This window comes from Ramlibacter cellulosilyticus, from assembly GCF_014297465.1.
GTDB classification, from domain to species: Bacteria; Pseudomonadota; Gammaproteobacteria; order Burkholderiales; family Burkholderiaceae_C; genus Ramlibacter; species Ramlibacter cellulosilyticus.
Genome location: NZ_JACORT010000015.1, coordinates 1 through 54,707 on the forward strand (window position 1 = coordinate 1; position 54,707 = coordinate 54,707).

Sequence of the window (54,707 nt, forward strand, 5' to 3'; positions counted from 1 at the left end):
CGACGAAATCGCAAGGAAGCTAAATACCCGTCCCAGAGAGACTTTGGGATTTGAGAAGCCAGTCGAAAGACTGGCTGCCAGCGTTGCATTGATCCCTTGAGACCGCCCCCCGCCTCCGCGGGGGTGACGAATGAGCCGTCGGCGCGTGACGGGTGCACCAGCCCTAGTGCTTCGCGTCCGATGCCCCACTGGTCGGCGCGATGGCTTCGGTGCCGTGCTTTTCGCCGCTCATGTCGACCTTGTCGCCGGCCTGGAAGATGACGAAGAGGGCGATGGCGGCGAAGACGGCGAAGCCGACGGCGATTTTCCACATGGGGTGTCTCCTTGGGTCTTGTGGCGCGAGTGTCGACGCGTCCTCTGACCCGCGTCTGACACCCGGCCAACGCAGGCTTACGGCCGGCGCACCTGGCCGGCCGGCAAGGCCGCGGCCTGCTCCCAGGCGCCGGAGGCGAACCAGTCGCCCCCCTGCAGGTACTCGCGCAGCATGGGCAGGCCGTCGAAGCCCCAGAACAGGCGGCCGTCCACCTCGCAGGTGGGCACGCCGAACAGGCCGCGCGCGATGGCCGATTCCGTGTTCGCCCGCAGCTCCGATTTCACGGCCTCGCCGGCAGCATCGCGCTGCGGCTGCAACTGCGCGCGCAAGGCGTCGAGCCGCTGCGGATCCGCCGCATCCGCGCCGCCCCGCCACACGTGCCGGAACACCGTCTCCGCCACGAAGCGGTTCACCAGCCCATCGCTGCCGCACGCGAGCGCGAGCCGCAGCAGCGCGAGCGGGTTGAAGGGATGCGCCGCCGGCAGCTGCAGCGGCACGCCATGCGCGTGCGCCAGCCAGAGCACCTGCCGGTAAGTCCAGTCCCGCTTGGGCGCGATCTCCGCCGGCCCGAGCTGGCCATGGTGCTTGAGGAAGCCCGCGAACAGCACCGGCCGGTAGTCCACGCGGTAGCTCAGGCCCTTCAGCACCTCGGGCAGCTTCTCGAAGGCGAGGTACGCATACGGCGACACCACGTCGAAGTGGAAGGTGACGTGCTTCATTCCGGACCCACCCTTTCCGCGAGAAGCCGCCACACGTCGCGCTTGCGCGCATCGTCCATGCCGGACCAGGCGGCGATCTCGTCCAGCGTGCGGTAGCAGCCGATGCACAGGCCGGTGCGCTGGTCCATGGTGCACACGCAGATGCACGGCGAAGGCACGGGGCCCTCTTGCGGCAATTCCGCCACGCGGTCGCGGATCAGCTTCGCCGCGCCCAGGCTCATGCCTGCGGAACCTGCACCACGTCCGCCACCGGCGCCCCGGTGAGCTTCTCGAGGTCGTGCGGCCGCAGCTTGAAGACGCCGTGCGGATGGCCCGCGGCGGCCCAGATCTCCCCGAAGCGGAACAGCTCGCGGTCGATCAGCGTGACCGGCGGCTGCGCGTGCGCCACCGGCGACACGCCCCCGATCGAGAAGCCGGTGCGCGCCTTCACGAACTCCGCATCGGCCCGCCCCGTCTTGCCGACGATCGCATCCACCTTCTTCTCGTCGACGCGCCGGTCGCCCGAGGTGATCACGAGCACGGCCGCATCGTCGGCCTTGCGCCGGAAGATGATGCTCTTGGCGATCTGGCCCACGGCGATGCCCAGCGCGTCCGCCGCCTGCTGCGCGGTGCGCGCGGCCTCGTCCAGCATCACGGGGGAATGGGGATGCCCTGCGTCCTGCAGGGCGCGCGCGACGCGCTGCACGCCTTCCGGCAGCGCGCTCAGCTCGGCACCGCACATGCTTCGTTGTTCCTCTTGTTCAGGATGGCCGTGGCCGCGCGCGAGTTCGGCTTGCGGTCCAGGAAGTCGCTGATGTACTTGCCGGCGTCGATCAGCTTGTCGAGGTCGATGCCGGTGGCGATGCCCATGCCGTGCAGCATGTAGACCACGTCCTCGGTCGCCACGTTGCCGGTCGCGCCCTTGGCGTACGGGCAGCCGCCCAGCCCCGCGACGGACGCGTCGTACTGCCAGATGCCCATCTCGAGGCAGGCCGCGGTGTTCACCAGCGCCATGCCGTAGGTGTCGTGGAAGTGGCCCGAGATGTCGTCCAGCGCGTAGTGCTTCAGCGCCGCTTCCATCGCCGCCTGCACCTTGCGCGGCGTGCCCACGCCGATGGTGTCGGCCACGCCGCAGTGCTGCACGCCGATCTCCTTCATCAGGCGCGCGACGAGCTCCACGCCCGCGGGCGACACCTCGCCCTGGTACGGGCAGCCCACCGCCACGGAGATCGCGCCGCGCACGTAGATGCCGTTCGCGCGCGCCGCCGCCACTACGGGGGCGAAGCGCTCCATGCTCTCGGCGATGGAGCAGTTGATGTTGCGCTGGCTGAAGGCCTCGCTCGCGGCGCCGAACACCACGATCTCGTCCGGTTTCGATGCCAGCGCGGCCTCGAAGCCCTTCATGTTCGGTACCAGCACCGAATAGCGCACGCCCGGCTGGCGGCGGATGCCCGCCATCACCTCCGCGTTGTCCGCCATCTGCGGCACCCACTTCGGCGACACGAAACTGGTGACCTCGATCTCCTTCAGGCCCGCATCCTGCAGGCGGTGCACGAGTTCGATCTTCACCGCCGCCGGGACCGGCTGCTTCTCGTTCTGCAAGCCGTCGCGCGGGCCGACGTCGACGAGCTTGACGCGGGTGGGGTAGGCCATGGCTCAGTATCCTCTCTGCCGGTCAACCACGCCGGCAATGGGTTCTCCGCGCTCCAGCGCGACGATCTTGCGCGCGATCTGCGCGACGCTCTCGTCGCGCAGCGTGCGCGCGGAGGTGTGCGGCGTCACCACGATCCTGGGGTGGCGCCAGAACGGGTGTTCGGGCGGCAGGGGCTCGGTGCGGAACACGTCCAGCGCCGCGCCGGCAAGATGTCCCTCATCGAGCAAGGCGACCAGGTCGTCGTCGACGAGGTGCGCGCCGCGGGCGACGTTGATCACGTAGCCGCCCGGGAGCAGGCGGCCGAGGGTGCGACGGTCCAGGAGGTTCTCGGTGTCGGGCGTGAGCGGCAGCAGGTTCACCAGCACGCGCGTGCCGGCGAGGAAGGCATCCAGCTGGTCGGCGCCCGCGAAGCACTGGACGTCGGGCAGCTCCTTGCGGCTGCGGCTCCAGCCGCGCACCGGAAACTCGAAGTTGGCGAGCGCATGCGCCACGCGCTGCCCGAGCACGCCGAGGCCCATCACGCCGACGGGGAACTCCGAGCGCTGGCGCGGCTTGCGGAAGCCCCACTTCCCTTCGGCCGCGTCGCGCTCGTACGCATCCAGCTCGCGGAAGTGGCGGATCACGGCATGGCAGACGAATTCCGTCATCTGCACCGACATGCCGGCGTCGTCGAGGCGGACGACGAGCGCATCGGGCGGCAACCTGCGCTTCAGCAGCGCGTCGACGCCGGCGCCGATGTTGAAGATGCCTTTCAGGCCGCGCTGCTCGTCGAGGAACTGCTGCGGCGGCGCCCAGACGACGGCATGGTCCGCCTGCGGCGCGCCGGGCTGCCACTCGCTGACCTCGGCCCCGGGCAGCGCGTCGCGCAGGGCCGCGATCCAGGGGGCGGTCTTGGTGTCGGTGCAGCAGACGGTGATGCGCATGGGGGTATTGTGCGGGAGCTTGCTGGGGTGCGCTGCGCGCAACCCAGCCTACAAGGTCCCGCGCGCAACCCCATCCACCCGGAACGCACGCGTTCGTAGGCTGGGTTGCGGCGCAGCCGCACCCCAGCAATCCCTCAAGCCGCGAGCCTCAGCAACTCCGCCCCTTCCGCCACCTGGTCCCCCGGCGCGTACAGCAATTCCTCCACCGTCCCGTCCGCAGGCGCGGCGATGGTGTGCTCCATCTTCATCGCCTCCATCACCGCGAGCGCCTGGCCCTTCTTCACCTTGTCGCCGGCACGCACGGAGAAGGACACCACCTTGCCCGGCATCGGCGCCGTGAGCCGCCCGCCTTCCGCCGCGGCGTCGCCCGCGTGCGCGAGCAGGTCCACGGACACGATCTGCGCCGCGCCCTGCGCGGTGAACACGTGGTCCGCCTCGCCGAGGGTGTAGACGATGGCGCGCCCCTGGTGCTCGCCGTAGCGCAGTTCGATCGCCTCGCCCCTGCGCCGGAAGGCCAGCGGAGCGGACGCGCCGTTGATCGCGAGCACCAGCGCGCCGTCGTGCAGCGTCGCCAGCTCCGCCTTCGTGTGCTGGCCGGCGAAGTCGAACTCCAGGCGCCGCGTGGCCACGCCGTGGGAGCGCCAGCCGTCGCGGCGGCTGAAGGGGTCGTCGGAAGCCAGGGCCTGTTCGTCCAGAAGCGTCTTCGCGACCGCGGCCGCGGCCGCGAGCTCCAGGCTCACCGGCTGCTGGTGGAACAGCACCGCCGCCTCGCGCTGGATCAGGGCGGTGTCGAGGTCCGCCTGCGCGAAGGACCGGCTCTTCACCACATGGCGCAGGAACTGCACGTTGGTCGCGAGCCCCACGATGTGCGTGGCGGCGAGAGCCTCGTCGAGGCGGGCCAGCGCTTCCTCGCGGGTGGCGCCGTGCACGATCAGCTTGGCGATCATCGAGTCGTAGAAAGGCGAGATGGCGTCGCCCTCGCGCACGCCATCGTCGACGCGCACCGTCGCCCGCTCGAACGCCGCATGCGCCGGCTTGCGGTAGACCTGCAGCGTGCCCGTGGCCGGCAGGAAGTTGTTGTCCGGGTTCTCCGCGCAGATGCGGGCCTCGATCGCGTGGCCATGGATGCGCAGTTCCTCCTGCTTCCGCGGCAGCGGCTCGCCGGCCGCCACGCGCAACTGCCACTCGACGAGGTCGAGCCCGGTGATCGCCTCGGTCACGGGGTGCTCCACCTGCAGGCGCGTGTTCATCTCCATGAAGAAGAAGTTCATTTCGCCGTGGCGCTGCTCCACGATGAACTCCACCGTCCCGGCGCCCACGTACTTCACCGCACGCGCCGCGGCCACCGCCGCCTCGCCCATGCGGCGGCGCAGGGCCTCCGTCATGCCGGGCGCAGGCGCCTCTTCCAGCACCTTCTGGTGGCGGCGCTGCACGGAGCAGTCGCGCTCGAACAGGTACACGTAGTTGCCCTGCGTGTCGCCGAAGACCTGGATCTCGATGTGGCGCGGCCGGGTGACGTACTTCTCCACCAGCACGGCTTCGTCGCCGAAGCTGTTGCGCGCCTCGCGCTGGCACGACGCGAGCGCCGCCGCGAAGTCGCCGGCCTTCTCCACGGCGCGCATGCCCTTGCCACCGCCGCCGGCGCTCGCCTTGATCAGCACCGGGTAGCCGATGCGGTCCGCTTCGCGCTGCAGCAGGCCCGGATCCTGGTCGGACCCGTGGTAGCCGGGCACCAGGGGCACGCCGGCCTTCTCGATCAGCTGCTTGGATTCGGCCTTCAGGCCCATCGCCTGGATCGCGGATGCCGGCGGGCCGATGAACACGATGCCCGCCTCCGCGCACGCGGCCGCGAAGCCCTCGTTCTCGCTGAGGAAGCCGTAGCCCGGGTGGATCGCCTCGGCGCCGGTCGCCTTCGCCGCCTCGATGATGCGTTCCCAGCGCAGGTAGCTGTCCTTGGGCGCGCTGCCGCCGATGGCCACCGCCTCGTCGCACGCGTGCACGTGCTTCGCGTCGGCGTCGGCTTCCGAATACACGGCGACCGTGCGGATGGCCATGCGCTTCGCCGTGGCCGCAACGCGGCAGGCGATCTCGCCGCGGTTCGCAATCAGGATCTTCTTGAACATCACCCCAGTTCCCGCGGCAAGGGCCGCCCCTTGAAGAATTCACGGAGTCCTCGCACGACGGTGCGCAGGAACCCGACCAGCACCACCAGCAGGATCACCGCCAGCACGATGCTCACGATCAGCACGATGGCGAAGATCGCCGGATGCGCGGCCGACAGCCAGAGCATGAAGACGACGAGGCCGTCTTCCGCCAGCGAGACCGCCATGTTGGAGAAAGGCTCGGGCGAGGTGTTCACCGCCGCCCGCGTCGTCATCTTCGTGGCGTGGCTGGTCGCGGCGAGGGAGCCGCCCAGCAGCGCCGCGATCCACGTCATGGCTTGCCCGTCCGCACCGAGCGCGCCCGCCGCGAGCGCCGCACCGGCCGGGATCCGGATCACCGTGTGCACGGCGTCCCAGACCGAATCCACGAAGGGGATCTTGTCGGCGAAGAACTCGACGAACAGCATGAAGCCGCTCGCCGCCAGCACGGCGGGATGCTGCAGGATGTGCAGGCCCGGCGGCAACTCGATCCAGTTCATCCAGCCGGCGAGGCCGGCGATGAACACCGCGGCATAGAGCCGGAAGCCGCTCGCCCAGCCCAGCGCCGCCGCGAGCGCGAGCAGCTGCGGCGTGTCGACGAGGCCGGCGAGCGCGTCCATCTCAGGGCAGAAGCCAGGTCGGTTTGCGTTTGCCGAGGAAGGACTGGACGCCTTCGCGGCCTTCGTCGCTCGCGCGGATGTCGGCGATGCCTTCGACCGTCCGGCGCACCAGTCCGGCCGTGATCTCGTGGCCCGCCACGTCGTGCAACAGCTTCTTGCAGGCCTTGACCGCCTCCGGGCCGGCACTCACGAGCGATTGCGCGAGGCGGGCGACGGCGGCGTCGAGCTCCTCCGCCTTCACGACCTGGTGCACGAAGCCCATGCGCAGCGCCTCGTCGGCACCGAAGCGCTCGGCGGTCAGGAAGTAGCGGTGCGCCGCGCGCGCACCCATCGCCCGGATCACGTAAGGGCTGATGGTCGCGGGGATCAGCCCCAGCTTCACCTCGCTCAGGCAGAACTGCGCCGTGTCCACGCTCACGGCCATGTCGCAGGCGGCGACCAGCCCCATGCCGCCGGCATAGGTGTCTCCCTGCACGCGCGCGATCGTGGGCTTGGGGCAGTGGTACAGCACCTCCAGCATGCGCGCGAGGCCGGCCGCGTCCTCGAGGTTCTCCTCGCGGCTGTAGCCGGCCATGCGCTTCATCCAGTTCAGGTCGGCGCCCGCGCAGAACGCGGGGCCGTTGCCGGCCAGCACGACGCAACGCACTTCGTTGCGTTTCGCGAGCTCCGCGAAGACGGCCGTCAGTTCCGCGATCACTTCGTCGTTGAAGGCATTGCGGACTTCGGGCCGGTTCAGCGTGACGGTCTCCACGCCGCGGTCGAACTGGAGGGTGAGGTGCTTCATGTTCAGGTTTTCCTGGGCGGCAGCGGCGGCAGCGTCGCCTGCGTCACGCGTTTCTCGAAGAAGGGTTGCAACACGGGCGGGAGCTGCCGCGCCCACGCGATCACGTCCTCGTCGCCGGCGAAGGCGGAAACGGGGACGTACACGCGGATGGATCCGAAATCGTTGGTCGCCATGCGCGCGTAGTACACCTCGTAGAAGGGTCCGCGGGTGTCCACCTTGCGCTCCTTCGCCCACTGCTTCGCCTGGGCGTAGAAGGGATCGGCGTCGCTGGTGAGGTGCGTGCGCATCTTGCGCACCGAGAGGCATTGCGGCCGCTTGAGGTCGTTGCCGAAGTCGTCGCGCAGCAGCGGCTCCGTGATCTTGCAGACGTCGTCGTTCCACCAGGAGACCGGCGTGCTGTCCACGGGCAGGCGCAGCACGACCCCGGAGCGGATGCGGCCCTGCGCCGTGTCCATCGCGTAGACCGTGTAGTGCGCGGAACGCGTCTCGCTGCCGCTGCCCCCGCGCGAGTGGATGGCGCCCTGCCCGCGCGCGATCGCCGTCCAGTCGCCCGGGGGCAGCACCAGCGTGCGGGCGCCCCACGTCAGCTGGTGGTCGGCCACCGGCGCGGGCAGGGTCACCGTGGGGGCATCCGTCGCCGAAGCGGCGGACGCGGCCAGGAGCAGGACGGGAAGGAAGCAACGAACGGACGGGCGCATGGAGTCTCCTCGAGTTGAGCCTTTAGTATCGCTTCGCGACCTCTTCCAGCATCACTTCCGTTGCGCCGCCGCCAATGGCGAGCACCCGGGCGTCGCGCCAGAGCCGCTCCACGGCGGTTTCCCGCACGTAGCCCATGCCGCCATGGAACTGCTGGCAACCCTGGACCACCTCGTTCACCAGTTCCCCGGTCAGCGCCTTGAGCATGGAGACTTCCTGGACGATCTCGGCGCCCTGGGCCACGCGCCAGGCGCAGTGGTACAGGAACTGGCGGGCGGCGCGCGTCTTCGCATCCCACATGGCGATGCGCTGGCGGATCACCTGCTGGTCCCACAGCGGCCCGCCGAAGGCCTGCCGCTGGCGCACGTGGTCCAGCGTGAGCTGCAAGGCGCGCTGGCAGTGGCCGACGGCCATCGCGGCCAGCGCGATGCGCTCCGTCTGGAAGTTCTTCATCACCGAATAGAAGCCCTTGCCTTCCTCGCCGAGGAGGTGGGACGCCGGGATGCGGACGTCGTCGAACACCAGTTCGGCGGTATCCGAGGACAACCACCCGGTCTTGTGCAGCGCCCGCCCGACGCTGAAGCCGGGCGTGCCCTTCTCCACGATGAACATGGAGACTTCGCGCTTGCCGGGGCCCGTCTTCGCCGCGACGAAGTAGAGGTCCGCATGCACGCCGTTCGTGATGAACATCTTGGTGCCGTTCAGCACCCACTCGTCGCCTTCACGGACCGCGCGCGTGCGGATGCCGGCCACGTCCGAACCGGCGCCCGGTTCGGTGATCGCCACTGCGCAGACTTTCTCGCCGGCGGTGAGCTGGCGCAGGTACTTGTCCTTCTGCGCGACGCTGCCCGCATGGTGCAAATGCGGCCCGGCCATGTCCGTGTGCACCAGCACCGTGATGATGAAACCGCCGAACGTGGACTGCGACAGCGCCTCGGCGAACACGAGGTTGCTCAATGCGTCCGCGCCGCCGCCGCCGTACTCCGGCTCCCACATCAGTCCCAGCAGCCCCGCCGCGCCCATGCGCCGCAGCACCTCGCGCGGGACGAAGCCCTGCTCCTCCCAGGCCTCGGCGTGCGGCTCGACCTCGCGCGCGAGGAAGCGCGCGACCTGGTCGCGCAGCAGCTCGTGCTCGGGGGTGTCGTAGATGGACTGCATGTCAGTGCCGCCACGCACGAAGGCCGCGCAGTTCCTCGAACGCGTCGAAATCGCGGTCGCGGTGGAGCAGCACGTAGCCGTTCTCGATGCAGAAGGTCGCGATGAGCACGTCGACCGGGCTGCGCACCGTGACGCCCGCCGCGCGCAGGCTGCGATAGTGCTGGGCAGCCTCCAGCGCCAGGGCTGCCCCACCGGTGGATTCCACTCCCACGCTTTCCATCAGGACGCGCGCCTGCCGGAACTCACGCTCATGGCGAAAGCCCCGCAGCACTTCATAGAGGACCAGGTCGGGCACGACGAGCCGCACCTCGCCGTCCTGCAGCAGGCGGTCCAGCGCGTCCGTGCCCGCGCCGGGACGGTCGTTGAAGAAGTCGATCCACACCCCGGAGTCAACGACGACCACGCGGCGTCCTCCTCGCGGGCTCCCTGGCCTCCAGCTTCGTCGCGGCGGGCTCCTTCCAGTCCACGGCCTCGTCGCCCTCCCACTTCAGCCGGCCTCGCCACTTGAGGATTTCGCGGTAGGCAGCCTGCCGCGCGAGCAGGCGCAGCCCGGCCTCGACGGCTTCCTTCTTGGTCTGGTACGGCCCCGACTTCATGGCCTCGGCCATCAAGTCGTCGTCGATGTCGATGTTGGTGCGCATGATGTGTATTGATCAGCGATTTCATACACACTATACGCCTCACATGCGGAACACGCCGAACTTCGGCTCGCCGATGGGCGCATTCATGGCGGCCGACAGCCCCAGCGCGAGCACGCGCCGCGTGTCCGCCGGGTCGATCACGCCGTCGTCCCAGAGCCGCGCGCTGGAGTAGTAGGGATGCGACTGCCGCCCGAACTGGTCCAGGATCGGCTGCTTGAACGCGGCCTCCTCCTCGGCGCTCCACTGGCCCCCGCGCGATTCGATGCCGTCGCGCTTGACGGTCGCGAGCACGCTGGCCGCCTGCTCCGCGCCCATCACGCAGATGCGGGCACTGGGCCACATCCACAGGAAGCGCGGCGAGTACGCCCGGCCGCACATGCCGTAGTTGCCCGCGCCGTAGCTGCCGCCGATGATGATCGTGAACTTGGGGACGCTGGCGGTCGCGACCGCGGTCACCATCTTGGCGCCGTGGCGGGCGATGCCTTCGCTCTCGTACTTGCGGCCCACCATGAAGCCGGTGATGTTCTGCAGGAACACCAGCGGCACCTTGCGCTGGCAGCACAGCTCGATGAAGTGCGCGCCCTTCTGCGCCGACTCGGAGAACAGGATGCCGTTGTTGGCGATGATGCCCACCGGCATGCCTTCGACGTGCGCGAAGCCGCAGACCAGCGTGGTGCCGTAGCGCGCCTTGAACTCGTGGAACTCGGAGCCGTCCACGATGCGCGCGATGATCTCGCGCACGTCGAAGGGCTTGCGCGCATCCGTCGGGATGATGCCGTACAGCTCCTTCGCGTCGTACTTCGGCGGCTGCGGCTTGCGCAGCTGCACGGGCGGCTCCTTGGGCCGGTTGAGCGTCGCGACCGCCTGGCGCGCGAGCGCCAGCGCGTGCGCATCGTTCATGGCCAGGTGGTCGGCCACGCCGGACAGGCGCGTGTGCACGTCGCCGCCGCCCAGGTCTTCCGCGCTCACCACCTCGCCGGTGGCGGCCTTCACCAGCGGCGGGCCGCCCAGGAAGATCGTGCCCTGCTCCTTGACGATGATGGTCTCGTCGCTCATCGCGGGCACGTAGGCGCCGCCCGCCGTGCACGAGCCCATCACGACGGCGATCTGCGCGATGCCTTGCGCCGACAGGTTGGCCTGGTTGTAGAAGATGCGGCCGAAGTGCTCGCGGTCGGGGAACACGTCGTCCTGGTTGGGCAGGTTGGCACCGCCGGAATCGACGAGGTAGATGCACGGCAGCCGGTTCTGCGCCGCGATCTCCTGCGCGCGCAGGTGCTTCTTGACCGTCATCGGGTAGTAGGTGCCGCCCTTCACGGTCGCGTCGTTGCACACGACCATGCAGTCGACGCCGTTGACGCGGCCGATGCCCGCGATCATGCCGGCGCAGGGCGCGGCCATCACGCCGTCCTTCTCCAGGTACATGCCGTGCGCCGCGAGCGGGCCGATCTCCAGGAAGGGCGTGCCGGGGTCGAGCAGCATCTGCACGCGTTCGCGCGGCGGCAGCTTGCCGCGCGCCAAGTGCTTCTTGCGCGCCGCCTCGCCGCCGCCCGCCGCGTGCAGCGCGACCTGGGCATTCAGGTCCTCCACCAGCGCCTGCATGGCGGCGGCATTGGCCTGGAATTCGGCGGACCGGGGGTTGAGCTGGCTGTCCAGGATCGTCATGCGACCGAGCTTAAGCCGTCCGCACTTTTCCGGGCTTGCCCGGCAGGTTGCAAATCGTGCCAGTCGCCTACACTTGCGCCGTGCCCTCCCGCGCCCGTCCGCCCACGCCCGCCGCTGCCACCCCCATGGCCTTCGCCCGAGCCATCGCAGCGGCGTACCGGCGCCATGGCCGGCGCCCCGAGACGGCCTTGCGCCTGGCACAGATCACGCCAGCAGCCCTGCAACAGCCCGACGGTTGCATGACGGCGCGCCAGATGGAAATCCTGTCCGCCGCGGCGATGCAGGAGCTCGACGACGAAGGCCTGGGCGCCTTCGCGCGCCGCCTGCCGTGGGGCAGCTACGGCATGCTGGCGCGCGCGTCGCTGGGCGCGCCCACGCTGGAAGTCGCGCTCAAGCGCTGGTGCCGCCACCACGGCCTGCTGGCGGACGACGTCGCGCTCTCGGTCACGGTCGCCGGCAACGTCGCCGCGATCACCGTCGACGAGCGCCGCCCCCTGCCGGCCGAGGTGCGCGAGCTCAGCCTCGCCTTCCTGCTGCGCAACGTGCACGGCCTCGCCTGCTGGTACGTCGATTCGCGCATCCCGCTGCTCGGTGCGGCCTTTCCTTTCGCGGCGCCACCGCATGCGGCGGCGTACGCGCACATGTTCCCCGCCCCGCTGGCCTTCGGCGCACCGCAGGCGCAGATCCGCTTCGACGCGCAGTACCTCCAGCTGCCGCTGCGCCGCGACGAGAAGGCGCTCGCGCAGATGCTGCAGCGCGCGCTGTCCATCACCGTGCGCCAGTACCGCCGCGACCGGCTGCTGGTGCCGCAGGTGTGCCAGGCCCTCGCCGCGCACCCCGAGCGCAGCCACAGTGCCGAGGCGCTCGCGACGCTGCTGCACGTGTCGCCGCGCACGCTGCACCGCCAGCTCAAGGAGGAAGGCGCGAGCCTGCAGCAGCTGAAGGACGAGGTGCGGCTCGAGCGCGCGAAAGACCTGCTCTATCGCACCGACAAGCCCGTCAAGCAGGTGGCCGCGGCCGTCGGCTTCCGCAACGAGAAGAGCTTCTCGCGCGCATTCCGGCTCTGGACCGGGATGTCGCCTGCCGCGCTGCGCAGCGGCGATTGAGCCCCACGGCCGCGCAGGTCGTTGCTAGCATCGTCCCTCCCTCCCCGAAAGGACGCGCATGGAGACCGTCTTCGGCATCGACGCCACGCTGCTGTCGCGCATCCAGTTCGCGTTCACGATCTCCTTCCACATCATCTTCCCGGCGTTCAGCATCGGGCTGTCGGCGTTCATCGCCACGCTGGAGATCCTGTGGATGTGGACGGGCCGCCCGCACCTGCACCTGCTCGCGCGCTTCTGGACCAAGATCTTCGCGGTGTCGTTCGCGATGGGCGTGGTCTCCGGCATCGTCATGGAGTACCAGATCGGGACCAACTGGTCGCGCTTCAGCCAGGTCACCGGCAACACGCTGGGCCCGCTGTTCGCCTACGAGGTGCTGACCGCCTTCTTCCTCGAAGCCAGCTTCCTCGGGATCATGCTGTTCGGCTGGAACCGCTTCCCGCCCTGGCTGCACACGATGGCCTCGGTGCTCGTCGCGCTCGGCACGGCGCTGTCGGGCTTCTGGATCCTCGCGGCGAACAGCTGGATGCAGACGCCGGCGGGCTTCGCCATCGAGAACGGCATCACCTATCCCGTGTCGTGGTTCGAGGTGATCTTCAACCCCAGCTTCCCCTACCGCTTCACGCACATGATGATCGCCACCTACCTCACCACCTCGCTGGTGGTGGCGGCGACGGGCGCGCGCTACCTGCTGGACGGGCGCTTCCGCGAGGAGGCGATGACGATGCTGCGCATGGGGCTCGGCATGCTCGCGATCATGGGCCCGCTGCAGGCCGTCGTCGGCGACCTGCACGGGCTCAACACGCTCAAGCACCAGCCCGCGAAGATCGCCGCGATCGAGGCGCACTGGGAGGACAAGGGCCCCATGGACCTCGTCCTGTTCGCCTGGCCGGACCGCGAGCAGGAGCGCAACCATGCCGAGATCGCCATCCCGCGCCTGGGCAGCCTGATCCTCACGCACGACTGGAACGGGCGGGTGAAGGGCCTCAAGGAGTATCCGCGCGAAGACCGGCCGCCGGTCGCGCCGGTGTTCTTCAGCTTCCGGCTGATGGTCGGCCTGGGCATCCTGATGATCGCCATCGGCTGGATCGGCTGGTGGCTGCTCTGGCGCAAGCGCATCTCGGACGCGCGCTGGTTCCTGCGGCCGCTGGCGAAGGCGTGGCCCGTGGGCTTCGTCGCGCTGCTCGCCGGCTGGATGGTCACGGAGATCGGCCGCCAGCCCTGGATCGCCTACGGGGTGCTGCGCACCGCCGACGCGGTTTCGCCGGTCGCCGCGTCCCAGGTGCTGGTCTCGCTCGCGCTGTTCGTGGTCGTGTACTTCGTCGTCTTCTCGATCGGCATCTGGTACGTGCATCGCATGATCCTCAAGGGCCCCACCGGCGTGCCCGGGCCGGAGACGCTGCCGAACCGCCCGCTCGCGGGCGGCCAGCCCGATCGCAAGGAAGCGGTGCCGGCATGATCGCGGGCGTGTCCGACCTGCTGCCGGTGCTGCTCGCGCTCACGCTGGGCTTCACGGTCGTCATGTACGTGGTGCTCGATGGCTTCGACCTGGGCATCGGCATGCTCTTCCCCTTCTACCCGCAGGAAGCCGACCGCGACCTGGTGATGAACTCGGTCGCGCCCTTCTGGGACGGCAACGAGACCTGGCTGGTGCTGGGCGGCGTGACGCTATGGGCCGCGTTCCCGAAAGCGTTCGCGGTGATCCTGCCGGCGGTCTACATCCCGGTGATCGTGCTGCTGCTGGCGCTGATCTTCCGCGGCGTGGCCTTCGAGTTCCGCTGGGTGGCCAAGCCGCGCCACCGCAAGTGGGACGTCGCGTTCGCCGGCGGTTCGACGCTGGCGGCGTTCGCGCAAGGCCTCGTGCTCGGGGGCATCCTGGAGGAGATCCCGGTGCGCGACGGCCAGTTCGCCGGCACGCCCTTCTGGTGGCTGTCGCCGTTCAGCGTGATGTGCGGCATCGCCGTGACGGTGGGCTATGCCTTGCTCGGCGCCACCTGGCTGATGCTCAAGACCACAGGCCCGGTCGAGGACCGGGCGCGCCGGCTGGCGCTGCCCCTTCTTCTTGCGCTGCTCGCCTTCATCGCGATCGTGAGCATCTGGACGCCGTTGCAGTTCCCGCGCATCCGCGAACGCTGGTTCGCCTTTCCCAACACCTTCTTCCTCGCGCCGGTGCCGGTCGCGACGCTGCTCTTCGCCTGGCTGTGCTGGTGGGGCATCCGGCGCAACGCCCCGCTCCTGCCCTTCGTGAGCGCGACGGTCATCTTCCTCCTGGCCTTCGCGGGCCTCGTCGTGTCCAACGTGCCGTATCTCGTGCCGCCGGTGATGACGGTGTGGGACGCGGCGTCGCACCCGAGCTCGCAGATCTTCTACCTGGTGGGCGCGGCGATCCTGATCCCGCTGATCCTCGGGTACACCGCGGTGGTGTTCTATTTGTTCCGGGGGAAGCTGAAGCCGGGGCAGGGGTACCACTAGGCCTGCGCCGAAAGATGTAGGGTGGCCGGCGCACGCCGGGCAGGTGAGCGACAGCGAACCCCACCGGTGGGCGGTGGCAGGCAGGCGCCGCACGGTGGGGTTCGCTTCGCTCACCTTCCGCGGCTTCGCCGCGCCACCCTACAGAGGACTGCGAAAGCTGGAGCCGGGGCAGGGGTACCACCAGGGTGCGCCGAAGATGTAGGGTGGCCGGCGGCACGCCAGGTAGGTGAGCGACAGCGAACCCCACCGGGCGTGCATTCGCACGCAGGCGCTCCAACCCGGACGGGGCCCTTCAACTCCGCCACGGCAACTCCAGCGCCTCGCCGTCCGGCAAGGCCACCGGGACGGGCGTCGCGGCGAAGACGGCGGTGGTCACGAGGGGCTCTTCCGCCGTGTTGAAGATCTGGTGCGGCACGCCCGCGGGCAGCACGAGCGTCTGGCCGGCGCGGAAGCGGTGCACGACACCACCGATGTGGACTTCGCCGCTGCCGGCATCGCACATCACCACTTCCTCGCAGCTGTGCGAATGCGGCGGCGTGCAGCCGCCGGGCGCCATGGACTGGCGCCAGACGCTCAGGTGGCGCAGGCCTTCGGCGCTGCCGGCGAGCGTGGCGTGGGCGACGCCCGGAATGGGCGTGGCGGCGGGGGCGTGCTGGTCGTGGACATACATGGCGGGCTCCTGTGCGTTGGACGTGCCCGCAGTGTCGAAGCGCGGGGCTTGCCGCACAAGATGCGGCAATGCCGCTACATTGCCGACATTCCGTCGCCAATGGAAGCGCCATGAAGCACTCCCTCCAGCAGATGGCCGCCTTCGCCGAGACCGCGCGCCACGGCAGCTTCGCGGCGGCCGCGCGCGAACTGGGCAGCGCCCCTTCCACGCTCGCCAAGGCGGTGGCGCGCCTCGAGGCCTCGCTGCAGGTGAAGCTGTTCCATCGCACGACGCGGCAGGTGAGCCTCACGCCCGACGGCGAGCGCCTGTTCGGCCGCTGCGAGCGGCTGCTCGCGGAACTCGAGGCGCTGCAGGCGGACGCCTCCGGCGCCCGCGACGAGCCGACGGGCCTGCTGCGCGTCGACCTGCCGATCGTCCTGGGGCGCGAATGCGTGCTGCCGCTGCTCGCGCGCATGGCGCAGCGTTTTCCGCGGCTGCAGCTCGATGTGCGGCTGCAGGACGCGTACGCCGACCTGGTGAAGGAAGGCATCGACGTCGCCGTGCGCCTCGGGCCGCTGAAGGACTCGAGCCTCGTCGCGCAACGCATCGGCAGCCAATCGATGGTGCTGGTGGCGAGCCGGCGTTACGTGGAGGCGAAAGGCACGCCGCGGCGGCTGGAGGACCTGTCCGCGCACGAGGCGCTGCTGTTCCGCATGCCGACCTCCGGGCGCGACCGGCCCTGGCGCTTCCGGCAGGGCGGCAAGGACGTGGAGATGCAGCCGCCCACCCGCATGCGCGTGAACGACGGCGAAGGCCTCGTCGCCGCCGTGCGCCTGGACCTGGGACTCGCGCAGCTGCCCGAATACTTCGTGCGGCGCGAACTGGCGAGCGGCGAGGTCGTGGAAGTGCTCAAGTCGCTGCGGCCCACGCCCTCGCCCATCCTGGCCGTCTACCCCGGCGCGCGGCTGGTGCCGGCGCGCGTGCGCGCGTTCCTCCACGAGCTCAGGTCCCTCGAGGTTTAATCCTTCCCGCCGCTACACTGCCTGCGCACCCACAGGCCGTCCCTTGAAACTCTTCCACGGCTGGCGCATCTCCATCGCCGGCGCCAGCATCCAGTTCCTGCATTCCGCCCTGCTCGTGCAGGCCTTCGGCGCCTACGTCGCGCTGCTCTCGGAGCAGAAGGGCTGGAGCAAGACGGCGCTCGCCGCGGGCGCGGCGCTGCAGGTGGTCGAAGGCGCGCTGCTCGGTCCGCTGCTCGGATGGCTGGTCGACCGCTTCGGTCCGCGCGGCATGGTGCAGGTCGGGCTCGTGCTGCTCGCGGGCGGCTTCTTCTGCTTCAGCCAGGTCGAGACGCTGCCCGGCTTCTACGGCGCGGTGCTGCTGATCGTGGTGGGCACCAGCTTCTGCGGCTACTTCCCCTTCTCGGTCGCGCTGGTGCACTGGTTCCAGCGCTGGCGCGCGCGCGCCCTCTCGCTCATGAGCCTCGGCCTGGCGCTCGGAGGCATCGCCGCGCCGCTGGTGGCGTGGGCGATGCAGAACTTCGGCTGGCAGCGCGTGGCCTTCGCCTCCAGCATGATCTTCCTCGCGATCGGCCTGCCGCTCTCGCGCGTCCTGCGGCGCAACCCCGCGGAGATCGGCGAGACCATGGACGGCCTGCCGCCCGCGGCCGCGGCGGAGCCCACGATCGGCGGCACGGTACGCGCGCCGGAGCGCAGCTTCACGGCGGCCGAGGCGCTGCGCACGCGGGCGTTCTGGCTGCTCGGCTTCGGGCATGCGTTCGCGCTGCTCGTGGTCACCGCCGTCAACGTGCACGCCATCTCGCACATGAAGGAAGGGCTGGGCTACACGCTGCCGCAGGCGGGCTTCGTCATCACGCTGATGACGCTCTCGCAGGCGGGCGGCGTGCTGCTGGGCGCCGCGGTGGGCGACCGCTGGAACAAGCGCCACGTGGCGGCCGGCTGCATGCTGGCCCACATGGGGGGCCTGCTGATGCTCACGTGGGCGGTGCATCCGGTCATGCTGGGCGCCTTCGCCGTGCTGCACGGCGTCGCCTGGGGCCTGCGCGGCCCGTTCATGCAGGCGCTGCGCGCGGACTACTTCGGCCTGCAGTCCATCGGCATGATCCTGGGCCTCTCGGCGGTTCTGATCTCGCTGGGCCAGGTGGCCGGCCCGCTGATCGCGGGGGCGTTCGCCGATTTCAGCGGGCACTACCGCATCGGCTTCACGCTGCTCGCGCTGGTCGCGGGCACGGGATCGCTGCTGTTCCTGATGGCGCGCAAGCCGGCCTGAGCGCCACCGGGATCAGGAGGCGGCGGAGCCGTTCCAGGCCACGCGCGCGGCGCGCGGGACGATCCGCGCCGGCGCCACCGGCGCCTCGTCGCCCAGGTGGAAGCGGCTCACCGCCTCGCGCAGTGCCCGCGCCTGCTCGCGCATGGCGTCGGTGGCGGCGGTCGCCTGCTCCACGAGGGTGGCGTTCTGCTGCACCACGTGGTCCATCTCCGCGACCGCGGTGTTCACCTGCGCGATGCCCACGCTCTGCTCCTCGCTCGCCGCCGCGATCTCGGCGACCACGTCGCTCATTTCGCGCACGGCCGCCACGACGTCCTCCATCGCGGTGCCCGCGCCTTCCACCAGCCGCGCGCCGGCCTCCACTTCCTGCACCGAGCCGGCGATCAGCGCCTTGATCTCGCGCGCCGCCTCCGCGCAGCGCTGCGCGAGGGTGCGCACCTCGCCCGCCACGACCGCGAAGCCGCGGCCCTCCTCGCCCGCGCGCGCCGCTTCCACGGCGGCGTTCAGCGCGAGGATGTTGGTCTGGAAGGCGATCCCGTCGATCACGCCGGTGATCTCCGCGATGCGGCCGCTCGATTCGGAGATGCGCCCCATGGTGCGCACCACCTCGCCCACCACCTCGCCGCCGCGGCCCGCCAGCGCCGCCGCGTTGCCGGCGACGCGGTTCGCGCGCCGCGCGTTGTCCGCGTTCTGCGCCACCGTGGCGGTCAGTTCCTCCATCTGGCTGGCGGTCTCCTCCAGCGTCGTCGCCTGTTCCTCGGTGCGCTGCGAGAGGTCGACGTGGCCCTGCGCCACCTGCGCGCTGCTGTCGGCCACCACGTCCGCACGCTGCGCGACCTCGCGCACCAGGGCGCGCAGGCGCTCCGTCATCGCCGCGGTCGCCTGCAGCAGGCGCCCCGCTTCGTTCTTGCCGTACACGCGCACCTGCGCGCTCAGGTCCCCCTCGGCGATGCGCAGCGCGGCGGTGATCACTTCGCGCAGCGGCCGCCGCACGCTGCCGACCAGCAGGGCCGCGAGGATCGTGGACGCGGCCACCGTCAGCAGCAGCATGGCGAGCTGCAGGCGCAGGACCTTGTTCACTTCCTCGGTGCTGGCGGCAACGAGGCGCTTCTCTTCCTGGCGCGCCCGGTTCGCCAGCGCCGCCTCCGCCTGGGCACGCATCTCGGCATCCGTGGCGCGGAAGCCTTCGAGGGACGCGAGCAGTTCGCGCATGCGGGCGAGGTCCCGCGCATGGTGGTCGTGCGCGGTGCGCAGCTGCCAGGCGCCGACGCCGGCGATCGCCGCCATCGCGGCGACCAGGAGCGCGACCAGCAGCCACAGGCGCGTCGCAATACCGAGTTTCGAGAACATGCAGGACTCCAGGGGGGCTCAGGACAAGCGGTTGAGCAACTGCCGCCAGTCGGGTTCGGGTGGATGCACGAAGACCTCGTTCAGGGCGGCCCAGTCCGCGGCCTGCAGCCGCTCCCGCGCCGCTGGCAGCACGATGGCTTCTTCGCGCCCCATGTGCTCCCAGTGCAGCTCCGCGAAGCGCACCATCGCGTCCTCCAGGGCGCGCGTGGCCTCCAGGCGCGCAACGGTCCCGTGGGCCTCCTCCAGCAGCGACACGCGCATCGCGAGTTCGCCGGCCAGGAGTTCGTCGCGCGCGTGCTGCTTTTGCAGTTCGTCGAATTCGGTGTCGAGGTCGGGCGCGTGGGGCCGCAGGCGGGCGAACAGGTGCGCCTCTTCCTTCGCGTGGTGCTGGCCCAGCGCACCGGTGCCCAGGCAGGCGATCGCCGCGCGCAAGGGTGCCGGGTCGGCAGCTTCGCCCGCTTCGCGCGCGGCCGCGAGCAGGCTGGTGCACGCATGGATGACGGAGGCGATCGCGCGGTGCTCGTCGCGCAGCACGCCCAGGGCGGCCTGCCCGGGCACGGGCGCGATGGGCGGCGCGACCAGCACCGCCATGCCCGCGCTCGCGAGCAAGGACAGCTGGAACGCGCCCACGCCGCCGCCGGCCGGCACCATGAACAGCACGTCGCAGGAAAGCGAATGCGCGGCGCGGATGGTGGCGGCGGCCGCACTGCGCCCGCGCGCCCAGCGCGCGTCGGCAGGCACGCCCATCGCGCGCGCGCCCGCTTCCGCCTTGGACAGGAGTTCCCGCGCGCGGCCGGTGCGGCGGGTGTCGCGCAGCTCCGGGGCGGCGAGGGTGTGCAGCGGGGAGTCGGCGTCGGCGCCCGCGTCCTCGATGGGGTGGAAGAAGCTCACGCGGGCGCCGAGCGGGCGGGCGAAGGCGAGCGCGCGCCCGATCGCGTCGACGGCGAGTTCGGGGGGATGCAGGGGAACGAGGATGTGTCGGTACATGACGGGTCCCATCAGGACGGACCTCAGGTTAGGAGCCGGGCGGGCCCAAAGGCCACCTCGCGCCGGGGGGGCTGCGCGCTACCATTCGTATTCATCCGGCATTCCGAACGCTTCCCGCCCGTGTCCCCGCCCGCCGCCGCCGCCGCCACCGACCTCCTGCTGAAGGTCACGCCCCCGCGCGTGCCCCGCGACGCGCTCGCGCGCGCGGCGCTCTCCGGCAGCCAGCGGGCGCTGGGAGAGCAGCCGGTGGTGCTGGTGCAGGCACCCGCGGGTTTCGGCAAGACCCTGCTGCTCGCGCAGTGGCGGCGCGAGCACCTCTCGCGCGGCGCCGCGGTCGCCTGGCTGCTGGCGCAGCCGGAGGACGACCCCGCGCGCTTCGTGCAGGCGCTGGCGCTGGCCGTGCGCGTGGGCGCGGGCCGTCCCACCTTCGGCCACGCGCTGCTGCAGGCCGGCGGCCCCACCGGCCTCGAAGGCGTGACCACCTGGCTGGCGGAGGTGGCGCAAGGCGCGCTGAACCTGGTGCTGGTGGTGGACGAGGCCGACCGCCTGCCCCCCGCCACGCGCGAGGCGCTCGCCTACCTCCTGCGCAACGCGCCGCCCAACCTGCGCTGCATCGTGGCCGCCCGGTCCGACTGCCAGCTGGAACTCGAGGACCTGGTCGCCTACGGCCAGTGCGTGGTCATAGGCACGGCCCAGCTGCGCTTCACGCTGGACGAGACCCTCCAGCTGGTGCGAAACCGCTTCGGGCAGGCCATGGACCCGGACGCTGCCGCCCGCCTGCACGAGATGGCCGAGGGCTGGCCCCTCGGCCTGCAGCTCGCGCTGTCCGTCGCGGGGCCCGGCGCGCGTCCCGAGCTGCCCCAGCCCGGACTGCACGGCGGCGCGCTGCGCTCGCAGCTGCTCGACTACCTGCTGGGCAACCTCGATCCCGCGGACCTCGACTTCCTCGCGCGCATCTCGGTGGCGGACCCGCTGCATCCCGGCCTGTGCGAGGTGCTGGTGCCCGGCGCGGGCTCCCGCACGCGGCTGGAGCGCCTGCTGCGCGACACGCCGGTGTTCGTCGCCTCCGAGCAGTCGGACTGGGTGCGGCTGCACTCGCTGGCGCGCGAGGCGCTGCGCGAACGGCTGCAGGCCGCGGCGCCGGACGACGTGCGCGCGCTGCACGCCCGCGCGGCGGAGTGGCTGGCGCGGCAGGGCCTGCTGGACGCCGCCGCCGGGCATGCGCTCGCCTCCGGGCAGGAGCAGCTGGCCTACGAACTCGCCGAGCGCAGCCTCTATGAGCTGATGGTGGCGCAGGGCCGCCAGACGGCCGTCCTCGAGTGGGTGCGGCAGTTGCCGCCCGGCGAGCTGGAGCGCCGTCCGCGGCTGCTGCTGGCCGCGGCATGGTCGCTCGCGATCAGCGAGCGGCACGAGGAAGCCGGCCGCCTGGTCGCGCGCCTGCTCGAACAGCCCGACGCGGACGAGGGGCTGCGCTGGGAATGCGCGCTCATCCTCGGCGGCGCGGCCATGTTCGCGGACGACCCGGACCGCTTCGTCGCGCTGCACGAGCCGTGGCCCGAGGCGCCGCCCCGCGCCGACACGCGCCTGCGCCAGATCCACGCCAACCGGCTCGCCATGCGCGCGCTGCTGCAGGGCGAGCCGGCGCTGGCGCGCCTGCGCCAGCAGCAGGGGCCGCGCAGCGAAGGCACTTCGTCCGAGCACCTCAATCGCTGGGGCGACCTCATCATCTCCCTCAGCTACCTCTGGGAAGGCCAGGTCAAGCTGGCCGAGCAGCTGCTGCGCCCCGCGCTGGCGGGCATGGACGGCAACCTCGGGCGGCGCGCCCCGCTCGCCTGCGACCTCGCGGCGTTGCTCGCGGCCGCGCTGTGGGAGCGCGACCAGCCCGAGGAAGCGCAGGCCCTGCTCGCCAACCGGCTCGACGTGCTGGAGCGTTGCGGCCTGGCGGACTGCGTGATGCTCGGCTACCGCGCGCTCGCCCGCATGGCGGTGGCGAGCGACAACGAGCCCCGCGCCCTCGAACTGCTGGGCGCCCTCGACGCCGTGGGCATCGCCCGCCGCCTGCCCCGCCTGCGCATCGCCAGCCTGTCGGAGCAGGTGCGCGTGCACGCGCGCCGCTACCGCAGCGAAACCTGCCGCGACCTGTGCCGGCAGCTCGATGCCTTGCTCGCGGAGCCCGGGCTGCCGCAAGGGCCGCTCTGGCGCCGCACGGTCGACGGCATGCGGCGGCTCGCGCAGGCCTATGCGGCCATCTCCGCCCAGGACTGGCGCGGCGCCGTGCAGCCGCTCGCCGAAGCGGAAGCCCTCGCGCTGCAGTCGCGCCAGGGACGCGTGCGCATCGAGGCGCTCGGCCTGCGCGCGTGGGTCCTGGACCGCTGCGGCGAGAAGGCGCAGCCCCTGGTGCGGGAGGCCATGGGCCTGGCCGAGGCCTGCGGCCTGCAGCGCGTGTTCTCCGACGCCCACCCGGGGCTCGCCGACTGGCTGCGCAATTCCTCCGCGGCGGCGCCCGTGCGTGCGTCCTCTCCCGCGGCGCCGCCCCCGGCCCGGTCCGCCATCCAGCCGCGCGCCACGGCGAGCATGGTGCTCACGCCCAAGGAGCGCGAGGTGCTGGAGCTGCTCGCCCGCAGCCTCTCCAACAAGGAGATCGGGCTGGCCATGCAGGTGGGCGAGGAAACGATCAAGTGGCACATGAAGAACCTGTTCGCGAAGCTGGACGCCGGCACGCGGAAACAGGTGGTTTCACGGGCCCGCATCCTGGGCCTGCTCGCGGACACCGCCACCCCCTGACCCCCTCGGCGAGGGGGGCACCGGAAAGGCCCTCGCTCCCTACTCTTGGCGCATCCCGAAAGGAGAAGCCAAGATGCTCACCGCCCAGGAGACAAGCCGCGCCGCGGCCCCTGCCGTCCTATCCGCCGTTTCCCGCTCGATCCGCGTCGAGCCGCTCACCTGCGCCATCGGCGCCGAGCTCGGCAACGTGAACCTCGGGGTCGCCTCGCGCGACGCCGACCTCGTCGCCGAGATCCGCGCCCTGCTGCTGAAGCACAAGGTCCTGTTCTTCCGCGACCAGGACATCACCCGCGCCGAACACGTCGCCTTCGCGCGCCACTTCGGCGAGCTGGAGGACCACCCGGTCGCCGGCAGCGACCCGGAGAACCCCGGCCTCGTGCGCATCTACAAGTCGCCCGAGCAGCCGAACGACCGCTACGAGAACGCGTGGCACACCGACGCGACCTGGCGCGAGAAGCCGCCCTTCGGCTGCGTGCTGCGCTGCGTGGAGTGCCCGCCGGTGGGCGGCGACACGATGTGGGCGAACATGGTGCTGGCGTACGAGAAGCTGCCGCAGGGCGTGAAGGACCGGATCGCCGGCCTGCGCGCGCGCCACAGCATCGAGGCGAGCTTCGGCGCCGCCATGCCGGTGGAAAAGCGGCTGGCGCTGCACGCGCAGTTCCCGGACGCCGAGCACCCGGTGGTGCGCACGCACCCGGAGACGGGCGAGAAGATCCTCTTCGTCAACGCCTTCACGACGCACTTCACCAACTTCCACACCGCGGAGAACGTGCGCTACGGCCAGGACTACACGCACGGCGGCTCGGACCTGCTGCGCTACCTCGTCTCGCAGGCGCAGATCCCCGAGTACCAGGTCCGCTTCCGCTGGAAGCCGAACAGCATGGCCATGTGGGACAACCGTTCGACGCAGCACTACGCCGTCATGGACTACCCGCCCTGCCATCGAAAGATGGAACGCGCCGGAATCATCGGCGACAGCACGGAATGACCCACCCCCGAAGCGCCTGCGGCGCCTCCCCCTCAAGGGGGCGCCACCAGCGGCCCGGCAAAGCCGGTTCCGCGGTGGCACTGGGATCGGCCCAGCGCACACGTGTGTCGCAGCCACTGAAACGTATCGCTCACATCAACCAGGACTCGCCATGAACTTCCTCGACGGCTCCCTCTTCCCAGAGAACCAGGACAAGCTGGTCATCACCGCCGCGCCCTACGGGCCCGAGTGGATCCCCTCCGACTTCCCGGAGGACATCCCCGTGTCCATGGAAGCGCAGGTGCAGAAGGCGGTGGACTGCTACAACGCCGGCGCCACGGTGCTGCACCTGCACGTGCGCGAGCTGGACGGCAAGGGGTCCAAGCGCCTGTCCAAGTTCAACGAGCTGATCGCCGGCGTGCGCAAGGCCGTGCCGGACATGATCATCCAGGTGGGCGGCTCGATCTCCTTCGCGCCGGAGACCGATGGCGCCGCGGCCAAGTGGCTGTCGGACGACACGCGCCACATGCTCGCGGAGCTGGACCCGAAGCCGGACCAGGTCACCGTGACGGTGAACACCTCCATGATGAACGTGGTGGAGCAGATGGACGTGGAGGACATCGCCGGCACCTCGCTCGCGCAGCCGGAGAACTTCCGCGCGTACTCGAACATGGTCGTGCCCTCCACGCCCGAGTTCTTCGAGGAGCACGTGCGCCGCCTGACCAAGGCGGGCATCCAGAGCGCCTTCCAGTTCTACAACATCAACAGCTTCGAGACGGTCGAGCGCCTGATGCGCCGCGGCATCTACAAGGGCCCGCTGGTGTGCAACTGGGTGGCGATCGGCGGCGGCATGGACCAGCCCACGATCTACAGCCTGGCCAACTTCCTGCGCGCGATCCCCGACGGCACCATGCTGACGGTGGAGACGAGCATGCGCAACGTGCTGCCGATCAACATGATGGGCATCGCGATGGGCCTGCACGTGCGCTGCGGCATCGAGGACAACCTCTGGAACCAGTCGCGCACGGAGAAGATGTCCACCGTGAAGCAGATCGAGCAGCTGGTGCGCATCTCGCGCGAGTTCGGCCGCGAGATCGCCACCGGCAAGGAAGCGCGCAGGATCTGCAAGATCGGCACCTTCTACGAGACGGTGGAAGAGAGCCTGGCCGCCAACGGCTTCGCGCCGAATGCCCGCGGCCGCCAGCAGGGCTACCTCCGCAAGGCCGCCTGACATGGCCCCCGCCCAGGACCTGCCGACGGTCCTCATCGTCCCCGGGCTGCGCGACCACGTCGCGCAGCACTGGCAGACCCTGCTCGCGGGGCAGCTCGCGAAGGTGGTCACCGTGCCGCCCATGGGCCGCGAGGACCTGGACTGCGCCGCGCGCGTGGAGGCGATCGAGCGCGCCGCGCAGCAGGTGCAAGGGCCGCTGATCGTGGTCGCGCACAGCGGCGGCTGCATCATGGTGGCCCACTGGGCGCAGCGCACGAGGCGCAGCGTGCAAGGCGCGCTGCTCGCCACGCCGCCGGACTTCGAGGCACCCATGCCCGAGGGCTATCCGGCCATCGCGGCACTGCGCGAGGGAGGCTGGCTGCCGGTGCCCCGCACGCTGCTGCCCTTCCGCAGCATCGTGGCCGCCAGCCGCAACGACCCGCTCGGCAGCTGGTCGCGCGTGGCGACGCTCGCCCGCGACTGGGGCAGCGAACTCGTCGACCTCGGCCCCGTCGGCCACCTGAATCCCGCGTCCGGCCACGGCCCCTGGCCGCTCGCCCACGCCTTCATCGAAAAGCTCGCGCAACGCGACACCGTCCGCGCCTGACGCGGGCACCACCACAGGAGAGACAAGTCATGGCCAAGGCCATCCGCTTCCACGAAACCGGCGGTCCCGAGGTGCTGCGCCTCGAGGACGTCAACGTCGGCGAGCCCGGCCCGGGCCAGGCGCGCGTGCGCCACAGCCACGTGGCGGTGAATTTCATCGACACCTACTTCCGCACCGGCCGCTACCCGCTCGCGCTGCCGAACGGCCTGGGCTCCGACGCCGTCGGCGTGGTGGAAGCCGTCGGCGCGGGCGTCACGGACATCCAGCCCGGCGACCGCGTCGGCTACCTGCTCGGCCCGCAAGGCGCCTATTCGGACGTGCGCGTGATGCCGGCCGACGTGCTGATCCCGCTGCCGGACGGCGTGGCCGACACCACGGCCGCCACCCTGATGATGAAAGGCATGACGGCGCAGTACCTGTTCCGCCAGGTGTTCCCGCTCAAGGGTGGCGAGACCATCCTGTACCACGCGGCCGCGGGCGGCGTCGGCCTGATCGCCTGCCAGTGGGCGAAGGCGCTGGGCGTGCGCATGATCGGCACCGTCAGCACCGACGAGAAGGCGGCGATCGCCAAGGCGAACGGCTGCGCGGAAGTGATCGTCACCTCGCGCGAGGACATCGCCAGGCGCGTGCGCGAACTCACCGACGGCAAGGGCGTGCCCGTGGTCTACGACTCCGTGGGCAAGGACACGCTGATGGCCTCGCTCGACAGCCTGCAGCCGCGCGGCACGCTGGTGAGCAACGGCACCAGCTCCGGCCCGGTGGTCATCGACACCACGCTGCTCGCCGTGAAGGGCTCGATCTGGGTCACCCGCCCCGCGATGATCCACTACGCCACGCCCCGCTCGCACATGCTCGCGATGGCGAAGGAACTGTTCGACCTGGTGCTCGCGGGCAAGATCCGGAGCGAGCCGAGCCGCACCTACGCGCTCGCGGACGCCGCCGACGCCCACCGCGCCCTCGAGTCGCGCCAGACCACCGGCGCCACCGTGCTCGTGCCATGAGCATCCAGCTCACCGCCCTCGAAGCCCGCCCCGTCCCGGCGGACTCGTACCTGTTCGGGCCCCGCGCCGCGTGGTTCGCCTATGCCATGACGCTGGGCCTCATGATCATGGACTACGTCGACCGCCAGGTCATCGTGTCCCTGTTCCCGCACATGAAGGCCGAATGGGGCCTCAGCGACACGCAGCTGGGGACGCTGGTCTCCATCGTGTCCGTCACCGTCGCCCTGGGCGCGCTGCCCGTCGCGCTGTTCGCCGACCGCGCGAGCCGCGTCAAGAGCATCGTGACGATGGCCGTCGTGTGGAGCCTCGCCAGCATCTCCTGCATGTTCACGCGCAACTACGGCCAGCTGCTCGCCGCCCGCGGCGCGGTGGGCCTGGGCGAGGCCGGCTACGGCTCCGTGGGCGCGGCGCTGATCGCCAGCCACTTCCCCGCGCGCCTGCGCGGTGCGCTGATGGCCGGCTTCTTCGCGTCCGCCTCGGTCGGCTCGGTGCTCGGCGTGATGCTCGGCGGCCTGATCGCCGCGCGCTGGGGCTGGCAGGCCGCCTTCGGCGTCGTCGGCGTGCCGGGGCTCGTGCTCGCGCTGCTGTACATGCGCGTCCGCGACTACCGCACGGTGGCGCTCACGCCCGCACTCGATACCGCCACCCGCTCCGTCGGCGGCGTGCTGCGCCGCGTGGTGCACGCGCTCTCCCGCTCGCCCACGATGCTGTTCGTCTGCGCCGGCGGCGCCGCGCAGCTGATCGTGGTCTCGGCGATGTGGTCCTGGCTGCCCAGCTTCCTGAACCGCGTGCACGGCGTCGCGCCCGAGCACGCCGGCATGAAGGCCGCCGTGATCGTGCTGTGCGGCGCCGCCGGCAGCGTCGCCTGGGGCGCGCTCGTCGACCGCGCCGGCGCGCGCCGCCCGCGCAACAAGCTGTACGCGCTCGCCGCGCTGTGCGTTCTCTCCATGCTGGTGCTGGCGCTGACCTTCGGGGCGCAGGCCGCCGGCTGGACGATGGACCCGTCGCTGCAGCTCGGCCTGATCGCCGCCGGCAGCTTCGTCGCCACCTGCACGGTGGGCCCCGTCTCGGCCATCGTGATCGACGTGATCCACCCCGGCGTGCGCGCCACCGGCTCCTCGGTGCTGGCGCTGTTCCAGAACCTGTTCGGCCTGGCGCTCGGCCCCGTGGTCGCCGGCGCGCTGTCGGACCGCCTCGGCCTCGGCCCGGCGCTCGCCCTCACGCCCCTCTTCGCCATCGCCGCCGCCGCCTTCTTCCTGCGCGCGGCCGGTACCTACGAAGCCGACGCGGCCCGTGCCGCCGAGGCGCCCTGAACCCCAAGGACAGACCATGAACGGCTCCATGATGCAGCAGCCGCTGCTGATCTCCTCCCTCCTCACCCACGCCGAGCGCCACCACGGCGACCAGCAGGTCGTCTCGCGCCGCGTCGAGGGCGACATCCACCGCTACACCTACCGCGAGCTCGCGGCCCGTGCCCGCAAGATGGCCAACGCCGTCGCGACACTGGGCGTGAAGTTCGGCGACCGCGTGGCCACGCTGGCCTGGAACGGCTACCGCCACATGGAGCTGTACTACGCGGTGTCCGGCTCCGGCGCCGTGCTGCACACGCTCAACCCGCGCCTGCACCCCGACCAGGTGACCTGGATCGCCGACCACGCGGAAGACCAGGTGCTGTTCTTCGACCTGAGCTTCCTGCCGCTGATCGAGGCGGTGGCCGGCCGCGTGAAGACGATCAAGGCCTTCGTGGCGATGACGGACCGTTCGCGCATGCCCGCCAGCACCAGCATCCGCAACCTGCTGTGCTACGAGGACCTGGTGGATGCGCAGTCCGACATCTTCGAGTGGCCGACGTTCGACGAGAACACCGCCAGCTCGCTCTGCTACACGTCGGGCACGACGGGCAACCCCAAGGGCGCGCTCTACAGCCACCGCTCCACCATCCTGCACACGTACGCGAGCGCCCTGCCCGACGCGCTGAACTGGTCTGCCCGCGACACGATCCTGCCGGTGGTGCCCATGTTCCACGTCAACGCCTGGGGCCTGCCCTATGCCGCGTGCATGGTCGGCGCGAAGCTGGTGTTCCCCGGCCCCTTCCTGGACGGCAAGAGCCTGTACGAGCTGTTCGAGTCCGAGGGCGTGACCGTGTCCGCCGGCGTGCCCACCGTGTGGCAGGGCCTGCTCGCGCACGTGGAAGCGAGCAACCTGAAGTTCCGCACGATGCGTCGCACGATCATCGGCGGCTCGGCTTGCCCGCCGGCGATGATGGAAGCGTTCGAGAACCGCTACCACGTGCAGGTGCTGCACGCCTGGGGCATGACGGAGCTGAGCCCGCTGGGCACGGCCTGCGTGCTCAAGGCCCACCAGCTCGCGCTGTCGCCGGCGCAGCGCCTCGCCGTGCAGGCCAAGCAGGGCCGCGCGGTGTACGGCGTGGACATGAAGATCGTCGACGACGATGGCCGCGAACTGCCGCGCGACGGCAAGGCGTCCGGCGAGCTGCTGGTGCGCGGCCCCTGGGTGATCCGGGAGTACTTCAAGGGCGAAGGCGGCGACCCGCTGGTGAACGGCTGGTTCCCCACGGGGGACGTGGCGACCATCGACGCCGACGGCTTCATGCAGATCACCGACCGCAGCAAGGACGTGATCAAGTCCGGCGGCGAGTGGATCGGTTCCATCGACCTGGAGAACATCGCGATGGCGCACCCCGCCGTGGCGATGGCCGCCTGCATCGCCGCCAAGCACCCGAAGTGGGACGAGCGCCCGCTGCTGGTGGTGGTCAAGAAGCCCGGCGCCGAGGTGAACCGCATCGACCTGATCAAGTTCTACGAGGGCAAGATCGCCAAGTGGTGGACGCCGGACGACGTCGTCTTCGTCGACAGCATCCCGCTGGGCGCGACCGGCAAGATGCAGAAGAACAAGCTGCGCGAGCAGTTCCAGGCGTACAAGCTTCCTTCGGCCTGACATGGAACTCGCCGCCCGCCTCTCGTTCGGCTCGGCGCGGGCGCGCACCCTCGCGCCCGGCATGCTCGCCTGCGGCGTCGTGGGCGCCGCCGCGGCCTTCCTGTCGGAGCATTACGGCGCGCCCGTGATGCTGTTCGCCCTGCTGCTCGGCATGGCGATGAACTTCCTCTCCGCCGACGGCCCGTGCCGCCCCGGCATCGAGTTCACGGCCAAGCAGGTGCTGCGCATCGGCATCGCGCTGCTGGGGCTGCGCATCACGATCGCGCAGGTCGCCGCGCTCGGCTGGGGCCCGGTCGGCCTCGTGATCGCGTGCGTGGTGCTGACGATCGTCGTCTCCGTGTTCGCGGCGAAGGCGCTCGGCTTCCAGGCCATCTTCGGCATGCTCACCGGCGGGGCGACCGCGATCTGCGGCGCGTCGGCGGCGCTGGCGCTGTCGGCGGCGCTGCCCGCGCATCCGCAGAAGGACAAGGCGACGCTGTTCACGGTGATCGGCGTGTCCGCCCTCTCCACCCTCGCCATGGTGCTGTATCCGATGGTCGTGCAATGGATCGGGTATGCGCCGCCGCAGGCGGGCAAGTTCCTCGGCGCGACCATCCACGACGTCGCGCAGGTCGTCGGCGCCGGCTACAGCATCTCGCCGGAAGCGGGCGACGTGGCCACGCTGGTGAAGCTGATGCGCGTGGCCATGCTGCTGCCCGTCATCCTGGTCGCGGCCATGATCACCCGCCGCAGCGGCGCCACCGAAGGCGGCGAGCGGCCGCCGCTGCTGCCCTGGTTCGCCGTCGCGTTCGCGCTGCTGGTGGCCGTCAACAGCACGGGCTGGATCCCGCATGCGGTGCAGTCCGCCGGGAACGACTTCTCCCGCTGGTGCCTCGTGGCCTCGATCGCCGGCATCGGCATGAAGACCCACCTGAAGGAACTCGCGACCGTGGGCTTCAAGCCCGTGGCGCTGATGGTGGGAGAGACCCTGTTCCTCGCGTTGCTCGCGCTGGCGCTCTTGCGCTGGCTGCCCTGAACCTCCACCATCCTCCGAACCCCATGAACCGCTGGTCCCTGCAGCGGCGACAGCTGCTCGCCGCCTCCCTCTTCTCCCTCGCCTCCTGCGGCGCCTTCGCCCAGGCCTGGCCCGCGAAGCCCCTGCGCCTCGTCGTCGCCGGGCCCGCCGGCGGCAACGCCGACCTGGTGGCGCGGCTCGTCGCCGAGCCGCTGGCCCGCGAACTGGGCCAGCCCGTGGTGGTGGACAACAAGCCGGGCGGCGCCGGTGCCATCGCCATCGGCGAGGTGCTGCAGGCGCCGCGCGACGGCTACACGCTGCTGGTGGGCGTGAACTCGCTCGTGAGCGAGATCCCGCACATCGTCAAGCTGCGCTGGGACGTCGCGAAGGAGATCAAGCCGCTGGCCGAACTGGGCCGCGGCGGGCTGGTGCTCGTGGGGCATCCCTCGGTGCCCGCGAAGAACGTGCCCGAGCTGGTCGCCTACGCGAAGGCGAATCCCGGCAAGCTGAACTACGCCTCGTACAGCCCCGGCACGCTGTCGCACGTGCTGGGCCTGCAGCTGAACCAGGCCGCCGGCATCCAGCTCACGCACGTCGGCTACAAGGGCTCCGCACCCGCGCTGGCCGACGTGATGGGCAACCACGTGCCGCTGATGTTCGACGGCCTGGGCAGCTCGCTGCCGCTGATCAAGTCCGGCAAGGTCAAGGCCTTCGCAGTGAGCGCGCCCAGGCGGGTGCCGCAACTGCCGGACGTGCCGACCTTCCACGAACTCGGCTACCCGCAGCTCGACGCCCTGGCGTGGATGGGCCTGTGGTCCACGCCGGACGTGCCCGCGCCCGTGCAGGCGCGGGTGCGCGAGGCGGCGCTGAAGGTGCTGGCGAATGCGGACGTGCGTGCGCGCATGCTGGACACGGGCCTGGAGGCGGGCCTGCCACGCACGCCGGAGGAGATGGCCAAGGGATTGAAGACCGACTACGACCGCGTGGGCGGCGTGCTGCAGTCCATCGGCTTCAAGCCCGAATAGGGTCCTCCGCGCTCAGGACGCGCCGTCTTCCTCGCAGGGCAGCAGCCACTGCACGCGGGCGCGCAGCTGCTGGGTGGCGAGGGCATGGCGCCGGCGCTCGGGGGCCAGCTGGCCCGCGTCCACCGCGTCGCCGGCATTCAGCAGGGCCCGGATCAGGTCGGCATGCGCGATCAGTACCTCGGCCCACGCGGCGTGCAGTCCCGCAAGCGCGCCGCCGAGGTCGCGGATCTGGTTCATCTGCCGGTTGACCTCGACGTAGTGCTTCGCGTCCGGCCAGTGCGTCACCATGCGGCCCACCTCCTGCTCGTACGATTCGAGCAGCGCGAGCAGCTGTTGCGCGATGGCGCGCAGCGCGGGGGCGTTGGAGGCGGACATGGGGTGACTTCAACGCGACGATAGCCGTGTCCACCCGCGGACGCAACGGCTCGCCGCACGGGGAGCGGCAAGCTCAACGGGCGCGCGCCGCCTCCAGGAATGCGCCGAAGCGGGAGTCCGGCGCCTGCGCCAGGGGGCCGACCACGCAGGCCTGCAGGGCCTCCGCGATGGGGCCGCCCGCCTGCTCGCAGCGCACGACGAGCTCCGCGAAACGCCGCAGCTGCCGGTCCGGAAACGTGTCGGCATTGCGTTCGAAATACAAGGCGAATTCGCGCAGCAGCGAAGCGTAGGTCGGTCCGGCATCCTCCAGCACCGACTCGCCCCAGGCGCCGAAGTCGCGCGGCAGCCCGGGGAACACCGCGGCGAGCGCGTCCTTGAGTTCGGCGGACGTGGCCGGCAACTTCTTCATGCGGCCAGTCTACGAAGGCTCGCCGCGCGGCGCTACCTCCGGACGGTGCATCGGCGTCGCCTGCAAGCCACGCCGCCTTCGGCTACGCTGCGCGCTTTCCACCGCCCAGGAGTGTTGCCCATGCCGCCGCGCCTCACCGCCCAGGATTTCGACCAGGAGCTGCTGATCCTCTTCGACGCCTACGTGCACGGCAACCTCGACCGGCGCGGCTTCCTCGACAAGGCGCAGCGCTTTGCCAAGGCCGGCGTCACGGCGGCGGGCCTGCTTGCATCGCTGAGCCCCAACTTCGCGGCGGGCCAGCAGGTGAAGCCGGACGACGGCCGGCTGCAGACCGGGCACGTCACCATCCCTTCGCCGCAAGGCAACGGGCAGGTCCGCGGCTACCTCGCGCGTCCTGCTTCGGCCGGCACGCGCAAGCTGCCGGCGATCCTCGTCATCCACGAGAACCGCGGGCTCAACCCGCACATCGAGGACATCACGCGGCGGCTGGCGCTGGACGGATTCATGGCTTTCGCGCCCGATGCGCTCACGCCGCTGGGCGGCTATCCCGGTGACGAAGACAAGGCCCGCGAGAACTTCGCGAAGCTGGACCAGGCGAAGACGCGCGAGGACTTCCTCGCCGCCGCGGCGTGGCTGGATGCGCGCGCCGACAGCACGGGCAAGCTCGGTGCCGTGGGCTTCTGCTATGGCGGCGGCATCGTGCACTGGCTGGCCACGCGCCTCGCGAACCTGGACGCCGGCGTGCCCTTCTACGGCAACTCTCCCGCGCCGGAAGAGGCCGCGAAGGTGAAGGCGCCGCTGCTGGTGCACCTGGCCGGCACGGATGAACGCATCAATGCGGCGTGGCCCGCCTACGAGGCGGCACTGAAGGCCGCGGGCGCGAAGTACACGATGCTGCAGTACCCGGGCACGCAGCACGGCTTCAACAACGACACGACGCCGCGGTATGACGCGGCGGCGGCAAAGATGGCCTGGGAGAGGACGGTCGCGTTCTTCCGGAGCAATCTCGGGGTCGCTTGAAAGCTCCGCCTCACGGCGGTGCGCCAGGCCAGCGATCCTCCGCCTCGAACGGGAAGTAGATCGCCCCCGACTCCAGCGCCTGGCAGTGGTTGAGGCCCAGCGCCGTCATGATCGCGCGGACAGGCGGAGGGCCGGCGTAGACGCGGAAGTCCAGCAGGGTCTCTTCGGACGCGCCGAACAGGATGATCTCGATGGCGTGCCCTTCGCCGCCGAAAGGGCCGGAGGCGAAGAGCATGTCGTTCGAGGACTCCCAGCGCAGGCCGGGGATTGCCGCGTCCAGTGCTGCCCGGACGGCGTCGCGGGTGCCTAGCGGCTCGCGGTGCTCGCGGTCCCAGGCGTGCATGGGGCCGATGCCGTCGGGGGCGCGGAAGAGGGTGAGCTGGAAAGGCATGGGCCGCGTCCTACCCGGCAGCCATCACGCAAACGGGCTTCGAAGAAGCTTGTCCGTCGGGGCGAGAACGGTGAACCGAAGTCCGGCGTGAGCGTCGTGCCGAAAGCCGCAGATCTCGTGCGCCAACGTGATGGGTACGTCGAACACCGCGTCACAGCGGGCTTGCGCCGCGCGTTGCCTGGCGCCAGCGAGGATCGCGGGCAGCGAATCCGGGGGATCGCCCTCGACGGCCAGGTCATCCTCCCCTTCGTCCAGGACGTGCGACACCTCCCAGACCATCTCGATGTCGCGACAGAAGACCGACCGCGACGCGTTCACGCTCTCGCTCGCCGTGCACCCGACGGCGAGACATTCGCTCGAGATGGATTCGGCCAGGAGCTGTTCCGTCCACTCGTGGTTGAACTCCTTCAACCAGATCAGGTACCAGCCGCCGGGAAGAACGGCGCCCGCGTAGGCCGTCGCGCCGGGCGAGGCAACTTCTCCCGTGTCGACGAGGCCCACGGAGTGCAAGACCTCTTCGGCGGACTTGCCGTGGACCGCGACCCAGCTGAACGAAAACCCCATCGATCCCTCCTGCGTTCCAGGAACGCCTGATATCTACAGCAGGACGAGCGCCGCGAGCGCCATGGCGATGCCTCCTCCGATGAGGAGCCAAGAAGGCTTCTGCTTCTCGAACACGAACTCGTAGGGATCGCGCGGGTCGTAGAGGACCTTCACCGGCTGGCCGGAGCGGAAATCGTCCAGCGCCTCCGCGGGGAAGGAACTGCGCTTGGTCACCTCGCGGCCTTCCACCGTCTTGAAGCGGATCTCCGCGGTGTAGGTCGTCATGCCGCGGGACCGGTGCTCTGTGTAGTTCGCAATCGGCGCCACCACGGCCTCCTGGCCGGTGCGCTTCACCCTTCCGAGGTTCTGGCGTTCGCTGACGCCCACTCCCAGGAAGACCAGCCCGGCGATGACGCCAAGCACCTTGAAGACCAGGCTGCGGCTGACCATGCGGCTCTCCTCCTCCGCGACACCACGGCACGCCGGGTGCGCGAATCTTGTCATTCGAATGTATCTGCGCGCCTCGAGAACGGCCCGAATCAGAAGACGCAAGGTCGAACGGCGTGGCGGCTGGCCCACACACCACGGCATTCACGCCGGGGCCAACCGTCGCACCCAAAAAAGAGGGCCGCAATCGCGGCCCCTCAACCTTGGAAACTTGCCTTCTACCGGCCTCACGCCCTCCCCGTGCGCAGCAGGAAGTGCGACAGCGCCGGGATCAGGATCACCGCCCCCACCATGTTCCACAGGAACATGAACGCCAGCAGGATGCCCATGTCGGCCTGGAACTTGATGGGCGAGAAGGCCCAGGTCACCACGCCCACCGCGAGGGTGACGCCCACCAGCACGACCACGCGGCCCGTGAACTCCAGCGCGCGCTGGTAGGCGACCGCGAGCGGCACGCCCTGGCGCTGCTGCGCGAGCTGCACGGACAGCAGGTACAGCGCGTAGTCGATGCCGATGCCCACGCCCAGCGCGATCACGGGCAGCGTGGCCACCTTCACGCCGATGCCCAGCGCCACCATCAGCGCCTCGCACAGCACCGAGGTGATCACGAGCGGCACGACCGCCACGACCACCGCGCGCCAGCTGCGGAAGGTGATGAAGCACAGGAGGATCACCGCGGCGTACACCAGCAGCAGCATCTGCACCCAGGCCTTGCGCACGACGATGTTGGTCGCCGCCTCGATGCCGGCGCTGCCCGCGGCGAGCAGGAACTCGCGGTCCTTCGCGGAGTGCGCCTTCGAGAAAGCGTCCGCTTCGGCCACGACGCGGTCCAGCGTCTCGGCGCGATGGTCGGACAGGTACGCGATCACCGGCATCACCGAGCAGTCGGTGTTGAACAGGTCCGGGTTGTTCACGCTCGCCTGCTGCGCACCGTAGTTCAGCACGTCCTGGTTGCGCGCGATGGTCAGCCACTTGGGGCTGCCTTCGTTCGACCCCGCCGTGATCTGGCGCACGGCGTTGGTCAGTGCCACCGTCGTCTGCACGCCCGGCACCTGCTGCAGGCCCCAGGCGAGGCGGTCGGCCTCCACCAGGGTCTGGTACTGCAGGCACCCCTCCTTGGGCGTCTTGACGATGACAGCAAAGGTATCGCTCGAGAGGCTGTAGTGCTTCGTGATGAAGGCGTTGTCGCGGTTGTAGCGCGAGTCCGCGCGCAGCTCGGGTGCGCCGGCGTCCAGGTCGCCGATCTTCAGCCGCGTGCTGGCCGCGTAGCCGAGCGCCGTGAGCAGCGCCGCCACGACCAGCGCGGACGTGGCCCAGCGCGGCTGCACGAACTTCTCGATCAGCACGAACAGGCCGTGCAGCGCGCCGCCGTCCTCGGTGCGCAGGCTGCGCGCCGCGGCCTTCCGGCTCACGCCCACGTACGACAGCAGCACCGGCAGCAGGATCAGGTTGGTGAAGATCAGCACCGCCACGCCGAGGCTCGCCGACAGCGCGAGTTCGCGGATCACGGGGATGTCGATCACCATCAGCACGCCGAAGCCCACGGCATCGGCCAGCAGCGCCGTGAGGCCCGCAAGGAACAGGCGGCGGAAGGTGAAGCGCGCCGCGACCAGCTTGTCGGCGCCGCGGCCGATGTCCTGCATGATGCCGTTCATCTTCTGCGCGCCGTGGCTCACGCCGATGGCGAACACGAGGAAGGGCACCAGGATGGAATACGGGTCCAGCTCGAAGCCGAGCGCCGCCACCAGCCCCAGCTGCCACGCCACGGCGGCGAGCGAGCACGCGATCACCAGCGCCGTGCTGCGCACGCAGCGCGTGTACGCATAGATGATCAGGCCCGCGATCACGGCGGCGAGCACGAAGTACATCGACACCTGCACGAGGCCGTCGATCAGGTCGCCCACCAGCTTGGCGAAGCCGGTGACGTGCAGCTTCACCGGTGCTTCCGCGCCCATCGCTTCGTAGCGGGCGCGGATCTTCTCGATGGACTGCGACAGCGCGCGGTAGTCCAGGCGCTGCCCGCCGCTCGGGTCCTGGTCCAGCAGCGGCACCACGATCATGCTGGACCTGAAGTCGTCGCCCACGAGGTTGCCGACCAGGTTGGCGCGCGCGATGTTGGCGCGCAGCTGGTCGGTCGCGGCGGGCGAGCCGTTGTAGTTGTCCGGCATGACGGGGCCGCCACGGAAGCCTTCTTCCGTCACCTCGGTCCAGCGCACGCCGGGTGCCCACAGCGACTTCACCCAGGCGCGGTCCACGCCCGGCGTGAGGAACAGCTCGTCGTGGATCTTCTTCAGCGCCTCGAGGTACTTCGCGTCGTAGACGGTGCCCTTGGGGTTCTCCACCACGATGCGCAGCGAGTTGCCCAGCCCGCGCAGCTCGGCCCGGTTCTCCAGGTAGTTCTGGATGTAGGGATGACCGCGCGGGATCATCTTGTCGAAGCTCGCGTTGAGCGTCAGGCGCGCGGAGGCCACCGCGGCGAGCACCACCGTGAGCAGCAGGCACACCACCAGCACCACGCGGCGGTTGTTGAACACCAGCCGCTCCAGGCGCGAGCCCGAAGCGTGGTCGAAGCGGTCCGCGGACGGGACGAGCGGGGTCGTGTCCGCGTCGAGGGCGGAGGCATGCATGGCGGTTCCCTGGAGAGAAAGGGTCAGGGCAGCGGCTGGGCGAGCACGCCGCGCGGTCCGGCCACGAGCACGCGGCCGCTGGCGGCGCCCAGCACCGCCGCGGCGGGGAAGGGTCGTTCGAGCGGGATGGGCGCGAACACCGCGCCATGGTCGCTGCTGACGAAGAGGTGGCCGGCCTGGCTGGCGAGCAGGATGCGCCCGTTGGCGTCCGTCGCACTCGCCGTGATGCCCACCTGCACGTTGGTCGGCACCGCCTGCCAGCTCGCGCCACCGTCGGTGCTGCGCAGCACGTTGCCGCGCAGCCCGTGCACCACCACCGCCTGCGCGGTGCCGGTCACGCCGAACAGCGTGCCCTGGTAAGGCAGCGGCACCGCCACGAAGCGGCCGCTCGCGCGATCGAGCTTCAGCAGCAGGCCCTGCTCGCCGGCGATCCACACGTCGTCGCCGACGGCGCGCACCGCGTACAGGTGCATCTTCTTCGGGTTGTCGGCGGAGGCTTGCGCGGATTGCCACGTCGCGCCGCCGTCACGCGTTTCCAGCAGCGTGCCGAAGGCGCCGACGGCGTAGCCGCTGTGCTCGTCGCGGAACCAGACGTCCAGCAGCGGCACGTCGGCGTTGTCGGGGCGGCCATCGCGCTGGCGCTGCCAGGTCTTGCCGGCATCGGCCGTGTGCAGGATCACGCCGTCGTGGCCGACCGCCCAGCCCTGGCTGGTACTGGGGAAGTGCACGGCGACGAGGTCGGAGCTCACCGGCACTTCGGCCTGGCGCCACTCCTGGCCGGCGTTGTCGGTCCAGAGCACGTGCCCGCGCTGGCCGACGGCGACGATGCGGTCGCCGGCGCGGGCGAGGCCGGTGAGCAGCCCGCGCTGCGCGAGCGGGCTCTTCAGGGCCGGCGTGTCGAGCACGTCCGTCCAGCCCTGCACCGCGCCGGTGGCCGCCATGCCCGCCAGCGCGGTGCCGGCGGCCAGGGCCATCAGGAAGTCGCGCGCATTCATGGCGTCACGCTTCGGCGAGGCGTCAGCGGATGCCGGAGCCCGCGAGGGCGTCGGCGGTCCACTCGCGCTCGGGCAGCGCCTTGGTGTGGCGCAGGCCGCCGGTCTCGGCGATGTAGCCGGTCACGGAGTACACGCGCGACACGAGGTCGTAGTGGCCGAACATGTCGGTGTACGGCGCGGGCAGGTCGTAGCTGGGCGCCATGTAGGCGAAGCCGGCGCGCCACAGCTGGCCGCGCGCGTCGTACGCGTCGCTCGCGAGCGCCGCCCAGGAGTCCTCGTCCAGGTAGAAGGTGCGCTTGCTGTACACGTGCCGCTTGCCTTCCTTCAGCGTGGCTTCCACCACCCACACGCGGTGCATCTCCCAGCGCACCAGGTCCGGGTTCAGGTGGTTGGGCTTGAACAGGTCGTCCTGCTTGCTCTGGTACACGGCGGCGTACGCGTTGTACGGCACCAGCATCTCCTTCTTGCCCACGAGCTTGAAGTCGAAGCGGTCCATGGAACCGTTGAAGATGAAGGTGTCGTCGAAGGTCGTCGCGCCCGCGGTGCCGGGGTTCGGCGTGTCGTGCGCGAGGTCGGGGGCGACCTTCACGCGGCGCTGGCCGGGGAGGTAGCTCCAGGCGCGGCGGTCCTTGGTGCCGATGTCCAGCGGGTCCACCAGCAGCAGCGCCTCGCCCGCGCGGCGCGCGGGCGCGGTGTACTGCAGCTTCAGGCGCCAGTAGGTCTCGGCGTCGGCCCTGGCGTTGTCCCAGAACGGGTATTCCTGCGTGCTGTTGCCCTCGGTGGCGAGCGACGCGCGGCCGCTGGCGTCCACGTTGATGTTGCGGTACTTGGCTTCGTACGCCGGGCCGTTGAAGCGCACGAGGTGGTTCCACATCGCCTCGTTGCCCGTCTTCGGGATCGGGAAGGGGAAGCCGGCGTGCGCGCCCTCGATGGAGCGGCCCTCGTTGAGCGTCTTCGCCCGGGTCGCGTTCTTCACGGTGTTGTCCGTGACGTACTTCGGGAAGGCGACGCTGCGGTGCGTCGGATAGACATCGACGCGGAACGTCGGGTACTTCTGCAGCAGGGCCTTGGTGCCCTCGGTCAGGTTGCCCGCGTACTGCGCCATGTTCTTCGCGTCGACGGAGAACTTCGGCTTCTCGCTCGCGAAGGGGTTCGGGCGGATGCCGTCGCCGGACTTGAAGCCGGCGGGCGGCGTGGTGAGGCCGCCGGTGTAGGCCGGGATGGTGCCATCCTTGCTGGCGCCCTTCTCGGCGCCGACGGCGGTGAGGCTGGTGCCCAGCGCCTTGGCCTCTTCGGGCGAAACGGCGGCCTGGGCGGCGAGGCTGCAAGCGGCGGCGCAGAGCGCCGCGAGGGAGCGGAGGGGGAACTTCATGGAGAACTCCATCAGAAGGTGGTGCGGAACGTGAGGCTGATGAAGCCGCGGTCCTTGAGGTAGGTCGTCAGGCCGTTGGTGGCCGTCACCTGGGTCGCGTTGGACTTGTAGGCGCCGAGGAAGTCGATGTACTTCAGGTCGAAGCGGTACTTCTGGTACAGGTCGGCGCCGAGGCCGATCGAGTAGTTGCCCAGCTTCTCGTTGCCGCCGAAGGTGACGGCGGAGTTGCCGTGCAGGCCCACCGCATACGTGATGGGCGCAGAGAGGTCCACGCCGGGGAACACCTGGTACCAGACGGGCGTGAACGCCACGCTGGTGCCGACGTAGTCCTTGGTGGCGCAGCCGTTCCACTTGTCGGCGTTGGCGCCGCTGCAATTGGCCGAGAAGCCGATCGCATTGAACAGGCTCGCGCCGCTGCGGACCTTCTCCCAGCGGGAGTACTGCAGTTCGGCCGCCCACACCGCCTGGTCGAACAGCGCGGTCTTCGCGACGGTGCCGGTCAGGTTGGCGAGCGCATGCCAGGTGTCGCCGCGCGGGCCGCCCGTCTCGCCCTGCGCGGGCGTGCCCACGGGGGCCCCCGTCAGCACGCGCGCGGCCAGCGGCGTGTTGCGGCGGTAGGAGACCTCGGAGCCGAAGCTGAGGCCGGCGATGTTCTTCGTGAGGCTCACGCCGTACAGGTCGATGTCGTCGGCGTAGTACATGTTGTAGACGCCGGGGCTGGAGCGCAGCACCTGCGGCAGCTTGTCCGCGTAGCGGCGGTAGTAAAAGCCGACCGTGCCGTCCAGCGCCTTCGGGCTCCAGCGCGCGGACAGGCCGAACTCGCCGTGCTGGGAAGGCTCGAACGCGCCGCCGCGGCGCACGAAGCCGGCGCCGGGAACGAACTGGCGATCCGGGCCGTTGAACACGAAGTCCACGGGGCCGAGGTAGGTGCCGCCTTCCGGATAGCGGGCCGATTCCCATTCCAGCAGGTACTGGCCGGCCACGGACAGTTCGTCGGTGAGCTGCGCCTGCGCGGAGATCTGGTTCAAGGGACGGAACAGTTCCTTCGCTTCGGTGCCGGGGGTGGCGAAGCCCTTCTGCAGGTCCAGCGGGTTCTGCGCGTAGGAGATGGAGTGCAGGTGGCCGCCCAGGAACAGCGACTCGCCCCAGTACAGCGTGTGGCGGCCGGCCTTGACCTGCACCGGCACCTCGCCCGCGTCGAAGCCCGTGAAGGCAAACGCGTCGAGGAGTTCGCCGGACGGTCCGTGATAGAAGCGCTTGGTGTAGCCGCTGTACTGGCGGTTGACGTAGCTCGGGATCGTCGGGAACGGCGGGTTGGGATTGGTCTGGCTCGCGTTGCCGTAGGCATCGTCGAACCAGCCCGCGCCGCTCAGGCGGAAGCCGTGGCGCTTCTTGTAGACGACGTCCAGCTCGGTGAGCAGGTCGATGCGCTTGGCGACCGCGTCGCCCTTGTCGAAGCTGTAGTCGCCCTCGTCGGCCAGGGCGTCGTTGCCGATCTTGCTGTCCCGGTTCTCCACGCGCACGCCCAGGTTCAGGCGCACCGTGTTGTCCCAGCGCACCGCCAGGTCGGGGTTGCCGGTATCGAACTCGAACGCGTGGGCGCCGCCGCAGGCGATCAGGACGCCGGTGGCGATGGCGGTGAGGGAAATGCCGCGCAGCGCTCCGTTCGCTCGCGGCCCTTGGATGGATCGGTTCACTGTTGTTCCTCTGAATGGGTCGGGCCGACGCGCGCGCTGCGGCGCTTTGCGGCACGGGACGCATTCTTGGAAAACGGGGCGATCCGCCGCCCCCTCTTGTGCGGGGGGGAAGGAGTAGGGGGGAGGCCTAGGGTTTGCCCGGAATCTTCAGCGGCCGCAGGCGAGCGGCGGCGCCTCTCGCCGCACCGGCGCGATCTCGCGCGCATGGCAGGCAAGTGCCAGCGGCGAAGGGCTCACGCGCCGGTCCGCCGCGACGACGGCCTGCACGCGCCGCAGCCCGTTGTCCGCGGTGACCCAGTAGCGCAGGGGAGCACCCTGCAGGTCGGGATTGGGTTGCGACAGCGTGATGCGCGCCTGCCCGCCTTCGCCCAGCCAGTCGCCGACCGCGGGGTGCGCGAGCACGAAGCGCAGGATGCGCGCCTCTTCGTCCGCGCGCGCGGACTCCTGCCGCTCCCACGTGAGGCCGCTCGCATAGAGCAGCGCCGCCATCGGCACGACGATCAGGACGATCCTGTGTTGCCGCCAGGGGTCCGGCCGGCGCTCGCGCGCGACCATGATCGCCTCGGCGAACATCAGCGTCATGAAGCATGCGGGGACCGCGCCCAGCGACCACCAGAGCAGCGCGCCGGACGGCTCCGCGCCGGCCGAGGGCTGGGCCAGCAAGGCATAGGCGATCAGCCCCCACAAGGGGAGCAGCCCCAGTCCGCCATAGAGCAGGAAGCCCATCGGCACAGTGTAGCCAGCGCCTGCGGCCCGTGCACGCGGACTTCCTACAGGCAACGCGGCCATGCGGGTCCATGCTGGACGGGAAAGGAGCCCCTCATGGACAAGAAGACCCTCGTCGCCGCCGTGCTCGCCGCCGTCGCCGTCGCCCCCGCCTTCGCGGACAAGGGCGGCCACCACGGCAAGGGCCATGGCCGCGGCCACGACGACCACCATGCCTATGTCGACCGCCACGACGACTGGCGCGGCGGCTGCCCGCCCGGACTGGCGAAGAAGCACAACGGCTGCCTGCCGCCCGGCCAGGCGAAGAAGATGGACCGCCACCACGGGCTGGTGGGCCACCGCGCGCCGGCCGGAACCGTGTACGTCGTGCCGCGCCACGTGCGCGCCACGCTGCCGCCGCCGCCCTACGGCTACCGCTATGCGGTGGTGAACAACCAGGTGGTGCTGGTCTCCGACGCCAACATCGTCGTGGACATCGTGCGCAGCCTGCTCGGCTAACCCGGGAAACGCATGGTGATGCTCGCCGGCTTGCCGCCGCCGGCGACCGTCTGGCGTTGCGTGCGGCCCTGCGAGGTCGCCACGATCTCGTACGGGCCCGCGCGCGCGAGGTCCAGCAGCATCAGCGGCCCGCCGCAGCGGCCGTGCAGGACCACCTTGCCTTCGTGGCGCACCTCGTAGTCGACGTCGGCCACGTAGGCGCCACTCGCGGTGGCGAAGGTGACCAGCACGCCGCGCTGCGCCGCCTCGGCCTTCATGCGCTTCTGGTCCGCGTCGCCGACGCCGCCGCAGCGCACGGAGGTGGCCTGCTCGTTCGCGGAACCGGCGGCTGTCGGCGCCGAGGCTCCTTGCGCCAGTGCGGTGCCGCACAAGCCCAGCACGGCCGCAGCCACGATCGCATGTTTCATCGCTTGCTCCTTGTGGAGGATGCTCCAGGGGCATTGTCCCGCCCGGCGCGGGGATGCGGGGCCGTGTGTTGCCGATCGTGACCGCCCTGCGGCACACTGGCGCGATGGGCCACGCGCACGACCACGACCACGACCACGACCACGACCACAGCGAGCTCGACGCCACGGAGCTGCGCGTGCGCGCGCTGCAGAGCGTCCTCGCGGAGAAGGGCTACATCGACCCGGCGGCGCTGGACGAGATCGTCGACACCTACCAGACCCGCGTCGGGCCGCGCAACGGTGCGAGCGTCGTCGCGAAGGCCTGGTCGGATCCGGCCTTCCGCGAGTGGCTGCTGCGCGATGCGACGGCGGCCATCGCGTCGCTGGGCTACACGGGCCGGCAAGGCGAGCACATGGTGGCCGTGGAGAACACCGACGCCGTCCACAACATGGTGGTGTGCACCTTGTGCAGCTGCTATCCGTGGCCCGTGCTGGGCCTGCCGCCCGCCTGGTACAAGAGCGCGCCCTACCGCTCGCGTGCCGTGCGCGACCCGCACGGCGTGCTGGCGGAGTTCGGCGTCACGTTGCCAGCGGGCAAGCAGGTGCGCGTCTGGGACTCGACCGCCGAGGTCCGCTACCTCGTCCTCCCGCAGCGCCCCGCAGGCACCGAAGGCCTGGACGAGGAACAGCTCGCGGCGCTCGTCACGCGGGACTCCATGATCGGCACCGGCCTGCCGAACACCCCATGAGCTACGAAACCCATGCCGACCTGGGCGGGCAGGCGGGCCACGGTCCCGTGGTGCCCGAGCCGGAAGACCTGCGCTTCCACGCCGACTGGGAGCGCGATGCGCTGGCGATCGTGCTCGCGATGGGTGCCACCGGCAGCTGGAACATCGACATGAGCCGCGCCGCGCGCGAGACGCTGCCGGACTACGCGCAGCGCAGCTATTACCAGATCTGGCTGGCCGCGCTGGAGAAGCTCATGGCCGAACGCGGGCAGGTGCTGCCCGACGAAGTGGCGGCGGCGCGCATGCTGCATCCGCCGGTGCCGGTCGCCCGCGTGCTGCAAGCCGCGGACGTCGCGGCGGCCCTCGCCCGCGGCTCGCCCGTCGCGCGGACCGACGGGCCGGCGCCGCGCTTCGCCCCCGGCGAGGCCGTGCGCACGCGCGCACACGCCGTGCCGCACCACACGCGCCTGCCCGGCTACGCCCGCGGGAAACGCGGCGTCGTCGAGAAGGTGCACGGCAACCACGTCTTCGCGGACGCGCACGCGCAAGGCCTGGGCGAACAGCCTCAACCGCTGTACACGGTGGTCTTCGAGGCGAGGGAGCTCTGGGGCGACGATGCCGCGCCGGGCCTGCGCGTTTCCATCGACGCGTGGGAGCCTTACCTGCAGCCGGCCTGAAAGCCGCCGCACCTACTCCTGGGCCAGCTCTGCCCGGAGGCGTTGCGCCTCGAGCTCCATCACGTCGATGGTGCGCAGCAGCGCCTGCAACGCCGGGTCGGACACTTCGCCGGGCGCGGACCGCAGCTCATCGCCATGGCGCAAGAGGGCCTCCTCGAGCCGGCTCAGCGCAGCCCGCACTTCCCGGCTGTGTGCGGATTCGTCCATGGCCGGCACTATAGGCGGCGGCTTCCCGCTATAAAGGGCCGGACGTGTAAAAGAAAGTCCGCGACATGGAGAGTGCGCATTCCGACCTCCGCGCCAACCGGCTGCTGGCGCTCCTGGAGCCTTCCACGCTGGCGGCGCTGGCGCCCCGGTTCGAGCGCGTCGAGCTGCGTCACCGCGACCGCCTCTACGACGAAGGCGCGCCGATGACGCATGCCTGGTTCCCGGCCGAGGGTGTGCTGTCCATGCTGGCGGCCGCATCCGCGGCGCAGACCCGCATCGAGGTCGCCACGATCGGGCGTGAAGGCGGTCTTGCGGTGCCGCTGCTGCTCGGCGCGCAGCGCAGCCCCGGCATCGTCTTCCCGCAGGTGGAGGGCTGGGGGTGGCGCATCACGGCCGGCGACTTCCTCGCAGCCGTCGCCGGGCACCCCACGTTCTCGCGCGTCATGCACCGCTTCGCGTACGCGCTGTTCGTGCATGCGTCGCAAGGCACGGCGTGCAACCGCGCCCATGGCCCCGAGCAGCGCTGCGCGCGCTGGCTTCTGCAGACACACGACCGCGTCCGGGGCGACACCTTCGACCTCACGCAGGACTTCCTCGCGGAGATGCTCGGCGAGCGCCGCGCCACGGTGAACCAGGCGGCCACCCATCTCGCGCAGCGCGGGTTGATCCGCTACAGCCGCGGGCACATGGAAGTGCTCGATCGCGCGCGGCTGGAAGACGCGGCGTGCGGCTGCTACCGCTTCATTCGCGACACCTACGAGGAGATGTTGCAGCAGTGAGCGCCCTGCCCCAGGTCCCCGGCCTGCCGCGCGACGCGGACGGCCCCGTCTTCGGCGCGCCCTGGCAGGCGCAGGCCTTCGCGATGGCCGTCGCGCTGCACGCGAAGGGGCTCTTCACCTGGCCCGAATGGGCCGAGGCGCTCGCGAACACCATCCGCACGGCGCCGGCCGCGCCGGACGAGGACGCCGGCGCGGCGTATTACCGGCAGTGGCTGGAGACGCTCGAGCGCATGGTGGCGCGCACCGGCGCCAGCTCGGAAGGGGAACTGCGCCGCTACCGCGACGCGTGGGACCACGCGGCGGACCGCACGCCGCACGGGCAGCCGATCACATTGGCGCCCGAAGACTTCGACCGCTAGCCGTCCACGCGCAGCGGGAAGTACGCGGCGAGCTCCTCCAGCGCCTGCTTCACGTCGCGGTAGTGGATGAACACGCCGCCCGCGCCTTCCCACAGGTGCTGGTACTTGAGCGTGTCGTCCACCAACACGTCGCCGTGCTTGCAGTGGTCGCGCTTGTCGGCGGCGAGCGTCGTGATGATCTCCGTGCCGGGGAAGTGCTGCGCGGCCCAGCGCACCTTCTGCGCCGCCGCCCAGTTGCCGCGCGGCAGGCCGGTGAGGATCACCGGGTGCAGGTGGCGCACGGCCTCGAAGAGCTCCATGGCGCCGGGCATCAGCGGAAGCGTCCCGAAGAAGTCCGGGTGCTGCGCGAGGCGGGCCCAGAAGCGGCCGGCGCCGTGGCGCGCCTGGAAGGCCTTCGGCGGCATGCCGAAGATCTTTCCGGCCCCGGTGTCGAAGTCGGCGAGCACGCCATCGCAATCGAGATACAGGCGTCGATCGGGCATGGGTCCATCGTGCCGCGGCCGGGCGGCGGCCGGCGTAGGACCCTGCAGGCAATCAGCCGATGCCAAATGCCTCCCGCAAGGCCGAGCAGAAGGGGTCCGTGCCGCTCAGGGTGAGGGTGAGCGTGGTGCGGGCCGGATCGGGCGTCCCCGCCTCGAACTCCAGCCGGTCGGCGCCGGGCGCATAGCGAACCGCCAGGGGCGTGGCCACTTCGCGCACGCCGTGCAGCGCGTAGTCCCACTCCCCGCCCTCGTCGAGCGGGGCGGCCGGGCCGAAGCGGCGTTCCGCCCAGTCGAGCACGGCGCGCACCTCCGCGTCCAGCGCGGCGAGCTGCGCCGGGCCGGCCGAAGCCATCGCGTCGAAGCTCCCGTGCCCGTGCGCGTCGCCGCTGAAGTCGAAGTCGAGGTAGCGCAGCTCCATCGCCGCGCATCATAGGCCGTTACATGGCGCGACAAAGGCACGTGCGGGCGCCCGTTTGCTGCCAGCATCGCGGAAACAGAAGGTGAAAGGGAGCCCGCCATGGACATGAACCTGCTGGTCGCGCTGGCCATCCTGCTGATGCTCGCCGTGATCATCGGCGCCGTGCTCGCGCGCCGCCGCCGTTCGACAGGCCTGGCGCAGCGCTTCGGCCCCGAGTACGAGCGCACCGTGCAGCGTGCCGGCAGCCGCAGCCAGGCCGAGGCGGAGCTGCACGCGCGCGAGCAGCGCGTGCGCAAGCTGGAGATCGTGCCGCTCGCCGCCCACGAGGCGCAGCGCTTCCGCATGGAGTGGCAGGGGCTGCAGGCGCGCTTCGTCGACAGCCCGCGCATGGCGGTGGCCGAAGCGGACCTGCTGGTGCGCGACGTGATGACGCGCCGCGGCTATCCCATGGGCGACTTCGAGAGCCGCGCGGCCGACCTCTCCGTGGACCATCCCGTGGTGGTCGAGAACTACCGCGCCGCGCACGAGATCGCCTTGCGCGAACGCCGCGGCGAGGCCGACACCGAGGGCCTGCGCCAGGCCTTCGTGCACTACCGCGCGCTCTTCTCCGAGCTGCTCGAGGCCCCGCAGGCGCGGCGCGCACGACCGGAGGAGCGGCCGGCGGAACGCATGCGCGGCGGGATGCTGTCGCCCGAGCGCGCGATGGCGAAGGAAGGAGCCGCCACGCGCGATCGCGAGCGGCGCAAGGAGCGCTAGTTCGCCATGGGCAGGCGCACGCGGAACGTGCTGCCCTGCCCCGGCCCCGCGCTGGAGGCGGCTATGCTGCCCTGGTGCAGCTCCACCAGCTTCCTCACCAGCCACAGGCCGATGCCCAGGCCCGGCGGCCCCACCTGCGAGGTGCCGCGCCCTTGCGCGAAGAGGTCGAACACGTGCGGCAGCAGGTCCGGCGCGATGCCGCTGCCGTTGTCGCACACCTCCACCACCACCTCGCCCGCCTCGCGCGTCGCGCGTAGGTCGATGCGGCCCCCGGGGGGCGTGTACTTGACCGCGTTGTTCACCAGGTTGCTGAACACCTGCGCGAGCCGCGTGAGGTCGCCGCGCAGCCGCACCGGCTCCTTCGGCAGCTCGATGGCCAGGACGTGCCCCGCCGCCGCGATCGCCGGCTGGCAGCTCTCCAGTGCGTGGTCGAGCACCTGCGCGAGGGTGAGGTCCTCGACGCGCAGGCCCAGCTTGCCGCGGCTCACGCGCGAGACGTCCAGCAGGTCGTCGACCAGCCGCACCATGTGCGTGAGCTGCCGCTCCATCATGTCGCGCGTGCGCGCGGCCGTCGGCGGGAGTTCGCCGACGCGGCGCAGGATCTCCAGCCCGGTGCGGATGGGTGCGAGCGGATTGCGCAGCTCGTGCGCCAGGGTCGCGATGAATTCGTCCTTGCGCCGGTCCGCTTCCACCACGTCCGTGATGTCGGTCGAGACACCGCAGACCGCGTAGACCTGCCCGGCCTCGTCGTACAGGGGGAACTTGCTGGAGCGGAACACGGTGAGTTCGCCCTGCACCACGGCGCGCTCTTCCACCGTGATCGGCTCGCCCGTCTCCAGCACCCGCCGGTCGTTGGCCCGCAATTCCCCGGCGGCGCCCACGCCGAACAGCTCGTCGTCGGTGATGCCCTGCACCTGCTCGGGTCGCAGCCCGTGGAGCCGCCGCCACGCCTGGTTGGACAGGATGTAGCGCCCCTGCAGGTCCTTGGCGAACACCAGCGCACCGGCGCCTTCGATCACCGACTGCGTGAGGCGCTGCGCGGCGCGCAGGCGGCCTTCCGCGATCCTCTCGATCGTGACGTCGCGCGCTGCGCAGATGCCGCGCACCGGCTGCGGGCGGCCGTCGACGTCTTCGAACACGATCTGCAGGCGGATGTGCAGCCAGCGCACGATGCCGCTGGGCAGTTGCGCGCGCACGTCGATCGCGAGGTGGCCGTTGCCCGCGGGGTCCAGCGTGCGGCGGATCGCGTCGAGGTAGCGGTCGCGGTCCTCGGGATGGATGCGGTCGAAGATCGCCTGGCGCGGCACCGTGAGCGGACCGTCCCCGAGCTCCAGCAGGCGGGCGAGCTCGCCCGAGATGTGGTTCAGGTTGGTGCGGTAGTCGATGTCCGCCATCACCAGGCCCGCGGCCTGGATGCCCATCGCGAGCTTCAGGCGGTCCGCCTCGCGCTGCGCCTCCGCCGCCTTGCGCTCCGTGATGTCGCGCGCGATCCCGAGCAGGCCCACGACGTCGCCGCTCGCGCCGCGCAAGGGCATCTTGCGCGTGTGGTAGCAGCGCAGGCTGCCGTCGGGCGCGGGCAGGGACTCCTCCCGCTCGACGGCCTGCCCGACGGCGAGCATCTGGCGGTCGTTCTCGCGCAGCCGGCGCGCCGCCGCGCCGTCGCCGAGGATCTCGAAGTCGGTGCGGCCGATCACCTGTTCGGCGGTGAAGCCGAAGATGGCCAGCGTCGCGCGGTTGGCGAAGCGGTAGCGGCCTTCCAGGTCCTTCGCGAAGATGCAGTCGTCGCTGGCCTGCGCGATCGCCTCCGCGAGCAGGCCGGGATGGTCGAACAGGGTGCCGGCCGTCATCGCCGCTGCACAAGCGCCTCAGGGCCGGTCCGAGGCGCTGCCTTCCAGGCGGGAGGCGATGAGCTGCAGCAGCCGGTCGATGTCGATCGGCTTCACCACGTGCTCGTCGAAGCCGGCCGCGCGCGACCGCTCCAGGTCCTGCGGCTGGCCCCAGCCGGTGACCGCGACCACCGTGCGCCCCGCCCCGCCCGGCTGCTCGCGGATGCGGCGGCACGCGTCGTAGCCGTTCACCCGGGGCATGCCGATGTCCAGCAGCACGAGCTCCGCGTCGAATTCGCCGGCGGCCTGCACCGCCGCCTCGCCGTCGTGCACCTGGCGCACGCTGTGCCCCAGGGATTCGAGCAGGATGGCGAGCGTCTCGGCGGCATCCGTGTTGTCGTCGGCGACGAGGATGCGCAGCGTGCCCGCGGGCACGCCGGGTTCCGCCTGCGGCGCCTCCGGCTCGGGTTCGGAGGAGGCCTCCGCGAGGGGCAGCCGCACCGTGAAGACGCTGCCCTTGCCGGCGCCTTCGCTCGCGGCCGTGACGGTGCCGCCATGCAGTTCCACCAGCTTGCGCGTGAGCGACAGGCCGATGCCGAGGCCGCCGCGCGAGCGGGTGAGCGCCGGCTCTTCCTGCGAGAACATGTCGAACACGCTCTCCAGGCGGTGCGGCGCGATGCCGATGCCGTTGTCGCGGAACGAGACCACCGCCTGCGCGCCGTCGCGCACGACGCGCACCTCGATCTGCCCGCCGGGATCGGTGTACTTGGCGGCGTTGGACAGGATGTTCATGAACACCTGCGCGAGCCGCGCGCGGTCGGCATCGACGGCCAGCTTGCCGGGCGGATGCAGCACCGACAGCTTGTGCCCGGCGCCGTCGATCTGCGGCTGCATGGTTTCCACCGCGTCGGCCAGCACGTCGTCGAGCAGCGCGCGCTCGCGGCGCAGCTCGATGCGGCCCTGGCTGATGCGGCTGACATCCATCAGCTCGTCGATGAGCCGGCTCATGAGGCTCACTTGCCGCTCGATGATGTCGGACGCCCATTGCACGTCGTTCGTGCCCGGTCCGCGCAGCTTGAGGAAGTGGATCGCGTTGCGCACGGGCGCGAGCGGATTGCGCAGCTCGTGCGCGAGCGTCGCCAGGAATTCGTCCTTGCGCCGGTCGGCCTCGCGCAGGCGCGCCTCGCTGGCCTGCAGTTCGGCGGTGCGCTCCTCCACGCGGCGGTCCAGGCTCGCATTCAGCTCCAGCAGGCGGCGGTTGGCCCGCTCGAGCTCGCGCTCCTTGCGATGCAGCTCCGCGAAGACGGCCACCTTGGACTTCAGCACGGGCGGGTTCACCGGCTTGTGCAGGAAGTCGACGGCACCCGAGCCGTAGGCCTCCAGCACCTGCTGGTCCTCGTGGTAGAAGGCCGTGAGGAAGATGATGGGGATGCGCGCCGTCTTGCGGCGGTCCTTGATCATCTTCGCGAGCTCGAAGCCGCTCATGCCGGGCATCTGCACGTCCAGCACCAGCAGCGCGAACTCGTCGGCCATGAGCGCGAGCAGCGCGTCGTCGCCGGTGGTCGCGCGCACGAGCCGGTAGCCCGGGTGGTCGAGGATGGACTCCAGGACCGCGAGGTTCCTCGGCTCGTCGTCGACGATGAGGATGTTGACCTGTTCGACGGGATTCATCGCTTGCATCACCGGAACAGCCAGACGCGCATCAGCGACAGCAGCTGGTCGGTGTTGACCGGCTTGGAGATGTAGTCGCTGGCGCCCGCTTCCAGGCACTTCTCGCGGTCCCCCTTCATGGCCTTGGCCGTGAGCGCCAGGATGGGCAGCGTGCGGAACTCGGGCACCTTGCGGATCTCGCGCATGGTCTCGTACCCGTCCATCTCCGGCATCATGATGTCCATCAGCACCATCTCGACGTCCGGCGTCTTCTGCAGGATGTCGATCGCCTGGCGGCCGTTGGTGGCGCTGATCACCTCCACGTCGTGGTTCTCGAGCAGCGAGGTGAGCGCGAAGATGTTGCGCGCGTCGTCGTCCACCACCAGCACCTTGCGGCCGTGCAGCACCTCGGAGGAGTTGTGCAGGCGGTCCAGCATGGCCTGCTTCTCGGGCGGCAGTTGCGTGATCACGCGGTGCAGGAAGAGCGCCGTCTCGTCGAGCAGGCGCTCGGGCGACTGCACGTCCTTCAGCACGATGCTCTTCGCCATCGCGTGCAGGCGGCCCTGCTCGTCGTCCGACAGGTCCTTGCCCGTGAACACCACCACCGGCAGCGCGGCGAGCTCCGGCTCCTGGCGCATGGTCTCCAGCAGCTCGAAGCCGGTCATGTCGGGCAGGCGCAGGTCCAGCACCACGCAATCCGGCGGCTGCCTGCGCATGGCGGCCAGCGCCGCGTCGCCGCTGCCCGCGGTCGCGATGTCGATGTCGTCGTAGCCGAGGAGCTCCACGACGGCTTCGCGCTCGACCTCGTTGTCCTCCACGACGAGCAGGCGGCGGGTGCGGGGCTGCGTGAATTCCTTGAGGCGGTCGAAGGCCGCTTCCAGGCCTTCCGTGGTCGGGCCCTTCAGCAGGTAGCTGAAGGCGCCGTGCGCCAGGCCATGCTGGCGTTCTTCTTCCAGCGTGACGATCTGCACCGGGATGTGCCGCAGCGCCGGGTCGAGCTTGAGCTGGTTGAGCACGGTCCAGCCCAGCATGTCGGGCAGGAAGATGTCCAGCGAGATCGCCGCAGGCAGGTACTGCCGCGCGAGCGACAGGCCGATGGTCCCCTTGGTGGCGACCAGCGCCTTGAAGCCCTTGTCGCGCGCCAGGCCCAGCAGGATGCGGGCGTAGTGCGGGTCGTCCTCGATCACCAGCAGCACCGGATCGCCGGGCTGGATGCTCTCGCGGTCGTCGGGGATGTGCTCCTCGCGCGCGACCGGCAGCGTGATGACGGTGGCCTCCTGGGAACGCGCCTTGTTGCGCGCGTTCGAGGTGGCCGTGTCCGGCCCGCTGTAGTGCAGCGGCAGGTACAGCGTGAAGGTGGAACCCTGGCCGGGCACCGAGTGCAGCTTGATCTCGCCGCCCAGCAGGTAGGCCAGCTCGCGCGAGATGGCCAGGCCCAGGCCCGTGCCGCCGTACTTGCGCGAGGTGCCGGCGTCGGCCTGCTGGAAGGCCTCGAAGATCAGGCGCTGCTTCTCGGGCGGCACGCCGATGCCGGTGTCCTCCACCGCGAACGCGACGACGTTCTGTGCCTGCGACAGCACCGGGTGGTCGGCGGTCCAGCCGCCACTGGCCAGGCCCGCACGGACTTCGACGTGCCCGTGGGCGGTGAACTTCACCGCGTTGGACAGCAGGTTCTTCAGGATCTGCTGCAGGCGCTTCGGGTCGCTGTCCATGGTGCGCGGCAGGTCCTCCGCGAACTTGATGATCAGCGGCAGGTTCTTCTGCTCGGCGACGTGGCGGAAGTTGCGGTCCAGGCTGTCGCGCAGGCCATGGAACGGGATCTCCTCGATGTCGACGGTCACGGTGCCGGACTCGATCTTGGACAGGTCCAGGATGTCGTTGATCAGGTTCAGCAGGTCGGAGCCGGACGAGTTGATGTTGCGCGAGAACTCCACCTGCTTGGTGGTGAGGTTGCCCGCCGCGTTCTCGGCCAGCTGCTGCGACAGGATCAGGATGGAGTTGAGCGGCGTGCGCAGCTCGTGCGACATGTTCGCCAGGAACTCCGACTTGTACTTGGAGGTGAGCGCCAGTTCGGACGCCTTCTCCTCCAGCGCGCGGCGGGCCTGCTCCACCTCGGAGTTCTTGCGCTCCACTTCCGCGTTCTGCTCGGCGAGCAGGCGGGCCTTGTTCTGCAGTTCCTCGTTGGTCTGCTGCAGCTCGCTCTGGCGCGCCTGCAGTTCCACCGTGAGCTGCTGCGACTGCTTCAGCAGGCCCTCGGTGCGCATCGTCGCCTCGATGGTGTTGAACACGGCGCCCAGGCCCAGCGCGAGCTGGTCGAGGAAGTTCAGGTTCACCGGGGTGAAGGGCTGCAGCGAAGCCAGCTCGATCACGGCCTTGGTCTGGTTCTCGTACAGCACCGGCAGCACGACGACCGACAGCTTGGAGGAAGCCCCGAGGCTGGAACCGATCTTCACGTATTCCGCCGGCACGTCGGAGAGCAGGATGCGGCGGTTCTGCAGCGCGCATTCGCCGACCAGGCCTTCGCCGAGGCGGATGGTGTCGGACACCTTCAGGTCGCCCGCGTCCGCGTAGGTGGCCAGCACCATCAGCTCGCTGGCGTTCTCGCCGAGGGTGTTGTGGAAGATGCTGCCCTGGTGTGCGTTGACCAGCGGCGCCAGCTCCGACAGCAGCATCTTGCCCACGGTGTTCAGGTCGCGCTGGCCCTGCAGCATGCCGGTGAAGCGCGCCAGGTTGGTCTTCAGCCAGTCCTGCTCGCGGTTGCGTTCCGTGGTCTCCCGCAGGTTGGAGATCATGGTGTTGATGTTGTCCTTCAGCTCGGACACTTCACCCTTCGCATCCACCTGGATCGAGCGGGTCAGGTCGCCCTTGGTCACCGCGGTCGCCACTTCGGCGATGGCGCGCACCTGCGTCGTGAGGTTGGCCGCCAGCAGGTTCACGTTGCCCGTGAGGTCCTTCCAGGTGCCGGAAGCGCCCGGCACGTTGGCCTGGCCGCCCAGCCGCCCGTCCACGCCCACTTCGCGCGCCACGTTCGTCACCTGGTCGGCGAAGGTCGCGAGCGTGTCGGTCATGCCGTTGATGGTGTCGGCCAGCGCCGCCACTTCGCCCTTCGCCTGCACCGTGAGGCGCTGGGTCAGGTTGCCGTTCGCCACCGCGGTCACGACCTTCACGATGCCGCGCACCTGTTCCGTCAGGTTCGAGGCCATGAAGTTCACGTTGTCCGTGAGGTCCTTCCAGGTGCCGCCCACGCCGGACACCTGCGCCTGGCCCCCCAGCTTGCCCTCGGTACCCACTTCGCGGGCCACGCGCGTCACTTCGTTGGCGAAGGAGTTGAGCTGGTCGACCATCGTGTTGATGGTGTTCTTCAGCTCCAGGATCTCGCCCTTCACGTCCACCGTGATCTTGCGGTTCAGGTCGCCGCGCGCCACGGCCGTCGTCACTTCCGCGATGTTCCGCACCTGGGAGGTGAGGTTCGCGCCCATGGTGTTCACCGAGTCGGTCAGGTCCTTCCAGGTCCCCGCGACGCCCGGCACCACGGCCTGCACGCCGAGCCGACCTTCCGTGCCCACTTCGCGCGCCACGCGCGTCACTTCGGAAGCGAAGCTTCGCAGCTGTTCCACCATCGTGTTGATGGTTTCCTTCAGCTGGAGGATTTC

General features: G+C 70.6%; 55 protein-coding genes (1 of these 55 running past the window's edge). 21 read left to right on the plus strand and 34 right to left on the minus strand.

The features are described 5' to 3' along the window. Window positions 1–163: 163 nt before the first annotated feature. The 14 genes from H8N03_RS24450 to H8N03_RS24515 all read right to left on the minus strand — a co-directional run bounded on the left by H8N03_RS24450 (window position 164) and on the right by H8N03_RS24515 (window position 11,290). Window positions 164–313, minus strand: a complete 150-nt coding sequence (locus H8N03_RS24450; protein ID WP_187078860.1) for a hypothetical protein — start codon at window positions 311–313, stop codon at window positions 164–166. 77 nt (window positions 314–390) lie between these two features. Next, a complete protein-coding gene (locus H8N03_RS24455; protein ID WP_187078861.1) occupies window positions 391–1,032 on the minus strand; it encodes a 2-hydroxychromene-2-carboxylate isomerase in 642 nt (213 codons plus the stop codon). Continuing rightward, window positions 1,029–1,253: a DUF1289 domain-containing protein gene (locus H8N03_RS24460; RefSeq protein WP_187078862.1), complete on the minus strand. Its 225-nt coding sequence runs from the start codon at window positions 1,251–1,253 to the stop codon at window positions 1,029–1,031. The genes H8N03_RS24455 and H8N03_RS24460 overlap by 4 nt, the downstream gene beginning before the upstream one ends. Further along, on the minus strand, window positions 1,250–1,753 hold the full coding sequence (locus H8N03_RS24465; protein ID WP_187078863.1) for a YbaK/EbsC family protein: 504 nt from the start codon (window positions 1,751–1,753) through the stop codon (window positions 1,250–1,252). The genes H8N03_RS24460 and H8N03_RS24465 overlap by 4 nt, the downstream gene beginning before the upstream one ends. After that, a complete protein-coding gene (locus H8N03_RS24470) occupies window positions 1,735–2,664 on the minus strand; it encodes a hydroxymethylglutaryl-CoA lyase (RefSeq protein WP_187078864.1) in 930 nt (309 codons plus the stop codon). The genes H8N03_RS24465 and H8N03_RS24470 overlap by 19 nt, the downstream gene beginning before the upstream one ends. Window positions 2,665–2,667: 3 nt before the next feature. Next, window positions 2,668–3,588 (minus strand): 2-hydroxyacid dehydrogenase, encoded by a 921-nt coding sequence (locus H8N03_RS24475; protein ID WP_187078865.1) that lies wholly within the window; start codon window positions 3,586–3,588, stop codon window positions 2,668–2,670. A gap of 134 nt (window positions 3,589–3,722) precedes the next feature. Beyond that, window positions 3,723–5,711 (minus strand): acetyl/propionyl/methylcrotonyl-CoA carboxylase subunit alpha, encoded by a 1,989-nt coding sequence (locus H8N03_RS24480; protein ID WP_187078866.1) that lies wholly within the window; start codon window positions 5,709–5,711, stop codon window positions 3,723–3,725. After that, on the minus strand, window positions 5,711–6,349 hold the full coding sequence (locus H8N03_RS24485) for a DUF4126 domain-containing protein (RefSeq protein ID WP_187078867.1): 639 nt from the start codon (window positions 6,347–6,349) through the stop codon (window positions 5,711–5,713). Before H8N03_RS24485 ends, H8N03_RS24480 begins: the two co-directional genes overlap by 1 nt. A 1-nt stretch (window position 6,350) precedes the next feature. Further along, on the minus strand, window positions 6,351–7,133 hold the full coding sequence (locus tag H8N03_RS24490) for an enoyl-CoA hydratase/isomerase family protein (protein ID WP_187078868.1): 783 nt from the start codon (window positions 7,131–7,133) through the stop codon (window positions 6,351–6,353). Between the two features lie 2 nt (window positions 7,134–7,135). Next, a complete protein-coding gene (locus H8N03_RS24495) occupies window positions 7,136–7,831 on the minus strand; it encodes a hypothetical protein (RefSeq protein WP_187078869.1) in 696 nt (231 codons plus the stop codon). A gap of 22 nt (window positions 7,832–7,853) precedes the next feature. Next, window positions 7,854–8,987, minus strand: coding sequence for an acyl-CoA dehydrogenase family protein (locus H8N03_RS24500; protein ID WP_187078870.1), 1,134 nt, complete (start codon window positions 8,985–8,987; stop codon window positions 7,854–7,856). Window position 8,988: 1 nt separating this feature from the next. Further along, complete coding sequence (gene vapC, locus H8N03_RS24505) at window positions 8,989–9,390, minus strand: type II toxin-antitoxin system VapC family toxin (protein ID WP_187078871.1); 402 nt, start codon at window positions 9,388–9,390, stop codon at window positions 8,989–8,991. Beyond that, window positions 9,377–9,628 carry a type II toxin-antitoxin system VapB family antitoxin gene (locus tag H8N03_RS24510; protein WP_187078872.1) on the minus strand — a complete coding sequence of 84 codons (252 nt, stop codon included), beginning with the start codon at window positions 9,626–9,628 and terminating at the stop codon, window positions 9,377–9,379. Before H8N03_RS24510 ends, vapC begins: the two co-directional genes overlap by 14 nt. 39 nt (window positions 9,629–9,667) lie before the next feature. Beyond that, a complete protein-coding gene (locus H8N03_RS24515; protein ID WP_187078873.1) occupies window positions 9,668–11,290 on the minus strand; it encodes a carboxyl transferase domain-containing protein in 1,623 nt (540 codons plus the stop codon). Between the two features lie 125 nt (window positions 11,291–11,415). On the opposite strand from H8N03_RS24515, the gene H8N03_RS24520 reads away from it, so the two are divergent. Genes H8N03_RS24520 through cydB form a run of 3 tightly spaced genes read left to right on the plus strand, consistent with a single transcriptional unit; the run spans window position 11,416 to window position 14,865 of the window. Then, the gene (locus tag H8N03_RS24520; protein WP_187078964.1) at window positions 11,416–12,396 is read left to right on the plus strand and encodes an AraC family transcriptional regulator; all 981 of its coding nucleotides are present in this window, start codon (window positions 11,416–11,418) and stop codon (window positions 12,394–12,396) included. A gap of 58 nt (window positions 12,397–12,454) precedes the next feature. Next, a complete protein-coding gene (locus tag H8N03_RS24525) occupies window positions 12,455–13,852 on the plus strand; it encodes a cytochrome ubiquinol oxidase subunit I (protein ID WP_187078874.1) in 1,398 nt (465 codons plus the stop codon). Continuing rightward, complete coding sequence (cydB, locus tag H8N03_RS24530) at window positions 13,849–14,865, plus strand: cytochrome d ubiquinol oxidase subunit II (protein ID WP_187078875.1); 1,017 nt, start codon at window positions 13,849–13,851, stop codon at window positions 14,863–14,865. Before H8N03_RS24525 ends, cydB begins: the two co-directional genes overlap by 4 nt. 292 nt (window positions 14,866–15,157) lie before the next feature. Here the strand turns inward: cydB and H8N03_RS24535 are convergent, their stop codons facing one another. Beyond that, complete coding sequence (locus tag H8N03_RS24535; RefSeq protein WP_187078876.1) at window positions 15,158–15,535, minus strand: cupin domain-containing protein; 378 nt, start codon at window positions 15,533–15,535, stop codon at window positions 15,158–15,160. 110 nt (window positions 15,536–15,645) lie between these two features. Here H8N03_RS24535 and H8N03_RS24540 point away from each other — a divergent pair, with 110 nt between their 5' ends. Beyond that, window positions 15,646–16,536 carry a LysR family transcriptional regulator gene (locus H8N03_RS24540; protein ID WP_187078877.1) on the plus strand — a complete coding sequence of 297 codons (891 nt, stop codon included), beginning with the start codon at window positions 15,646–15,648 and terminating at the stop codon, window positions 16,534–16,536. Between the two features lie 43 nt (window positions 16,537–16,579). After that, window positions 16,580–17,803: an MFS transporter gene (locus H8N03_RS24545; RefSeq protein ID WP_187078878.1), complete on the plus strand. Its 1,224-nt coding sequence runs from the start codon at window positions 16,580–16,582 to the stop codon at window positions 17,801–17,803. Between the two features lie 12 nt (window positions 17,804–17,815). Here the strand turns inward: H8N03_RS24545 and H8N03_RS24550 are convergent, their stop codons facing one another. Together H8N03_RS24550 and H8N03_RS24555 are read right to left on the minus strand one after the other, a co-directional pair. After that, on the minus strand, window positions 17,816–19,153 hold the full coding sequence (locus H8N03_RS24550) for a methyl-accepting chemotaxis protein (protein WP_187078879.1): 1,338 nt from the start codon (window positions 19,151–19,153) through the stop codon (window positions 17,816–17,818). A gap of 18 nt (window positions 19,154–19,171) precedes the next feature. Further along, window positions 19,172–20,140, minus strand: a complete 969-nt coding sequence (locus tag H8N03_RS24555) for a hemerythrin domain-containing protein (protein ID WP_187078880.1) — start codon at window positions 20,138–20,140, stop codon at window positions 19,172–19,174. 120 nt (window positions 20,141–20,260) lie between these two features. Here H8N03_RS24555 and H8N03_RS24560 point away from each other — a divergent pair, with 120 nt between their 5' ends. From H8N03_RS24560 to H8N03_RS24600, 9 genes are all read left to right on the plus strand, one after another. Then, on the plus strand, window positions 20,261–22,924 hold the full coding sequence (locus H8N03_RS24560; RefSeq protein ID WP_354005174.1) for a helix-turn-helix transcriptional regulator: 2,664 nt from the start codon (window positions 20,261–20,263) through the stop codon (window positions 22,922–22,924). 139 nt (window positions 22,925–23,063) lie between these two features. Beyond that, the gene (locus H8N03_RS24565; RefSeq protein ID WP_187078965.1) at window positions 23,064–23,912 is read left to right on the plus strand and encodes a TauD/TfdA dioxygenase family protein; all 849 of its coding nucleotides are present in this window, start codon (window positions 23,064–23,066) and stop codon (window positions 23,910–23,912) included. 151 nt (window positions 23,913–24,063) lie between these two features. Continuing rightward, window positions 24,064–25,122: a beta-keto acid cleavage family enzyme gene (locus H8N03_RS24570; RefSeq protein ID WP_187078882.1), complete on the plus strand. Its 1,059-nt coding sequence runs from the start codon at window positions 24,064–24,066 to the stop codon at window positions 25,120–25,122. A 1-nt stretch (window position 25,123) separates the two neighbouring features. Further along, complete coding sequence (locus H8N03_RS24575; RefSeq protein ID WP_187078883.1) at window positions 25,124–25,708, plus strand: RBBP9/YdeN family alpha/beta hydrolase; 585 nt, start codon at window positions 25,124–25,126, stop codon at window positions 25,706–25,708. Window positions 25,709–25,737: 29 nt separating this feature from the next. Further along, entirely contained in the window at window positions 25,738–26,709 is a 972-nt protein-coding gene (locus H8N03_RS24580) for a quinone oxidoreductase family protein (RefSeq protein WP_187078884.1), read from the plus strand. Continuing rightward, complete coding sequence (locus tag H8N03_RS24585; protein ID WP_187078885.1) at window positions 26,706–28,022, plus strand: MFS transporter; 1,317 nt, start codon at window positions 26,706–26,708, stop codon at window positions 28,020–28,022. Before H8N03_RS24580 ends, H8N03_RS24585 begins: the two co-directional genes overlap by 4 nt. 16 nt (window positions 28,023–28,038) lie before the next feature. Continuing rightward, window positions 28,039–29,667, plus strand: a complete 1,629-nt coding sequence (locus tag H8N03_RS24590; RefSeq protein ID WP_187078886.1) for a 3-(methylthio)propionyl-CoA ligase — start codon at window positions 28,039–28,041, stop codon at window positions 29,665–29,667. Window position 29,668: 1 nt separating this feature from the next. Further along, window positions 29,669–30,682: a YeiH family protein gene (locus H8N03_RS24595; RefSeq protein WP_187078887.1), complete on the plus strand. Its 1,014-nt coding sequence runs from the start codon at window positions 29,669–29,671 to the stop codon at window positions 30,680–30,682. A gap of 23 nt (window positions 30,683–30,705) precedes the next feature. Next, entirely contained in the window at window positions 30,706–31,686 is a 981-nt protein-coding gene (locus tag H8N03_RS24600; protein ID WP_187078888.1) for a Bug family tripartite tricarboxylate transporter substrate binding protein, read from the plus strand. Window positions 31,687–31,698: 12 nt separating this feature from the next. Here the strand turns inward: H8N03_RS24600 and H8N03_RS24605 are convergent, their stop codons facing one another. Both H8N03_RS24605 and H8N03_RS24610 read right to left on the minus strand, forming a co-directional pair. Next, a complete protein-coding gene (locus H8N03_RS24605) occupies window positions 31,699–32,061 on the minus strand; it encodes a hypothetical protein (protein ID WP_187078889.1) in 363 nt (120 codons plus the stop codon). A 73-nt stretch (window positions 32,062–32,134) separates the two neighbouring features. Beyond that, a complete protein-coding gene (locus H8N03_RS24610; RefSeq protein ID WP_187078890.1) occupies window positions 32,135–32,470 on the minus strand; it encodes a hypothetical protein in 336 nt (111 codons plus the stop codon). A gap of 120 nt (window positions 32,471–32,590) precedes the next feature. Between H8N03_RS24610 and H8N03_RS24615 the strand changes: the two genes are divergently transcribed. Further along, a complete protein-coding gene (locus tag H8N03_RS24615) occupies window positions 32,591–33,490 on the plus strand; it encodes a dienelactone hydrolase family protein (RefSeq protein ID WP_187078891.1) in 900 nt (299 codons plus the stop codon). Between the two features lie 10 nt (window positions 33,491–33,500). Here H8N03_RS24615 and H8N03_RS24620 read toward each other — a convergent pair whose 3' ends face one another. The 8 genes from H8N03_RS24620 to H8N03_RS24655 form a co-directional block, all read right to left on the minus strand. Then, window positions 33,501–33,881, minus strand: a complete 381-nt coding sequence (locus tag H8N03_RS24620) for a hypothetical protein (RefSeq protein WP_187078892.1) — start codon at window positions 33,879–33,881, stop codon at window positions 33,501–33,503. 24 nt (window positions 33,882–33,905) lie between these two features. Continuing rightward, window positions 33,906–34,445 (minus strand): hypothetical protein, encoded by a 540-nt coding sequence (locus H8N03_RS24625; RefSeq protein WP_187078893.1) that lies wholly within the window; start codon window positions 34,443–34,445, stop codon window positions 33,906–33,908. A 33-nt stretch (window positions 34,446–34,478) separates the two neighbouring features. Then, window positions 34,479–34,874 carry a DUF3592 domain-containing protein gene (locus H8N03_RS24630; protein ID WP_187078894.1) on the minus strand — a complete coding sequence of 132 codons (396 nt, stop codon included), beginning with the start codon at window positions 34,872–34,874 and terminating at the stop codon, window positions 34,479–34,481. Between the two features lie 224 nt (window positions 34,875–35,098). Further along, window positions 35,099–37,498 carry an efflux RND transporter permease subunit gene (locus tag H8N03_RS24635; RefSeq protein ID WP_187078895.1) on the minus strand — a complete coding sequence of 800 codons (2,400 nt, stop codon included), beginning with the start codon at window positions 37,496–37,498 and terminating at the stop codon, window positions 35,099–35,101. 23 nt (window positions 37,499–37,521) lie between these two features. Beyond that, window positions 37,522–38,493 carry a WD40/YVTN/BNR-like repeat-containing protein gene (locus H8N03_RS24640; RefSeq protein ID WP_222623148.1) on the minus strand — a complete coding sequence of 324 codons (972 nt, stop codon included), beginning with the start codon at window positions 38,491–38,493 and terminating at the stop codon, window positions 37,522–37,524. Window positions 38,494–38,515: 22 nt separating this feature from the next. Then, window positions 38,516–39,865 carry a DUF1329 domain-containing protein gene (locus H8N03_RS24645; protein ID WP_187078896.1) on the minus strand — a complete coding sequence of 450 codons (1,350 nt, stop codon included), beginning with the start codon at window positions 39,863–39,865 and terminating at the stop codon, window positions 38,516–38,518. An 11-nt stretch (window positions 39,866–39,876) separates the two neighbouring features. Continuing rightward, window positions 39,877–41,562, minus strand: coding sequence for a DUF1302 domain-containing protein (locus H8N03_RS24650; RefSeq protein WP_354005175.1), 1,686 nt, complete (start codon window positions 41,560–41,562; stop codon window positions 39,877–39,879). 147 nt (window positions 41,563–41,709) lie between these two features. Next, the gene (locus H8N03_RS24655; RefSeq protein ID WP_187078897.1) at window positions 41,710–42,288 is read right to left on the minus strand and encodes a hypothetical protein; all 579 of its coding nucleotides are present in this window, start codon (window positions 42,286–42,288) and stop codon (window positions 41,710–41,712) included. A gap of 96 nt (window positions 42,289–42,384) precedes the next feature. Here H8N03_RS24655 and H8N03_RS24660 point away from each other — a divergent pair, with 96 nt between their 5' ends. Then, a complete protein-coding gene (locus H8N03_RS24660) occupies window positions 42,385–42,786 on the plus strand; it encodes an RcnB family protein (protein ID WP_187078898.1) in 402 nt (133 codons plus the stop codon). On the opposite strand, the gene H8N03_RS24665 is transcribed toward H8N03_RS24660, so the two are convergent. Next, a complete protein-coding gene (locus H8N03_RS24665) occupies window positions 42,783–43,193 on the minus strand; it encodes a hypothetical protein (protein WP_187078899.1) in 411 nt (136 codons plus the stop codon). The two genes, H8N03_RS24660 and H8N03_RS24665, sit on opposite strands and share 4 nt — an antisense overlap. A gap of 104 nt (window positions 43,194–43,297) precedes the next feature. On the opposite strand from H8N03_RS24665, the gene nthA reads away from it, so the two are divergent. Together nthA and nthB are read left to right on the plus strand one after the other, a co-directional pair. Next, window positions 43,298–43,921, plus strand: a complete 624-nt coding sequence (nthA, locus tag H8N03_RS24670) for a nitrile hydratase subunit alpha (protein WP_187078900.1) — start codon at window positions 43,298–43,300, stop codon at window positions 43,919–43,921. Continuing rightward, window positions 43,918–44,577, plus strand: a complete 660-nt coding sequence (nthB, locus tag H8N03_RS24675; RefSeq protein ID WP_187078901.1) for a nitrile hydratase subunit beta — start codon at window positions 43,918–43,920, stop codon at window positions 44,575–44,577. The genes nthA and nthB overlap by 4 nt, the downstream gene beginning before the upstream one ends. A gap of 12 nt (window positions 44,578–44,589) precedes the next feature. Here nthB and H8N03_RS24680 read toward each other — a convergent pair whose 3' ends face one another. Next, the gene (locus H8N03_RS24680; protein WP_187078902.1) at window positions 44,590–44,784 is read right to left on the minus strand and encodes a hypothetical protein; all 195 of its coding nucleotides are present in this window, start codon (window positions 44,782–44,784) and stop codon (window positions 44,590–44,592) included. 65 nt (window positions 44,785–44,849) lie between these two features. Between H8N03_RS24680 and H8N03_RS24685 the strand changes: the two genes are divergently transcribed. Further along, on the plus strand, window positions 44,850–45,563 hold the full coding sequence (locus H8N03_RS24685) for a Crp/Fnr family transcriptional regulator (RefSeq protein ID WP_187078903.1): 714 nt from the start codon (window positions 44,850–44,852) through the stop codon (window positions 45,561–45,563). After that, window positions 45,560–45,922 carry a nitrile hydratase accessory protein gene (locus H8N03_RS24690; RefSeq protein WP_354005176.1) on the plus strand — a complete coding sequence of 121 codons (363 nt, stop codon included), beginning with the start codon at window positions 45,560–45,562 and terminating at the stop codon, window positions 45,920–45,922. Before H8N03_RS24685 ends, H8N03_RS24690 begins: the two co-directional genes overlap by 4 nt. On the opposite strand, the gene H8N03_RS24695 is transcribed toward H8N03_RS24690, so the two are convergent. Then, window positions 45,919–46,404, minus strand: a complete 486-nt coding sequence (locus tag H8N03_RS24695) for a 5' nucleotidase, NT5C type (RefSeq protein WP_187078904.1) — start codon at window positions 46,402–46,404, stop codon at window positions 45,919–45,921. The two genes, H8N03_RS24690 and H8N03_RS24695, sit on opposite strands and share 4 nt — an antisense overlap. A 52-nt stretch (window positions 46,405–46,456) precedes the next feature. Next, a complete protein-coding gene (locus tag H8N03_RS24700) occupies window positions 46,457–46,822 on the minus strand; it encodes a hypothetical protein (RefSeq protein ID WP_187078905.1) in 366 nt (121 codons plus the stop codon). Between the two features lie 99 nt (window positions 46,823–46,921). Between H8N03_RS24700 and H8N03_RS24705 the strand changes: the two genes are divergently transcribed. After that, window positions 46,922–47,578 (plus strand): hypothetical protein, encoded by a 657-nt coding sequence (locus H8N03_RS24705; RefSeq protein WP_187078906.1) that lies wholly within the window; start codon window positions 46,922–46,924, stop codon window positions 47,576–47,578. Here the strand turns inward: H8N03_RS24705 and H8N03_RS24710 are convergent. The 3 genes in view from H8N03_RS24710 to H8N03_RS24720 are tightly spaced (at most 18 nt apart) and all read right to left on the minus strand, a layout consistent with a single transcriptional unit that may run on beyond the window. Continuing rightward, window positions 47,575–49,425, minus strand: a complete 1,851-nt coding sequence (locus tag H8N03_RS24710) for a PAS domain-containing sensor histidine kinase (RefSeq protein ID WP_187078907.1) — start codon at window positions 49,423–49,425, stop codon at window positions 47,575–47,577. The two genes, H8N03_RS24705 and H8N03_RS24710, sit on opposite strands and share 4 nt — an antisense overlap. An 18-nt stretch (window positions 49,426–49,443) precedes the next feature. Next, on the minus strand, window positions 49,444–51,075 hold the full coding sequence (locus H8N03_RS24715) for a response regulator (RefSeq protein ID WP_255428387.1): 1,632 nt from the start codon (window positions 51,073–51,075) through the stop codon (window positions 49,444–49,446). Window positions 51,076–51,083: 8 nt separating this feature from the next. Further along, a protein-coding gene (locus H8N03_RS24720) for a HAMP domain-containing protein (RefSeq protein ID WP_187078909.1) crosses the window boundary here: on the minus strand, window positions 51,084–54,707 show its 3' portion. It continues 3,576 nt past the right edge of the window; 3,624 of the gene's 7,200 nt are visible here — the last part of the coding sequence; its start codon lies off the right edge, out of view; the stop codon is at window positions 51,084–51,086.

Excerpts from the sequence above, each read along its gene's own strand:
- H8N03_RS24450 (WP_187078860.1), bottom strand. The coding sequence starts at position 313 with ATGTGGAAAATCGCCGTCGGCTTCGCCGTCTTCGCCGCCATCGCCCTC.
- H8N03_RS24455 (WP_187078861.1), bottom strand. The coding sequence starts at position 1,032 with ATGAAGCACGTCACCTTCCACTTCGACGTGGTGTCGCCGTATGCGTAC.
- H8N03_RS24460 (WP_187078862.1), bottom strand. The coding sequence starts at position 1,253 with ATGAGCCTGGGCGCGGCGAAGCTGATCCGCGACCGCGTGGCGGAATTG.
- H8N03_RS24465 (WP_187078863.1), bottom strand. The coding sequence starts at position 1,753 with ATGTGCGGTGCCGAGCTGAGCGCGCTGCCGGAAGGCGTGCAGCGCGTC.
- H8N03_RS24470 (WP_187078864.1), bottom strand. The coding sequence starts at position 2,664 with ATGGCCTACCCCACCCGCGTCAAGCTCGTCGACGTCGGCCCGCGCGAC.
- H8N03_RS24475 (WP_187078865.1), bottom strand. The coding sequence starts at position 3,588 with ATGCGCATCACCGTCTGCTGCACCGACACCAAGACCGCCCCCTGGATC.
- H8N03_RS24480 (WP_187078866.1), bottom strand. The coding sequence starts at position 5,711 with ATGTTCAAGAAGATCCTGATTGCGAACCGCGGCGAGATCGCCTGCCGC.
- H8N03_RS24485 (WP_187078867.1), bottom strand. The coding sequence starts at position 6,349 with ATGGACGCGCTCGCCGGCCTCGTCGACACGCCGCAGCTGCTCGCGCTC.
- H8N03_RS24490 (WP_187078868.1), bottom strand. The coding sequence starts at position 7,133 with ATGAAGCACCTCACCCTCCAGTTCGACCGCGGCGTGGAGACCGTCACG.
- H8N03_RS24495 (WP_187078869.1), bottom strand. The coding sequence starts at position 7,831 with ATGCGCCCGTCCGTTCGTTGCTTCCTTCCCGTCCTGCTCCTGGCCGCG.
- H8N03_RS24500 (WP_187078870.1), bottom strand. The coding sequence starts at position 8,987 with ATGCAGTCCATCTACGACACCCCCGAGCACGAGCTGCTGCGCGACCAG.
- H8N03_RS24510 (WP_187078872.1), bottom strand. The coding sequence starts at position 9,628 with ATGCGCACCAACATCGACATCGACGACGACTTGATGGCCGAGGCCATG.
- H8N03_RS24515 (WP_187078873.1), bottom strand. The coding sequence starts at position 11,290 with ATGACGATCCTGGACAGCCAGCTCAACCCCCGGTCCGCCGAATTCCAG.
- H8N03_RS24520 (WP_187078964.1), top strand. The coding sequence starts at position 11,416 with ATGGCCTTCGCCCGAGCCATCGCAGCGGCGTACCGGCGCCATGGCCGG.
- H8N03_RS24525 (WP_187078874.1), top strand. The coding sequence starts at position 12,455 with ATGGAGACCGTCTTCGGCATCGACGCCACGCTGCTGTCGCGCATCCAG.
- cydB (WP_187078875.1), top strand. The coding sequence starts at position 13,849 with ATGATCGCGGGCGTGTCCGACCTGCTGCCGGTGCTGCTCGCGCTCACG.
- H8N03_RS24535 (WP_187078876.1), bottom strand. The coding sequence starts at position 15,535 with ATGTATGTCCACGACCAGCACGCCCCCGCCGCCACGCCCATTCCGGGC.
- H8N03_RS24540 (WP_187078877.1), top strand. The coding sequence starts at position 15,646 with ATGAAGCACTCCCTCCAGCAGATGGCCGCCTTCGCCGAGACCGCGCGC.
- H8N03_RS24550 (WP_187078879.1), bottom strand. The coding sequence starts at position 19,153 with ATGTTCTCGAAACTCGGTATTGCGACGCGCCTGTGGCTGCTGGTCGCG.
- H8N03_RS24555 (WP_187078880.1), bottom strand. The coding sequence starts at position 20,140 with ATGTACCGACACATCCTCGTTCCCCTGCATCCCCCCGAACTCGCCGTC.
- H8N03_RS24570 (WP_187078882.1), top strand. The coding sequence starts at position 24,064 with ATGAACTTCCTCGACGGCTCCCTCTTCCCAGAGAACCAGGACAAGCTG.
- H8N03_RS24575 (WP_187078883.1), top strand. The coding sequence starts at position 25,124 with ATGGCCCCCGCCCAGGACCTGCCGACGGTCCTCATCGTCCCCGGGCTG.
- H8N03_RS24580 (WP_187078884.1), top strand. The coding sequence starts at position 25,738 with ATGGCCAAGGCCATCCGCTTCCACGAAACCGGCGGTCCCGAGGTGCTG.
- H8N03_RS24585 (WP_187078885.1), top strand. The coding sequence starts at position 26,706 with ATGAGCATCCAGCTCACCGCCCTCGAAGCCCGCCCCGTCCCGGCGGAC.
- H8N03_RS24590 (WP_187078886.1), top strand. The coding sequence starts at position 28,039 with ATGAACGGCTCCATGATGCAGCAGCCGCTGCTGATCTCCTCCCTCCTC.
- H8N03_RS24595 (WP_187078887.1), top strand. The coding sequence starts at position 29,669 with ATGGAACTCGCCGCCCGCCTCTCGTTCGGCTCGGCGCGGGCGCGCACC.
- H8N03_RS24600 (WP_187078888.1), top strand. The coding sequence starts at position 30,706 with ATGAACCGCTGGTCCCTGCAGCGGCGACAGCTGCTCGCCGCCTCCCTC.
- H8N03_RS24605 (WP_187078889.1), bottom strand. The coding sequence starts at position 32,061 with ATGTCCGCCTCCAACGCCCCCGCGCTGCGCGCCATCGCGCAACAGCTG.
- H8N03_RS24610 (WP_187078890.1), bottom strand. The coding sequence starts at position 32,470 with ATGAAGAAGTTGCCGGCCACGTCCGCCGAACTCAAGGACGCGCTCGCC.
- H8N03_RS24615 (WP_187078891.1), top strand. The coding sequence starts at position 32,591 with ATGCCGCCGCGCCTCACCGCCCAGGATTTCGACCAGGAGCTGCTGATC.
- H8N03_RS24620 (WP_187078892.1), bottom strand. The coding sequence starts at position 33,881 with ATGCCTTTCCAGCTCACCCTCTTCCGCGCCCCCGACGGCATCGGCCCC.
- H8N03_RS24625 (WP_187078893.1), bottom strand. The coding sequence starts at position 34,445 with ATGGGGTTTTCGTTCAGCTGGGTCGCGGTCCACGGCAAGTCCGCCGAA.
- H8N03_RS24630 (WP_187078894.1), bottom strand. The coding sequence starts at position 34,874 with ATGGTCAGCCGCAGCCTGGTCTTCAAGGTGCTTGGCGTCATCGCCGGG.
- H8N03_RS24635 (WP_187078895.1), bottom strand. The coding sequence starts at position 37,498 with ATGCATGCCTCCGCCCTCGACGCGGACACGACCCCGCTCGTCCCGTCC.
- H8N03_RS24640 (WP_222623148.1), bottom strand. The coding sequence starts at position 38,493 with ATGAATGCGCGCGACTTCCTGATGGCCCTGGCCGCCGGCACCGCGCTG.
- H8N03_RS24645 (WP_187078896.1), bottom strand. The coding sequence starts at position 39,865 with ATGAAGTTCCCCCTCCGCTCCCTCGCGGCGCTCTGCGCCGCCGCTTGC.
- H8N03_RS24655 (WP_187078897.1), bottom strand. The coding sequence starts at position 42,288 with ATGGGCTTCCTGCTCTATGGCGGACTGGGGCTGCTCCCCTTGTGGGGG.
- H8N03_RS24660 (WP_187078898.1), top strand. The coding sequence starts at position 42,385 with ATGGACAAGAAGACCCTCGTCGCCGCCGTGCTCGCCGCCGTCGCCGTC.
- H8N03_RS24665 (WP_187078899.1), bottom strand. The coding sequence starts at position 43,193 with ATGAAACATGCGATCGTGGCTGCGGCCGTGCTGGGCTTGTGCGGCACC.
- nthA (WP_187078900.1), top strand. The coding sequence starts at position 43,298 with ATGGGCCACGCGCACGACCACGACCACGACCACGACCACGACCACAGC.
- nthB (WP_187078901.1), top strand. The coding sequence starts at position 43,918 with ATGAGCTACGAAACCCATGCCGACCTGGGCGGGCAGGCGGGCCACGGT.
- H8N03_RS24680 (WP_187078902.1), bottom strand. The coding sequence starts at position 44,784 with ATGGACGAATCCGCACACAGCCGGGAAGTGCGGGCTGCGCTGAGCCGG.
- H8N03_RS24685 (WP_187078903.1), top strand. The coding sequence starts at position 44,850 with ATGGAGAGTGCGCATTCCGACCTCCGCGCCAACCGGCTGCTGGCGCTC.
- H8N03_RS24695 (WP_187078904.1), bottom strand. The coding sequence starts at position 46,404 with ATGCCCGATCGACGCCTGTATCTCGATTGCGATGGCGTGCTCGCCGAC.
- H8N03_RS24700 (WP_187078905.1), bottom strand. The coding sequence starts at position 46,822 with ATGGAGCTGCGCTACCTCGACTTCGACTTCAGCGGCGACGCGCACGGG.
- H8N03_RS24705 (WP_187078906.1), top strand. The coding sequence starts at position 46,922 with ATGGACATGAACCTGCTGGTCGCGCTGGCCATCCTGCTGATGCTCGCC.
- H8N03_RS24710 (WP_187078907.1), bottom strand. The coding sequence starts at position 49,425 with ATGACGGCCGGCACCCTGTTCGACCATCCCGGCCTGCTCGCGGAGGCG.
- H8N03_RS24715 (WP_255428387.1), bottom strand. The coding sequence starts at position 51,075 with ATGAATCCCGTCGAACAGGTCAACATCCTCATCGTCGACGACGAGCCG.